The sequence below is a fragment of the Eubacterium sp. BL-380-WT-2B genome (assembly GCF_009696115.1).
GTDB lineage: Bacteria > Bacillota > Clostridia > Eubacteriales > Eubacteriaceae > Eubacterium > Eubacterium callanderi.
The window spans coordinates 115,343-173,013 of record NZ_VUMP01000007.1; the positions used below are offsets into that span (position 1 = coordinate 115,343).

Annotated in this window: 55 protein-coding genes and 4 tRNA genes (2 of these 59 running past the window's edge); 18 read left to right on the plus strand and 41 right to left on the minus strand. The window is 47.7% G+C overall.

Going from position 1 to position 57,671, the window contains the following annotated elements; translation table 11 throughout:
• The 9 genes from FYJ53_RS14975 to FYJ53_RS15010 form a co-directional block, all read left to right on the plus strand.
• Window positions 1-975, plus strand: partial view of a hypothetical protein gene (locus FYJ53_RS14975; protein ID WP_154557446.1) — the 3' portion only. 42 nt of this gene lie to the left of the window's left edge; only the last 975 of its 1,017 coding nucleotides appear in the window; its start codon lies beyond the left edge, outside the window; it ends in the stop codon at window positions 973-975.
• Between the two features lie 17 nt (window positions 976-992).
• Window positions 993-2,174 carry a leucine-rich repeat protein gene (locus tag FYJ53_RS14980; RefSeq protein ID WP_154557447.1) on the plus strand — a complete coding sequence of 394 codons (1,182 nt, stop codon included), beginning with the start codon at window positions 993-995 and terminating at the stop codon, window positions 2,172-2,174.
• A 4-nt stretch (window positions 2,175-2,178) separates the two neighbouring features.
• Window positions 2,179-2,703, plus strand: a complete 525-nt coding sequence (locus tag FYJ53_RS14985; RefSeq protein WP_154557448.1) for a hypothetical protein — start codon at window positions 2,179-2,181, stop codon at window positions 2,701-2,703.
• A gap of 21 nt (window positions 2,704-2,724) precedes the next feature.
• A complete protein-coding gene (locus tag FYJ53_RS14990) occupies window positions 2,725-4,038 on the plus strand; it encodes an SPFH domain-containing protein (protein ID WP_154557449.1) in 1,314 nt (437 codons plus the stop codon).
• A gap of 382 nt (window positions 4,039-4,420) precedes the next feature.
• The gene (locus FYJ53_RS14995) at window positions 4,421-4,855 is read left to right on the plus strand and encodes an RNA polymerase sigma factor (RefSeq protein ID WP_154557450.1); all 435 of its coding nucleotides are present in this window, start codon (window positions 4,421-4,423) and stop codon (window positions 4,853-4,855) included.
• Window positions 4,840-5,085 carry a helix-turn-helix domain-containing protein gene (locus FYJ53_RS15000; RefSeq protein ID WP_154557451.1) on the plus strand — a complete coding sequence of 82 codons (246 nt, stop codon included), beginning with the start codon at window positions 4,840-4,842 and terminating at the stop codon, window positions 5,083-5,085. The genes FYJ53_RS14995 and FYJ53_RS15000 overlap by 16 nt, the downstream gene beginning before the upstream one ends.
• A gap of 406 nt (window positions 5,086-5,491) precedes the next feature.
• Complete coding sequence (locus FYJ53_RS21190; RefSeq protein WP_195840258.1) at window positions 5,492-5,662, plus strand: hypothetical protein; 171 nt, start codon at window positions 5,492-5,494, stop codon at window positions 5,660-5,662.
• A gap of 95 nt (window positions 5,663-5,757) precedes the next feature.
• A complete protein-coding gene (locus FYJ53_RS15005; RefSeq protein ID WP_154557452.1) occupies window positions 5,758-7,461 on the plus strand; it encodes a recombinase family protein in 1,704 nt (567 codons plus the stop codon).
• Window positions 7,462-7,473: 12 nt separating this feature from the next.
• Window positions 7,474-7,806, plus strand: coding sequence for a recombinase family protein (locus tag FYJ53_RS15010; RefSeq protein WP_154557453.1), 333 nt, complete (start codon window positions 7,474-7,476; stop codon window positions 7,804-7,806).
• 1,545 nt (window positions 7,807-9,351) lie between these two features.
• Here FYJ53_RS15010 and FYJ53_RS15015 read toward each other — a convergent pair.
• From FYJ53_RS15015 to FYJ53_RS15040, 6 genes are all read right to left on the minus strand, one after another.
• The gene (locus FYJ53_RS15015) at window positions 9,352-9,600 is read right to left on the minus strand and encodes a hypothetical protein (protein WP_154557454.1); all 249 of its coding nucleotides are present in this window, start codon (window positions 9,598-9,600) and stop codon (window positions 9,352-9,354) included.
• Between the two features lie 320 nt (window positions 9,601-9,920).
• Complete coding sequence (locus tag FYJ53_RS15020; RefSeq protein ID WP_154557455.1) at window positions 9,921-10,088, minus strand: hypothetical protein; 168 nt, start codon at window positions 10,086-10,088, stop codon at window positions 9,921-9,923.
• Window positions 10,085-10,294 carry a hypothetical protein gene (locus FYJ53_RS15025; protein ID WP_154557456.1) on the minus strand — a complete coding sequence of 70 codons (210 nt, stop codon included), beginning with the start codon at window positions 10,292-10,294 and terminating at the stop codon, window positions 10,085-10,087. Before FYJ53_RS15025 ends, FYJ53_RS15020 begins: the two co-directional genes overlap by 4 nt.
• Before the next feature lie 129 nt (window positions 10,295-10,423).
• A complete protein-coding gene (locus FYJ53_RS15030; protein ID WP_195840259.1) occupies window positions 10,424-12,484 on the minus strand; it encodes a phage/plasmid primase, P4 family in 2,061 nt (686 codons plus the stop codon).
• 102 nt (window positions 12,485-12,586) lie between these two features.
• The gene (locus FYJ53_RS15035) at window positions 12,587-12,805 is read right to left on the minus strand and encodes a helix-turn-helix domain-containing protein (protein WP_148427513.1); all 219 of its coding nucleotides are present in this window, start codon (window positions 12,803-12,805) and stop codon (window positions 12,587-12,589) included.
• Window positions 12,806-12,817: 12 nt separating this feature from the next.
• Window positions 12,818-13,012, minus strand: a complete 195-nt coding sequence (locus FYJ53_RS15040; RefSeq protein WP_154557459.1) for a helix-turn-helix transcriptional regulator — start codon at window positions 13,010-13,012, stop codon at window positions 12,818-12,820.
• A 146-nt stretch (window positions 13,013-13,158) separates the two neighbouring features.
• Between FYJ53_RS15040 and FYJ53_RS15045 the strand changes: the two genes are divergently transcribed.
• Window positions 13,159-13,746 carry a helix-turn-helix transcriptional regulator gene (locus FYJ53_RS15045; RefSeq protein ID WP_154557460.1) on the plus strand — a complete coding sequence of 196 codons (588 nt, stop codon included), beginning with the start codon at window positions 13,159-13,161 and terminating at the stop codon, window positions 13,744-13,746.
• 647 nt (window positions 13,747-14,393) lie between these two features.
• Window positions 14,394-15,542 (plus strand): tyrosine-type recombinase/integrase, encoded by a 1,149-nt coding sequence (locus tag FYJ53_RS15050; RefSeq protein ID WP_154557461.1) that lies wholly within the window; start codon window positions 14,394-14,396, stop codon window positions 15,540-15,542.
• A 1,590-nt stretch (window positions 15,543-17,132) separates the two neighbouring features.
• On the opposite strand, the gene FYJ53_RS15055 is transcribed toward FYJ53_RS15050, so the two are convergent.
• From FYJ53_RS15055 to FYJ53_RS15080, 6 genes are all read right to left on the minus strand, one after another.
• Window positions 17,133-17,381, minus strand: coding sequence for a hypothetical protein (locus tag FYJ53_RS15055; RefSeq protein ID WP_154557454.1), 249 nt, complete (start codon window positions 17,379-17,381; stop codon window positions 17,133-17,135).
• Between the two features lie 320 nt (window positions 17,382-17,701).
• On the minus strand, window positions 17,702-17,869 hold the full coding sequence (locus tag FYJ53_RS15060; protein ID WP_154557455.1) for a hypothetical protein: 168 nt from the start codon (window positions 17,867-17,869) through the stop codon (window positions 17,702-17,704).
• On the minus strand, window positions 17,866-18,075 hold the full coding sequence (locus tag FYJ53_RS15065; protein ID WP_154557456.1) for a hypothetical protein: 210 nt from the start codon (window positions 18,073-18,075) through the stop codon (window positions 17,866-17,868). The genes FYJ53_RS15060 and FYJ53_RS15065 overlap by 4 nt, the downstream gene beginning before the upstream one ends.
• Before the next feature lie 129 nt (window positions 18,076-18,204).
• Window positions 18,205-20,265: a phage/plasmid primase, P4 family gene (locus FYJ53_RS15070; RefSeq protein ID WP_195840259.1), complete on the minus strand. Its 2,061-nt coding sequence runs from the start codon at window positions 20,263-20,265 to the stop codon at window positions 18,205-18,207.
• A 102-nt stretch (window positions 20,266-20,367) separates the two neighbouring features.
• On the minus strand, window positions 20,368-20,586 hold the full coding sequence (locus FYJ53_RS15075; RefSeq protein WP_148427513.1) for a helix-turn-helix domain-containing protein: 219 nt from the start codon (window positions 20,584-20,586) through the stop codon (window positions 20,368-20,370).
• A gap of 12 nt (window positions 20,587-20,598) precedes the next feature.
• Entirely contained in the window at window positions 20,599-20,793 is a 195-nt protein-coding gene (locus FYJ53_RS15080) for a helix-turn-helix transcriptional regulator (protein ID WP_154557459.1), read from the minus strand.
• Between the two features lie 146 nt (window positions 20,794-20,939).
• On the opposite strand from FYJ53_RS15080, the gene FYJ53_RS15085 reads away from it, so the two are divergent.
• Together FYJ53_RS15085 and FYJ53_RS15090 are read left to right on the plus strand one after the other, a co-directional pair.
• On the plus strand, window positions 20,940-21,527 hold the full coding sequence (locus tag FYJ53_RS15085) for a helix-turn-helix transcriptional regulator (RefSeq protein WP_154557460.1): 588 nt from the start codon (window positions 20,940-20,942) through the stop codon (window positions 21,525-21,527).
• A 647-nt stretch (window positions 21,528-22,174) separates the two neighbouring features.
• Window positions 22,175-23,323 (plus strand): tyrosine-type recombinase/integrase, encoded by a 1,149-nt coding sequence (locus FYJ53_RS15090; protein ID WP_154557461.1) that lies wholly within the window; start codon window positions 22,175-22,177, stop codon window positions 23,321-23,323.
• A 110-nt stretch (window positions 23,324-23,433) separates the two neighbouring features.
• Here FYJ53_RS15090 and FYJ53_RS15095 read toward each other — a convergent pair.
• From FYJ53_RS15095 to FYJ53_RS15115, 5 genes are all read right to left on the minus strand, one after another.
• Window positions 23,434-23,523, minus strand: a tRNA-Leu gene (locus FYJ53_RS15095).
• Between the two features lie 55 nt (window positions 23,524-23,578).
• Entirely contained in the window at window positions 23,579-24,193 is a 615-nt protein-coding gene (coaE, locus tag FYJ53_RS15100; protein ID WP_148427505.1) for a dephospho-CoA kinase, read from the minus strand.
• A 61-nt stretch (window positions 24,194-24,254) separates the two neighbouring features.
• The gene (polA, locus tag FYJ53_RS15105) at window positions 24,255-26,912 is read right to left on the minus strand and encodes a DNA polymerase I (RefSeq protein WP_013379264.1); all 2,658 of its coding nucleotides are present in this window, start codon (window positions 26,910-26,912) and stop codon (window positions 24,255-24,257) included.
• Window positions 26,913-27,279: 367 nt separating this feature from the next.
• Window positions 27,280-29,586, minus strand: a complete 2,307-nt coding sequence (locus tag FYJ53_RS15110; RefSeq protein WP_154557462.1) for a hypothetical protein — start codon at window positions 29,584-29,586, stop codon at window positions 27,280-27,282.
• Window positions 29,576-31,672, minus strand: coding sequence for an RND family transporter (locus tag FYJ53_RS15115; RefSeq protein ID WP_148427501.1), 2,097 nt, complete (start codon window positions 31,670-31,672; stop codon window positions 29,576-29,578). The genes FYJ53_RS15110 and FYJ53_RS15115 overlap by 11 nt, the downstream gene beginning before the upstream one ends.
• A gap of 184 nt (window positions 31,673-31,856) precedes the next feature.
• Between FYJ53_RS15115 and FYJ53_RS15120 the strand changes: the two genes are divergently transcribed.
• Window positions 31,857-32,444, plus strand: coding sequence for a TetR/AcrR family transcriptional regulator (locus FYJ53_RS15120; protein WP_013379260.1), 588 nt, complete (start codon window positions 31,857-31,859; stop codon window positions 32,442-32,444).
• A gap of 69 nt (window positions 32,445-32,513) precedes the next feature.
• Here FYJ53_RS15120 and FYJ53_RS15125 read toward each other — a convergent pair whose 3' ends face one another.
• The 21 genes from FYJ53_RS15125 to prmA form a co-directional block, all read right to left on the minus strand.
• On the minus strand, window positions 32,514-34,115 hold the full coding sequence (locus FYJ53_RS15125; RefSeq protein WP_148427499.1) for a diguanylate cyclase domain-containing protein: 1,602 nt from the start codon (window positions 34,113-34,115) through the stop codon (window positions 32,514-32,516).
• A 230-nt stretch (window positions 34,116-34,345) separates the two neighbouring features.
• Complete coding sequence (locus tag FYJ53_RS15130; protein WP_013379258.1) at window positions 34,346-36,088, minus strand: ABC transporter ATP-binding protein; 1,743 nt, start codon at window positions 36,086-36,088, stop codon at window positions 34,346-34,348.
• Complete coding sequence (locus FYJ53_RS15135) at window positions 36,088-37,875, minus strand: ABC transporter ATP-binding protein (RefSeq protein WP_195840260.1); 1,788 nt, start codon at window positions 37,873-37,875, stop codon at window positions 36,088-36,090. Before FYJ53_RS15135 ends, FYJ53_RS15130 begins: the two co-directional genes overlap by 1 nt.
• A gap of 65 nt (window positions 37,876-37,940) precedes the next feature.
• Window positions 37,941-38,933: an AraC family transcriptional regulator gene (locus FYJ53_RS15140; protein WP_013379256.1), complete on the minus strand. Its 993-nt coding sequence runs from the start codon at window positions 38,931-38,933 to the stop codon at window positions 37,941-37,943.
• A 198-nt stretch (window positions 38,934-39,131) separates the two neighbouring features.
• On the minus strand, window positions 39,132-40,541 hold the full coding sequence (locus tag FYJ53_RS15145) for a trimethylamine methyltransferase family protein (protein WP_177190696.1): 1,410 nt from the start codon (window positions 40,539-40,541) through the stop codon (window positions 39,132-39,134).
• A gap of 10 nt (window positions 40,542-40,551) precedes the next feature.
• Window positions 40,552-40,836 (minus strand): hypothetical protein, encoded by a 285-nt coding sequence (locus FYJ53_RS15150; protein WP_013379254.1) that lies wholly within the window; start codon window positions 40,834-40,836, stop codon window positions 40,552-40,554.
• A 12-nt stretch (window positions 40,837-40,848) separates the two neighbouring features.
• Window positions 40,849-41,856 (minus strand): DMT family transporter, encoded by a 1,008-nt coding sequence (locus FYJ53_RS15155; RefSeq protein WP_013379253.1) that lies wholly within the window; start codon window positions 41,854-41,856, stop codon window positions 40,849-40,851.
• Between the two features lie 121 nt (window positions 41,857-41,977).
• Window positions 41,978-42,664, minus strand: a complete 687-nt coding sequence (locus tag FYJ53_RS15160; RefSeq protein ID WP_013379252.1) for a GntR family transcriptional regulator — start codon at window positions 42,662-42,664, stop codon at window positions 41,978-41,980.
• A complete protein-coding gene (locus tag FYJ53_RS15165; protein WP_041689821.1) occupies window positions 42,664-43,365 on the minus strand; it encodes a GntR family transcriptional regulator in 702 nt (233 codons plus the stop codon). The genes FYJ53_RS15160 and FYJ53_RS15165 overlap by 1 nt, the downstream gene beginning before the upstream one ends.
• The gene (locus FYJ53_RS15170; protein ID WP_013379250.1) at window positions 43,365-44,036 is read right to left on the minus strand and encodes a B12-binding domain-containing protein; all 672 of its coding nucleotides are present in this window, start codon (window positions 44,034-44,036) and stop codon (window positions 43,365-43,367) included. Before FYJ53_RS15170 ends, FYJ53_RS15165 begins: the two co-directional genes overlap by 1 nt.
• A gap of 152 nt (window positions 44,037-44,188) precedes the next feature.
• Window positions 44,189-44,264 (minus strand) — tRNA-Phe (locus FYJ53_RS15175).
• Window positions 44,265-44,299: 35 nt separating this feature from the next.
• Window positions 44,300-44,376, minus strand: a tRNA-Ile gene (locus FYJ53_RS15180).
• A 23-nt stretch (window positions 44,377-44,399) separates the two neighbouring features.
• Window positions 44,400-44,476: transfer RNA gene (locus FYJ53_RS15185), tRNA-Pro, on the minus strand.
• Window positions 44,477-44,683: 207 nt separating this feature from the next.
• The gene (locus FYJ53_RS15190; RefSeq protein WP_148427497.1) at window positions 44,684-47,071 is read right to left on the minus strand and encodes a cation-translocating P-type ATPase; all 2,388 of its coding nucleotides are present in this window, start codon (window positions 47,069-47,071) and stop codon (window positions 44,684-44,686) included.
• Window positions 47,072-47,197: 126 nt separating this feature from the next.
• Entirely contained in the window at window positions 47,198-47,641 is a 444-nt protein-coding gene (locus tag FYJ53_RS15195; protein WP_013379248.1) for a GatB/YqeY domain-containing protein, read from the minus strand.
• Window positions 47,642-47,654: 13 nt separating this feature from the next.
• The gene (gene rpsU, locus FYJ53_RS15200; protein ID WP_013379247.1) at window positions 47,655-47,837 is read right to left on the minus strand and encodes a 30S ribosomal protein S21; all 183 of its coding nucleotides are present in this window, start codon (window positions 47,835-47,837) and stop codon (window positions 47,655-47,657) included.
• Window positions 47,838-48,020: 183 nt separating this feature from the next.
• The gene (locus tag FYJ53_RS15205) at window positions 48,021-48,569 is read right to left on the minus strand and encodes a glutathione peroxidase (RefSeq protein WP_090411034.1); all 549 of its coding nucleotides are present in this window, start codon (window positions 48,567-48,569) and stop codon (window positions 48,021-48,023) included.
• Window positions 48,570-48,825: 256 nt separating this feature from the next.
• On the minus strand, window positions 48,826-49,170 hold the full coding sequence (locus tag FYJ53_RS15210) for a histidine triad nucleotide-binding protein (protein ID WP_013379244.1): 345 nt from the start codon (window positions 49,168-49,170) through the stop codon (window positions 48,826-48,828).
• Window positions 49,171-49,184: 14 nt separating this feature from the next.
• A complete protein-coding gene (gene mtaB, locus FYJ53_RS15215; protein ID WP_148427495.1) occupies window positions 49,185-50,492 on the minus strand; it encodes a tRNA (N(6)-L-threonylcarbamoyladenosine(37)-C(2))-methylthiotransferase MtaB in 1,308 nt (435 codons plus the stop codon).
• Between the two features lie 39 nt (window positions 50,493-50,531).
• Window positions 50,532-51,269, minus strand: a complete 738-nt coding sequence (locus tag FYJ53_RS15220) for a 16S rRNA (uracil(1498)-N(3))-methyltransferase (RefSeq protein ID WP_148427493.1) — start codon at window positions 51,267-51,269, stop codon at window positions 50,532-50,534.
• Between the two features lie 14 nt (window positions 51,270-51,283).
• Window positions 51,284-52,228: a 50S ribosomal protein L11 methyltransferase gene (prmA, locus tag FYJ53_RS15225; protein WP_148427491.1), complete on the minus strand. Its 945-nt coding sequence runs from the start codon at window positions 52,226-52,228 to the stop codon at window positions 51,284-51,286.
• Window positions 52,229-52,735: 507 nt separating this feature from the next.
• Here prmA and FYJ53_RS15230 point away from each other — a divergent pair.
• The 4 genes from FYJ53_RS15230 to FYJ53_RS15245 all read left to right on the plus strand — a co-directional run bounded on the left by FYJ53_RS15230 (window position 52,736) and on the right by FYJ53_RS15245 (window position 56,178).
• The gene (locus FYJ53_RS15230; protein WP_013379239.1) at window positions 52,736-53,089 is read left to right on the plus strand and encodes a BMC domain-containing protein; all 354 of its coding nucleotides are present in this window, start codon (window positions 52,736-52,738) and stop codon (window positions 53,087-53,089) included.
• A gap of 2 nt (window positions 53,090-53,091) precedes the next feature.
• Window positions 53,092-53,562, plus strand: coding sequence for a EutP/PduV family microcompartment system protein (locus tag FYJ53_RS15235; RefSeq protein WP_148427489.1), 471 nt, complete (start codon window positions 53,092-53,094; stop codon window positions 53,560-53,562).
• A 76-nt stretch (window positions 53,563-53,638) separates the two neighbouring features.
• The gene (locus tag FYJ53_RS15240) at window positions 53,639-54,940 is read left to right on the plus strand and encodes an S-methyl-5-thioribose kinase (protein WP_148427488.1); all 1,302 of its coding nucleotides are present in this window, start codon (window positions 53,639-53,641) and stop codon (window positions 54,938-54,940) included.
• A 2-nt stretch (window positions 54,941-54,942) separates the two neighbouring features.
• Entirely contained in the window at window positions 54,943-56,178 is a 1,236-nt protein-coding gene (locus FYJ53_RS15245; protein ID WP_148427486.1) for an S-methyl-5-thioribose kinase, read from the plus strand.
• Window positions 56,179-56,244: 66 nt separating this feature from the next.
• On the opposite strand, the gene FYJ53_RS15250 is transcribed toward FYJ53_RS15245, so the two are convergent.
• The 3 genes from FYJ53_RS15250 to FYJ53_RS15260 form a co-directional block, all read right to left on the minus strand.
• The gene (locus FYJ53_RS15250) at window positions 56,245-56,721 is read right to left on the minus strand and encodes a hypothetical protein (RefSeq protein ID WP_090411024.1); all 477 of its coding nucleotides are present in this window, start codon (window positions 56,719-56,721) and stop codon (window positions 56,245-56,247) included.
• Window positions 56,722-56,778: 57 nt separating this feature from the next.
• The gene (locus FYJ53_RS15255; protein ID WP_090411021.1) at window positions 56,779-57,327 is read right to left on the minus strand and encodes a D-Ala-D-Ala carboxypeptidase family metallohydrolase; all 549 of its coding nucleotides are present in this window, start codon (window positions 57,325-57,327) and stop codon (window positions 56,779-56,781) included.
• 147 nt (window positions 57,328-57,474) lie between these two features.
• Window positions 57,475-57,671, minus strand: partial view of a DUF2922 domain-containing protein gene (locus tag FYJ53_RS15260; protein ID WP_013379232.1) — the 3' portion only. It continues 40 nt past the right edge of the window; only the last 197 of its 237 coding nucleotides appear in the window; the start codon falls outside the window, past its right edge; its stop codon occupies window positions 57,475-57,477.

Consider the following 57,671-nt stretch of genomic DNA (forward strand, 5'->3'; position numbering starts at 1 on the left):
ATATCCCTTGCTGCCTGTGGCGGCAAAACAGATAACAATGATAAAACCGACACACAGGTGACATCGGATTCAAAACAAACACCGGAGCCTACACAAAAGGCAGTTTCCGAGCCGCTGAACCCCACCCCCGGCTCTGTAACTATTGGTGATGTTACACTGACAGCAGAACTTGTCAATCTTGATGAGCCGATGCAGGTTTCAAGCCAATCAAAACCGTGTATGGCGGTATCAGGCGATACCGTTTATATCGGAAACGGCGATAAAATTATCAAAAAATATACGCTTGCAGACAATGCCCTGACCTTAGAAAAAGAAATGAATATTTCCAATTCAAACGGGATTGCCGTTGACGGAAAAGGTCAGCTCTATGCAGACGGAGGCGTGTTCGCAGCGAAAATATATGACGGCGAAGGAAATCAGATAGGCGAAGCGGTAGAAAGCGGAAATATCAGTGTTTCGCAGACAGAGGATTTTGCTTTGACCTATTTTACGGGACGTGACGCTATCACAAAAATTTCCGGGGGTACAGCAACACCGTGGGTAATTTCCGGACTCAGATCAAGCGACCCCGCGCAGATAAAAGGGCCGTTCACCAAAGTCGCAGCAATTGAGGTGGTAGGAAATCATGCGCTTGTGGCAGGTTCAATCGAAAATGAACAGAAACTTGTTGCGTTTGATACTGCCGGAAACGAAATAGCAAGAAGCAGCGAGAAATTATTTGGTAATGGTATCAGCGCTATGACGGAAACGGAAAACGGATATATGACCGCCTCTGTTTCCACAATCCATCTTATCAAAAACGACGGAACTTTTATTGGAAAAAGCGATTCAACAAAATCACTGTTCGGTGTAGAAGAGGCTGTTTGGCTGAAAAAATTCGTTCCTATGGAAGACGGTTCTGTGCTGGCGCTTTGCGGCGCAAAAAGAGCAGATGACACTGCCGAGGCACTATTATACAGAATCAAGGGATTTTGATGCGGAGGTGAAGCAATATGAAGAAAATTGCGGCGATTTTGGCTTTGTTTGCTTTGTTAGTGAATACTACTGCTTTTGCAGAGCCTGATGTATTAAAATCATCGGACGGAGATTATGAATATACTGCTGCCGGCGTTATAACGTCATATTACGGCGGAGAAAATGTTGTTGTACCTACTGAAATTGACGGAACAAAAATCAAGGAAATTGGCGTAATGGCGTTTTTCGACATTGGAATTTCTTCAGTATATATAGAAGAAGGAATTGAGGAAATCAATACAAACGCTTTTGAGGGCTGCACTGCCGCATATGTCGATATTCCCGCAAGCGTGACTTCCATAGGCGAACATGCCTTTGCAAACTGCTCCGAACTTTCAGTGGTTACGTTAAACTCAGAACAGGTTCAATTTGATTATGATGTGTTTATAGGCACGGGTTATATACGGTTCGATATTCCGTGTGCGGTAAGTGAAGACGTTATGCGAGAAAAAATATCCAATGCGAAAGGCGACAATAATTTCGACTTTGGAAAAATTCATTCCTCGCTTGTGGAAAGTATGACCGAAAAGGATATTTTCGGTGAAAATATGATTTACTGCGAAGATTGCGGCTTTAAGGGAAGCAAGTACTTAGAGGACGTTTCTCTGCCGTTTGAAGACGTGAATAATGATGCGTGGTACTATCCGTATGTACAGACGGCATATAGTTTCGGAATCATAAATGGAAAAAGTCAAACTGTTTTTGATCCCGACGCTGGTCTTACCTGTGCGGAGACGGCCAAAATTGCGGCGTGTATTCACGCCTATAACAGCGGATTAGAAACGGAATTTCAAGGTTATGGCGAGCATTGGTATGATGTTTACGTAGATTACTGCTATTATAACAATATCATAGACGATCACATTTCCTTTGACTGGGATAAAAATGCAACGAGAGCGGAAATGGCATATATGTTCTCTCGTTGTGATACCGAGCCTTATGAAATCAATCCCGATGTTCCGCTGACAGATATTCCCGATGTATATGATACAACAGCTTTTGCATATGAAATTCTTGATCTCTATCGCAGGGGAATTGCGGTAGGAAGTGACGAATATATGACCTTTTATCCGAATGCACAGGTAAAACGCAGCGAAGCGGCGGCGTTTATTGCAAGAATTTTATGTAATGATATGCGGATTGGGTTGTCAAAAGGTTAAGAACATGGTGAAACTTGTGAAGTTTATTTCAATCATTACTATTTTTGCAAATCTGTTTGGGTGCAAAGCGCCGAAGCCGGATATTCTGGACGGCCCGGGTATGGTATATGTTGATGGTGATTATCGTACCGAATACGCAAATACCCTGCCGTTTGATGAATATGAGGGGTATCCGTTTTGGGCTGTTGTGTACTTAAGTGAGGAGAAAAACACTCAATATTATATTGACAAGCTGTTTTCGGGTCTATCCGAAGAAAGCAAGAAAAAAATAAAGCAGTATGATTTTGGCGGGAATAAAATGTATCTTATTATTCCGAGATATGCCGATGAAACCGAAATCAGCAAAATTGGCGATGCGGAAAACAGCTTGCAATTTTATGACGGTACGCCGTTTGTATTAAAATGCGGCGCAGATGTAAAGATTTGCATATACACTCACGGCGGACACGAATTTACGCCGCAAACAGATGAAAACGGTAAACTGATATGCACAGAAGATGTATGGGATATAACAGAGTATAAACAATAATTTTGAAAGGGAGTATTATATATGGGATTATTAAAGGCGGGAATAGGCGCGGCAGGCGGTGTGCTTGCCGATTCGTGGAGAGACTACTTCTATTGTGAGAGTTTGGACGCTGACGTTCTTGTGGCAAAAGGCGAAAAGAGAGCCGGAGACAGAAGCTCAAACAAAAAAGGAACGGATAATATTATTTCAAATGGTTCGATTATCAATGTCAACGATGGGCAGTGTATGATGATTGTGGAAAGCGGAAAGGTGGTTGATATCTGTGCGGAACCGGGCGAGTTCGTTTACGATACCGGAACGGAGCCCAGCATTTTCTATGGAAACCTGAGCGAGAACATCAAAAAAAGCTTTGGCGAGGTCGGAAAGCGTTTTACCTTCGGTGGCGAGCCGGGAAAAGACCAAAGAGTCTATTTTTTCAATACAAAAGAGATTATAGGCAATAAATACGGAACCCCTTCACCGGTGCCTTTTCGTGTTGTAGACAATAATATAGGTCTTGATGTAGATATTGCAATCCGCTGTCACGGCGAGTATTCCTACAAAATTACAAATCCTTTGCTGTTTTACACAAACGTGTGCGGCAATGTTGACGAAATGTATCTACGGGAAACCATTGACAGCCAATTGAAAACGGAGTTACTCACAGCGCTTCAGCCGGCATTTGCAAAAATTTCGGATATGGGAATCCGATACAGTTCGCTTCCGGCGCACACAATGGAAATCGGCGATGCGTTAAACGACGTTCTTTCCGCAAAATGGAGAGATTTAAGAGGCATTGAAATTGTTGTGTTCGGTGTTTCCTCCGTAAACGCTTCGGAAGAAGACGAAAAAATGATTAAAGAAATTCAAAGAAACGCGGCATTCCGCAATCCGACAATGGCGGCGGCGCATATGGTGGGTGCGCAGGCTCAAGCTATGCAGGATGCGGCGAAAAACGAGGGCGGCATGGGCGCTATGGGCGGATTTTTCGGCATGAATATGGCGCAGAATGCAGGTGGTGCCAATGCGGCTAATCTCTTTGCTATGGGACAACAGCAGCAACAGCAACCTCAGCAGGTGGCACCTTCCGGCTGGAGTTGTGAATGTGGTCAGGGCGGCAATATGGGTAAATTCTGTATGAATTGCGGAAAACCACAGCCGTCAGCAGATGGCTGGACGTGTTCTTGCGGTACACTTAACAAAGGTAAGTTCTGCCAAAACTGCGGAAGTTCCAAGCCTGCGGGCACACCTTTGTACAAGTGCGATAAGTGTGGTTGGGAACCGGAAGATCCAGCAAATCCACCGAAATTCTGTCCAGAATGTGGTGATGTGTTTGATGAGAATGATAAGCAATAAAATTTTCGTAAAAGACAATATTTGAATAGAAAGATAAAAGGGATAATATTGCTTGTGACGGAATGATAGGCCTCCGAAACGGAAGCCGCGGAAAATGCGAATGTTGCAGCAACGCTCTATAATCCAAATAGCTTATTTCAAACAATCAATATTAGTGTATGATATAATCAGCAGAAAAATTGAAAATTATTGGTTAAGCTATATTCGGGTTATACAGAGAAATAGCACAAAACATCTATATGGAAAGGCGCGGAGCTTTTGAAAAAGCTTCTGCGCCTTTTTGCATTTTTTGAAAATCGAGGTTGTAAAATTTGCAATTTCTCTGTTACCTATATGAGAGGGAAAAGAAACACCTACTTTCGCAATGAAAGGAGGTGAGAAAATGACAGATAAGGACAATAAACGTATCTCCAATCAGTTTGGCTGCTTTTGTTCAAGGGTGCTGAAAAATGAAGCGCATAATATCCACTCGGAATATGCAAAGCAGCGTGAACACGAAACATCTCTTACAGAACTTTCAAGCGATGAATTGTTGGAATTGTCGGCAAATGATACCTATTTTGCAGATGAACACATTTTCAAAGTGCTTGATAAAGAAATCGTTGTTGTCGGAAACGAATTAGCGAAAGCTCTGATGAAACTACCCCCTGAAAAATTAGAGATTATTTTGCTTTCGTATTTTATGGATATGACCGACGCAGAGATAGGTCGAACACTCAATGCGATACAGCAAACGATATGTAAGAGACGGACAAGCACTTTGAAGCTGCTGCGAGATTACTTGGAAAAGGAGGGTATTCAATGGGACGACATATAAAAGCCTCAGACATACCGGTAACTGTAATTACTGCGACAATGAATGCGGAGCCTTCTGCAATCGCGTATATTTTGCAGCACTATCGTAATTACATACGAAAGCTGGCAACACGGATATTGAAAGACGAATACGGTAACGAATATCTTTATGTTGACTCAGATATGGAAAACCGTCTGAAATCAAAACTGATATTCAGCATAATTTCCGATTTCAAAATTTTGCCCGCTTAAACTTATTGGAGCACATTCCCTCTCTGTGCTCCGCCCTTTTATTTGTCATTCCGTCAAAACGCATTTTCAAAGTGTGCTTTGACAGGCTGATAAATGCCGATTGTTCCTTGACAACGCCCCTTTGGGCTGCATAGGCAAACAAACACATTCCGTCCGTGCCGAGCTTTACGGAAAATGCGCGACGATACCTTTTAAGGCGGAGCGATAACCATTTTTACCGTAGTTGCAGATGTGGCAGTCTGCAAGCAATGACGCGCGGGCGCAATAATGATACTCCCGCCTTGAACGCTTCACAGCATTGGGCGGCTGGACGAGAACCGTGCAGGGGTGCAATTCCCGTGGAGCGCAGCCGGCGCCGTTTGGATTTGCTAAAAAATTAGGAATTTATGCTATGAGGTAAATTGCTATGGATAGTAAAACAAATAATATAAAAGAAGAAAAAAACAATGCTGAATTTGCAAAGCCCACAACCTACGATTTTGACAAAAATTCTTTTGTTGTGGAGCCTGTTTTTAAGGAACAGGCAAAGGAAACTTTGGGAACGGTTTTAATTCGATTGATAAAGTCGGATAAATAAATTTGAAGAATTATCATTTAACGGGCTGACAGTTTGGATAAAAGGCGGTATAATATAAGTATGCTGATTATTGACTGTCGGTGAAAGGAGGACGTATGAGACAGTCAAGCAATAAAAAAAGAGAGGTTACGGCCTCGTTATATCTACGGCTTTCTCGTGATGATAATTTAGACGGTGAAAGTTACAGTATCGGAAATCAGAAAAAGCTGCTCACGGCGGTTGCTAAGGAAAAGGGATATACAAACTTATTGATTTATATTGACGACGGTATTTCCGGCGTTACTATGAACAGACCTGATTATATCAGAATGATAGAAGATTTTGAAAACAATAAATCATCTGCATTGTTTGTAAAAGACCTTTCCCGTATCGGCAGGAATTATATTGAGGTCGGCAAACTGACCGAAGAATTTCTACCCGAACACGATATAAGGCTTGTTGCCGTTTCGGATAACATTGACACGCAGGAGGGTGAAAACGAGCTTGCTCCGATAAAAAATCTTTTTAATGAATGGTATGCGCGTGATATTTCCAAAAAGCGCCGTATCAGCAACAAGATTAAAGGAAATGCAGGCGAGCCTATGGGTATGCCGCCGTATGGATATATGAAAAATCCTGACGGAAGCAAAAGCTGGGTTGTTGATGAAGAAGCGGCAAATGTTGTAAGACGGATTTTTGATATGACATTAGAGGGCGTCGGTACACATCAGATTGCGGATATTCTTGCAAGCGAAAATGTACTGATACCGACAAGCTATTGGATAAGCAAGGGCATTGGTCGTCCGGGAAGTAAAACGGCTTTAAGCTGTGAATGGAAAAGCTCAACGATTGTATCAATACTTTCCAAACAGGAATATTGCGGTGATGTTCTGAACTTCAAAACCTATTCAAAGTCATACAAAAACAAAAAGCGTTATGCTAATGACCGTGAAAATTGGGTGATATTCAAAGATGTTCACGAACCAATCATTGACCGCGCTGTTTGGGAAACGATACAGGAACGCCGAAGCAGAAAAACGCGCAAGAAGCAAAAAGCCGACGGCGAGAAAAATATGTTTTCGGGATTGCTTGTATGTGCGGATTGCGGCAGTAATCTATGGTATCACTTCAATCAGGCAAACCACGATATACAATACTTCAACTGTTCGGGATATAACAAGGGTAATCGGAAAATCTGTAATTCTACCCATTACATACGGGTTGACTTTTTGGAAAAGGTTGTACTTGGTGAAATCAGAAGGCTGACAAAACTTGCAACGCAGTATGAAAGTGAATTTGCTAAAATTGTTATGGGACATTCCATAAAAGCCGCCGAACAGGAACGGCAGCTAAAACAAAAGGAATTAAATTCACTCACTGCAAGGGATAAGGAACTTGATAATCTGTTTGAACATCTGTATGAGGATAATGTCTGCGGCAAGATTAGTGATGATAGATTTGCAAAAATGTCTGTCAAATACGAGTCGGAGCAAAAAGAAGTTTCCTCACGCATTAAGGAATTGCAAACGGAGCTTGAAAGCGAAAAAAGCAAGGCCGTAACAAGCGATATGTTTATGGCGTCCGTCCGTAAATACACGCGGGCAAGAAAGCTGACGCCGAGAATGTTAAACGAACTGATTGAAAAAATCGAAGTACACCAATCCGAAAAGATTGACGGTAAAACCGTTCAAAGGCTTACCATTCATTATAACTGTATAGGCGCGATTGAAATACCCGACCTTGACAAGTTACCCGAAAACAATGTATCGGTACATACAAGGCAGGGCGTAGATGTTCATTATGCCGCCTGTGCAAGCTGAGGGAGTGAGCCTGTGAGCAAGAAAAAGCAGAAAGTTGTTTGCTATATGCGGGTTGCTACCCGTGAACAGCTAAACGACAGAGAACAGGAATTAAGGCAGTTTGCAAAGAAACACGATTATGAAATTACTGATTTTGTAATCGAACAGCGAAGCGGTTTAGCCGCTTACAGTGAAACGCTAAACGGGCTTTTGCAAAATCAATCTGTAAGAAATATTTTAATGCCAAACATAAGCGGTCTTTCAAGAAACATATCCGTACTGCAAGGGATTTTGAGAACCGCCGAAAAAAACAATAAAAATATCATCAGCACAGACGGAAGCTGTGAAAGCTACCCGATATACTGATGATTTAGACAATAAAAAACCGAGCGCTTGCCAGAACCGTTCAAGTTCTGTAAGAACACTCGGTATGGTGCGAGGAAAGGGACTTGAATTATTACAGCCGCATTTTTATGCATTTACATTTTTTAAATATACACTCATGACCTAGAAAACTGTGGAGATTTCGTAAATGCTATACACTCATGTTTCATATTTAAAAAACGTCTAAGGGGTCAATTAAGGGGTCAAGATTTTTCATGTGCGCTAAACTGAGCACATTATCTATATTTAAGTTATTATTAAGACTGGATGACTAACGAGCTTCTGTGAAAGGTCTGTGAACTTCGTTATGCCACACCCCCGTCAATAAAAAATACAGTTTTTAATTTCTTCTGGAGACCGGTGGGTGGGGACGACAAAAAAGAACACTCCTCGCGCGCATGAGAGAAGTTCAGGTTTTTTCAGGTTTTTATATTTTATCTTAGGGTTTCTTAGGTAGAGGATCAACATGATTCAAAGCCCTTCCCCCTGCCTATTTAAACACGCTCCAAAGGCTACAGGCTGCAACTTTTCAGGTTGCAAGGTTGCACACTCTTTTGTTGTAGTACTCCAAAAGTAACGTTGTAGTACTCCGCAACGTTACCGAACGTTTTGCAACGCTGCGTTCGGATAAAATCAAGGTTTCAGGCGGTCTAAGGGTGCATACAAGGCGGTATTCGTCGGTTTTGTAAATGCACACTTTTTCGGTATTTGTCGTTTTGTAAAATACTCTATAACGTTACCAAACCTCAACATTTCTCAACATACAGATTATAACGTTAGCAAATGTTAGCATCTGCCTTATTGCACTTTGACGTTAACATTCGTTAACACTTTATATCGTTTTAACCTTAACATTTCTTAACATCTTGTGTATCTGAACCTCAGCATTTCTCAGCAATCTATTTTAGCCCCGGACAATTTTGTCCTCTCTCCTCTACAGTGTGCCTCTTTTTTAAGGCCTCCGAAATCTCAGGATAGAAACACTCCTTTTTTAGGGGCTTACAAATCTGACAATATCGTCCCCTTTTTTGATCCTGTAAAATCGGCAAACCCCAACATTAAAAGCACATTCTTTGAACATGGCACTGTGGGCGGCATCCCCTCCCCACCGGGCAGGTTTCACCCCAGCGGCATAGGGCTATTTTTCTTTTCGTCAGCCGCTATAGTGTACGAGGTGGAAATCCTACAAATATAAGGCTTTGGTTACGCACGTACGAAAGCGCGGCCCCTTTTTGGGTGTCAGAAATGTCAGGATGGCTTTATGATCAATAAAAAAATATTCTGATGGCCGCTCTATTGGAAACACCACACCCGCCCAGTCGCAGTTTTAAAATAATCAGCGGTAGAGGACAGGGGGGGGCTTTTAATATTTCATTTTAGGGGTTTTTTGTGTGTGTCTGGGGTGCGTGGTCATACGGCCTCTATTGCTCAAATATAACGGTATACCGGGGGATATAGAAAAAGGCCACGGTATTATACCGCAGCCAATTAGCATTTACTTTTCTTGATTAAATTTTAAGTGACATGTCAGGCCCTCTTTAATGATTCCTGTAATTGAGCTAATTTTTCATCGGCTTCAACAACCATTGCGTCAAGTATTTCTGTTTTTATCCCTGCGCTATGATAGCCACATTTAACTTTCCATAAGTCATCTTTGCCGTTTAGATCTCTTCCAAAATAATCCTGAGTCAAATCATCCGCTAACACACGGATACGCTCTGTTAAAATTTGAATCGCTAAAACAAAATCGCTAATATCTATCATTTCTTTTTTCACTTTTCCTTTACCTCTTGCCTGCGCCTGCCCATCGTGATATAATCATAGTACCTTTCTAGGGGGCTCAGGCCCTTTCTGTATTTTGGCTTACTGTTGGTAGCGGTAAGCCTTTTTTATTTCCTGCCAGATGTCCCGCCGGCAGCTCCGGGGTCAAGGTCTATGTCATCGCCTTGTTTTCGCTCGACGCTTTTCTTACGATAGAACTCCGTCCAGAGATTCAGGACGAAATTCGTACCGAACGGACGACGTTTTTCGTCGAGCGTTTGAAGCGTCCTCTTTTCGGACGGCTGAACGGTGTCCCCATTTCGGACGGCGTTGTTTTAACAATCTTCATCTTCATACATTTCTCTTAGCCCTGCCACTGCTTCGTCAATGTCTTCCGCAAGGCTTTCAAGCTGTGTGATCAGTTCTTCGTAATCATCCGCATGACTCAATACTGAGTGAATCTCGGATGATAACTTACAAATATAATCTTCTGCCCAGGTCATCGCTGGTTACCTCCTTTCAGAATGTCACGTAAAACTAATAATTTATCTATGTGTGATTCTAGTACATCATCCATAGACCATGGGTACGCCTTTTTCTTTATCTCTTCTTCTGAGCTATTCCATATTCTATTGATCTCTTCTTTTGCATCTTTTATGTCCTGCTCAATAACTGTTAACGCTGCATTTACTCTTTTTTGAATTATCATTTTTAAGTCTCCTTTCAATCGGGAGCACTTGGAGCACATTTTTTCTATTCTGCGCTATATATTACGTAATATAAGATATTATATAAAAATGTGCAATGGGTTAGAAAAAGCTGCTCCTTCTGCTCCTGCTTATTCATTTTTAAGTTGAAGTCCTACAATATAACGGATTCCATGAGACATTCTATCTGTGTCAAACCCTTTATCTCTCAGGCATTTATAGAAAGCCCGGTTACTCATGTATTCACAGCCTTCTTCTGCTGTCCATACAGAAAAAGCGTTGTGTACCTGCTCCCGTTGCTGCTCTAAACCTGCTCCCAAAGTGCACCTTTCAGAAATAAAACGGGCAATCGGGTCAGAATCTAAGCGATATTGCTCAACCGCTCTAACAGAATTTGGGCTTTCATGTATTTTTCTGCTCCCGTGGGTGCACATGACGTGCAGTGCCTGCACCGCTACACTGATAAAAATATACACCTCTTTTTGTAGCTTTTTCTTCAACTCCGGGATATATTCCCCTTTTTTATCAATGCTTAAAATCATCATCCGGCGGTAAAAAGCATTTGAGCCTTCATCTCTGTTAAGTGGGATATTGTTGGTTGAAAACAGCAGCTTTGCGTAGGAGTTAAAAAACAAAATGCTGCCGCCTTTGTATTCCCCCTTGATCTGATCCTCTCCGGTCGCTTGCTTTAAAACACTGGTATCGGTCAGTGCCTTTCTGGGAATTTCTGAACAAGCATTAAGAAGTTTTCCCATGAGCTGGATCGTGGCAAACTTACCGTCAGTCATATTGAGTGTTTGCAGCGGGAGAAATGATACATTCTCCTGCCCGATGGCATCAATCGTTAGATTTACGATGGTAGACTTTCCTGTGCCGCCGGGGCCGTAGAGGATCATAAATTTCTGTAAATAGGTGCAGCGTGTCATACAGTAACCAGCATACTGGAAGAACATCAGCCGGTCTTCCTCGTCCGGTATGGTGGTTTTAAAGAAGCGTTCAAGGGTGCTGCCGGGATATTTTCCCGTTAAATCGCGGGTATCCGGACAGTTATGCGGTATCTGATTAACAGCGTAGTATTCGGGCTTATGCGGGTGCTTTTCAAGCGTTTCAACGTCCAGCATGCAGTCTTTAAAATTGATCCAGTGCTCCGGGTACTGGTTAATGTCATGGATCGTTCGCTGTATATGGCGGTCGGATAAAACAAACTGGTAAATATTATTAATATGCCGGATATTGCAGATATAGGTCGGTATCAACTCCCCAATAAAAGACTTGAGCAAAACACCCTTTTCATCATTCAAGTAAACACCATCCTTGTAAATCCACGGCTTACCTGATATCACAATAATATGATGTGTCTCAAGAACAGCTGTTTTAACATTTTCGTCAATCGGTTTCGAGGGCAGCCCCGTCTTTTCGTTAACCGTGTAGAGCTGTAACGATGAGCAGTCAATCTTTTTATGCGTCTCCGGCTCGTCTGCCGTCTCAAAGGCGATCGCCTCAGCCTCTAACTGTTTAAGTCCCTCACTCGCTTTCTGATAGCCAAATTTTGCGATATAATCGCTGATGTCCGCTCTTTCGGGTATCTCCGCCCAGACTCTCCTGAGTTCAAGAACCTTGACGCTTTTGGCTACCTTGCTTAAGGCGATCGCGGCGTTCTGGGCATAGGCATACCCGGCTTTGTCATTATCTGGTATGATATAAACATCACGGCCCTTGAGCGGGTTTATGTATGTGGTATCACCCCATTTGGTGCTGGCGCCGTTCGGTGTCGTGGTGGCCGTAAAGCAGTAAGCGCGCAAAGTCTCAACGTCTTTTTCGCCCTCTACCAGATACACCGGCTTGTCCGGCGGCGTTTCGGTAATCGCCTTAAGGTTGTAGAGGGGCATTTTCAGCTTGTCAACGCCGTCCCCTAGCCCTTTAATCCATTCTCCAGAGCTATCGAGTCGATGCCATGTAAACCCCTTTCTCTGGCCCTGCCAGCGCTCTTTTTTGGCAAGCACGTTGCCTTTTTCATCGGTATAATAATAAACCGGATAGTCTGTCTCCGTTTTGGGCTGTTCCACAAATAAATCCTTCATGGTCAAGTCCATTGCCTCTACAATCTCCCCGGTATCGCAGCCCGCGAAACAGTTTAACAATATACGCCCATCCGTGCCGACACCAACCGAAAGGCTCTGATGCTGATCCATGTGAGCCGGACACCGGGCAATGTATTGATTCGGACCGGCTCCTGGCTTTACCCCCTCTAATCTGCTTAAAATATCATTGATTGTCATGGAGCGCAGCCACACTTACCCTTCCTGAATCCAATTTTCAGCATCGTCATAGGCATGTGTTGAAACCCAGCTTTCAAATTCCTGTATCGGGACAACAATTTTCTTCCCCAGTCTGATTTTTGGGAAGTCTGCACGGTTGACCAGCTCATAAGCCTTTGGAGCACTAACCCCTAAAGCAACGGCCATTTCCGGGACAGAATACGTTAATTTGCGCGGCTTTATTTTTTCTGCCATCTGCATTACCTCCTAATCTTCTAATAGTTCTGTGACATCTACGTCAAGGGCTTTGGCAATTTTACCCACAGTTGCGGGCCTGGTTCCTTCCCTCTGGCAGGCTCGTCTAATCGTTGGATACTTAAGACCTGCCTTTTCTGCCAGTGTCATTTTGTCAATGCACTGCTTAGCCATCAGAATATCAAGTTTCTGCTGATTAATTTTCAAATGATTACCTCCTTTTTCAAATCATATATGATACTTTATGAGTTTAATTATAGATCATATATGACCATAAATCAAACATTTTTTTAAAAACATTTCATTTATGATCTATTTTATGATACAATGACCAAAAAGGAGCGAACGATAAAATGAGTTTAAATGAAAATATAAGACTGTATAGAAAGCGCTTGAATTTAACTCAAGAACAGCTAGCAAAAAAAGCAAACGTATCTTTAATCACTGTTAGAAGATACGAAAAAGGAAGCACAAATCCAACAATGGAAACTCTTGAAAAGATCGCAGAAGCTCTAGGGGTGACAAGTGCTGATCTTCTTGATCTTTCTCCTGCTGTCGACTTTTCAAAATTATTAAAAGAGTGCCGCTTAAAAAAGGGCCTAAACTATGAAGAATGCGCAAAATTATTAGAGTGTGATGTAGAATGGGTTAAAGCTGCTGAATCCGGTGAATATCCTTTGAATCGCTTAACTATGATAGCTTTGAAAGATTTATTAGATATTCCCATGGCACAAGTATACGCTTCAAAAAAAGAAGATGTACCTTATTTTGAAAGTTTACTTAAATACACAAATTCTGAATATGCTTTATCTGAACTTGAATTATCCTTATTAGTTAATTTTGATTCTTTAAACGAAAAAGGCCAACAAAAAGCCGTTGAAAACATAGCGGATTTAACAAAAATAGCCGAATATCGAAAGAAAGACGATGACCTAAAATAACCATCTCAAAATCAAAGCTATAAGTAGCAGTGTACAGTATTGTGCGCTGGTCAATGCTTATGTGTCAGACTTATACGACAAAATCGGCAAATAACTTTCAGACAATCACGTCCAAAAGGGTATCGTGTTTTGCTACCCCGCTGGTGAATGTTTTGTTTTATCACGTATGAAAGGGGGCTTTATTTCACAGCTACCCATTAAACGCTCCATATTGCCCCTCAGACAGGAGAAAATACTTTTTAGGTAAAGAACCACTTTATTGATGTCAACAAATCATAAACAGAATAAAAAACCCGCCTGATTGTATTCAGACGGGTGGATGTGCTATAATCAACCGTGCAGGGATACCTTGCGGCACCGGTACGGTAAATTGTGCCCCAGAGATGGGGTGATGCTTATGGACAGTAACCAGTTAATTCTGATTCTGGCGTTAATCGCTTTTATCCTTGAATGCATCAAAAAAGACAAATAACCGTCCAGCCCTAAGAAAACTTTGACGGTTATTCGTTAATGAAGTATTGGGGCTACCGTGCCCGGTGTCCCTGTTTCTTTTTATATTATAGCACATTCAAGCTTAAAAACAAAGAAAAAATGGAAGGCAAGATACGCCAATGTGTTACATTTTTTAAGAAAGGGTGTGCTTATATATGCCACGAAAAAAAGATACTCGAAACGCTCAGGGCTCCGGCAACATAAGACAGCGGCCTGACGGGCGTTGGGAGGCCCGTTATACTGTTGGCCGTGATCCGGGAACTGGAAAGCAGATCAGAAAGTCTGTGTATGGTAAAACACAGGCAGAGGTCAGAAAGAAGTTAAATGCTGTAACGGCTGCCCTCGATAACGGAACATATACAGAACCGTCAAAGCTTAAGGTTTCTGACTGGCTGGGCATCTGGCTTGATGAATATACCATTAATCTTAAGCCTCTTACCTTAAAATCCTACCGTACACAGATTAATAACCACATTGCGCCTGCTTTGGGCAATATGAAATTAACGGCCCTTAAACCGCACCAGATACAAGCGTTTTATAACCGAATCTCTGAGCATTACTCGGCCAAAACTGTTAAAAACATTCACGGCGTACTTCATAAAGGGCTAAAGCAAGCCCTTGAGCTGGGCTATATCGCCTCTAATCCCGCCGATGTGTGTAAGCTGCCTAAAGTTGTTAAGGCTGAGATTAAACCGCTGGATAAAACACAGATACCCGCTTTTCTTGAGGCAATCAAAGGCCACCCCTTTGAAGCACTGTTCACTGTGGATTTATTTACTGGACTGCGAGAATCTGAAATCATCGGCTTAACCTGGGATTGTGTGGACTTTGACGCAGGCACCATTTATGTTTATCGGCAATACCAAAAACTTAAAGGCGGCTGCCAGTTTACCACTTTGAAAAACGGGAAAACACGTCTGATTAAGCCCAGCACCTTTGTCATGGATATTCTTAAGTCTGTGCGAACAAAGCAGGCCGAAAACAGACTTAAAGCTGGTTCTGCGTGGGAGAATGCACTGGACTTCGTCTTTACTAACGAGCTTGGCGGATTTATCCGGCATGGTACCCTGTCAACACACTTTAAAAAGATCGCCGTAAAGGCTGGCATGCCTGACTTGCGGTTTCACGATCTGCGGCACTCTTTCGCCGTGTTATCGCTGCAAATTGGCGATGACATAAAAACCGTACAAGAGAACCTTGGCCATCACTCAGCGGCTTTCACACTGGATACTTACGCTCACGTAACCGAAACCATGAGAAAAGAAAGCTCAGAACGCATGAATCAATTTATAAATACCCTCTAAAATACCCCTAAAAAATCTGTAAGGGGTCAATTAAGGGGTCAAATGAATACTCAAAAAATAAAAGAAGCCCTGAAACCTTGATTTCATGGGCTTTTTTACTTTTTATAAAATGGTGCGAGGAAAGGGACTTGAATTATTACAGCCGCATTTTTATGCATTTACATTTTTTAAATATACACTCATGACCTAGAAAACTGTGGAGATTTCGTAAATGCTATACACTCATGTTTCATATTTAAAAAACGTCTAAGGGGTCAATTAAGGGGTCAAGATTTTTCATGTGCGCTAAACTGAGCACATTATCTATATTTAAGTTATTATTAAGACTGGATGACTAACGAGCTTCTGTGAAAGGTCTGTGAACTTCGTTATGCCACACCCCCGTCAATAAAAAATACAGTTTTTAATTTCTTCTGGAGACCGGTGGGTGGGGACGACAAAAAAGAACACTCCTCGCGCGCATGAGAGAAGTTCAGGTTTTTTCAGGTTTTTATATTTTATCTTAGGGTTTCTTAGGTAGAGGATCAACATGATTCAAAGCCCTTCCCCCTGCCTATTTAAACACGCTCCAAAGGCTACAGGCTGCAACTTTTCAGGTTGCAAGGTTGCACACTCTTTTGTTGTAGTACTCCAAAAGTAACGTTGTAGTACTCCGCAACGTTACCGAACGTTTTGCAACGCTGCGTTCGGATAAAATCAAGGTTTCAGGCGGTCTAAGGGTGCATACAAGGCGGTATTCGTCGGTTTTGTAAATGCACACTTTTTCGGTATTTGTCGTTTTGTAAAATACTCTATAACGTTACCAAACCTCAACATTTCTCAACATACAGATTATAACGTTAGCAAATGTTAGCATCTGCCTTATTGCACTTTGACGTTAACATTCGTTAACACTTTATATCGTTTTAACCTTAACATTTCTTAACATCTTGTGTATCTGAACCTCAGCATTTCTCAGCAATCTATTTTAGCCCCGGACAATTTTGTCCTCTCTCCTCTACAGTGTGCCTCTTTTTTAAGGCCTCCGAAATCTCAGGATAGAAACACTCCTTTTTTAGGGGCTTACAAATCTGACAATATCGTCCCCTTTTTTGATCCTGTAAAATCGGCAAACCCCAACATTAAAAGCACATTCTTTGAACATGGCACTGTGGGCGGCATCCCCTCCCCACCGGGCAGGTTTCACCCCAGCGGCATAGGGCTATTTTTCTTTTCGTCAGCCGCTATAGTGTACGAGGTGGAAATCCTACAAATATAAGGCTTTGGTTACGCACGTACGAAAGCGCGGCCCCTTTTTGGGTGTCAGAAATGTCAGGATGGCTTTATGATCAATAAAAAAATATTCTGATGGCCGCTCTATTGGAAACACCACACCCGCCCAGTCGCAGTTTTAAAATAATCAGCGGTAGAGGACAGGGGGGGGCTTTTAATATTTCATTTTAGGGGTTTTTTGTGTGTGTCTGGGGTGCGTGGTCATACGGCCTCTATTGCTCAAATATAACGGTATACCGGGGGATATAGAAAAAGGCCACGGTATTATACCGCAGCCAATTAGCATTTACTTTTCTTGATTAAATTTTAAGTGACATGTCAGGCCCTCTTTAATGATTCCTGTAATTGAGCTAATTTTTCATCGGCTTCAACAACCATTGCGTCAAGTATTTCTGTTTTTATCCCTGCGCTATGATAGCCACATTTAACTTTCCATAAGTCATCTTTGCCGTTTAGATCTCTTCCAAAATAATCCTGAGTCAAATCATCCGCTAACACACGGATACGCTCTGTTAAAATTTGAATCGCTAAAACAAAATCGCTAATATCTATCATTTCTTTTTTCACTTTTCCTTTACCTCTTGCCTGCGCCTGCCCATCGTGATATAATCATAGTACCTTTCTAGGGGGCTCAGGCCCTTTCTGTATTTTGGCTTACTGTTGGTAGCGGTAAGCCTTTTTTATTTCCTGCCAGATGTCCCGCCGGCAGCTCCGGGGTCAAGGTCTATGTCATCGCCTTGTTTTCGCTCGACGCTTTTCTTACGATAGAACTCCGTCCAGAGATTCAGGACGAAATTCGTACCGAACGGACGACGTTTTTCGTCGAGCGTTTGAAGCGTCCTCTTTTCGGACGGCTGAACGGTGTCCCCATTTCGGACGGCGTTGTTTTAACAATCTTCATCTTCATACATTTCTCTTAGCCCTGCCACTGCTTCGTCAATGTCTTCCGCAAGGCTTTCAAGCTGTGTGATCAGTTCTTCGTAATCATCCGCATGACTCAATACTGAGTGAATCTCGGATGATAACTTACAAATATAATCTTCTGCCCAGGTCATCGCTGGTTACCTCCTTTCAGAATGTCACGTAAAACTAATAATTTATCTATGTGTGATTCTAGTACATCATCCATAGACCATGGGTACGCCTTTTTCTTTATCTCTTCTTCTGAGCTATTCCATATTCTATTGATCTCTTCTTTTGCATCTTTTATGTCCTGCTCAATAACTGTTAACGCTGCATTTACTCTTTTTTGAATTATCATTTTTAAGTCTCCTTTCAATCGGGAGCACTTGGAGCACATTTTTTCTATTCTGCGCTATATATTACGTAATATAAGATATTATATAAAAATGTGCAATGGGTTAGAAAAAGCTGCTCCTTCTGCTCCTGCTTATTCATTTTTAAGTTGAAGTCCTACAATATAACGGATTCCATGAGACATTCTATCTGTGTCAAACCCTTTATCTCTCAGGCATTTATAGAAAGCCCGGTTACTCATGTATTCACAGCCTTCTTCTGCTGTCCATACAGAAAAAGCGTTGTGTACCTGCTCCCGTTGCTGCTCTAAACCTGCTCCCAAAGTGCACCTTTCAGAAATAAAACGGGCAATCGGGTCAGAATCTAAGCGATATTGCTCAACCGCTCTAACAGAATTTGGGCTTTCATGTATTTTTCTGCTCCCGTGGGTGCACATGACGTGCAGTGCCTGCACCGCTACACTGATAAAAATATACACCTCTTTTTGTAGCTTTTTCTTCAACTCCGGGATATATTCCCCTTTTTTATCAATGCTTAAAATCATCATCCGGCGGTAAAAAGCATTTGAGCCTTCATCTCTGTTAAGTGGGATATTGTTGGTTGAAAACAGCAGCTTTGCGTAGGAGTTAAAAAACAAAATGCTGCCGCCTTTGTATTCCCCCTTGATCTGATCCTCTCCGGTCGCTTGCTTTAAAACACTGGTATCGGTCAGTGCCTTTCTGGGAATTTCTGAACAAGCATTAAGAAGTTTTCCCATGAGCTGGATCGTGGCAAACTTACCGTCAGTCATATTGAGTGTTTGCAGCGGGAGAAATGATACATTCTCCTGCCCGATGGCATCAATCGTTAGATTTACGATGGTAGACTTTCCTGTGCCGCCGGGGCCGTAGAGGATCATAAATTTCTGTAAATAGGTGCAGCGTGTCATACAGTAACCAGCATACTGGAAGAACATCAGCCGGTCTTCCTCGTCCGGTATGGTGGTTTTAAAGAAGCGTTCAAGGGTGCTGCCGGGATATTTTCCCGTTAAATCGCGGGTATCCGGACAGTTATGCGGTATCTGATTAACAGCGTAGTATTCGGGCTTATGCGGGTGCTTTTCAAGCGTTTCAACGTCCAGCATGCAGTCTTTAAAATTGATCCAGTGCTCCGGGTACTGGTTAATGTCATGGATCGTTCGCTGTATATGGCGGTCGGATAAAACAAACTGGTAAATATTATTAATATGCCGGATATTGCAGATATAGGTCGGTATCAACTCCCCAATAAAAGACTTGAGCAAAACACCCTTTTCATCATTCAAGTAAACACCATCCTTGTAAATCCACGGCTTACCTGATATCACAATAATATGATGTGTCTCAAGAACAGCTGTTTTAACATTTTCGTCAATCGGTTTCGAGGGCAGCCCCGTCTTTTCGTTAACCGTGTAGAGCTGTAACGATGAGCAGTCAATCTTTTTATGCGTCTCCGGCTCGTCTGCCGTCTCAAAGGCGATCGCCTCAGCCTCTAACTGTTTAAGTCCCTCACTCGCTTTCTGATAGCCAAATTTTGCGATATAATCGCTGATGTCCGCTCTTTCGGGTATCTCCGCCCAGACTCTCCTGAGTTCAAGAACCTTGACGCTTTTGGCTACCTTGCTTAAGGCGATCGCGGCGTTCTGGGCATAGGCATACCCGGCTTTGTCATTATCTGGTATGATATAAACATCACGGCCCTTGAGCGGGTTTATGTATGTGGTATCACCCCATTTGGTGCTGGCGCCGTTCGGTGTCGTGGTGGCCGTAAAGCAGTAAGCGCGCAAAGTCTCAACGTCTTTTTCGCCCTCTACCAGATACACCGGCTTGTCCGGCGGCGTTTCGGTAATCGCCTTAAGGTTGTAGAGGGGCATTTTCAGCTTGTCAACGCCGTCCCCTAGCCCTTTAATCCATTCTCCAGAGCTATCGAGTCGATGCCATGTAAACCCCTTTCTCTGGCCCTGCCAGCGCTCTTTTTTGGCAAGCACGTTGCCTTTTTCATCGGTATAATAATAAACCGGATAGTCTGTCTCCGTTTTGGGCTGTTCCACAAATAAATCCTTCATGGTCAAGTCCATTGCCTCTACAATCTCCCCGGTATCGCAGCCCGCGAAACAGTTTAACAATATACGCCCATCCGTGCCGACACCAACCGAAAGGCTCTGATGCTGATCCATGTGAGCCGGACACCGGGCAATGTATTGATTCGGACCGGCTCCTGGCTTTACCCCCTCTAATCTGCTTAAAATATCATTGATTGTCATGGAGCGCAGCCACACTTACCCTTCCTGAATCCAATTTTCAGCATCGTCATAGGCATGTGTTGAAACCCAGCTTTCAAATTCCTGTATCGGGACAACAATTTTCTTCCCCAGTCTGATTTTTGGGAAGTCTGCACGGTTGACCAGCTCATAAGCCTTTGGAGCACTAACCCCTAAAGCAACGGCCATTTCCGGGACAGAATACGTTAATTTGCGCGGCTTTATTTTTTCTGCCATCTGCATTACCTCCTAATCTTCTAATAGTTCTGTGACATCTACGTCAAGGGCTTTGGCAATTTTACCCACAGTTGCGGGCCTGGTTCCTTCCCTCTGGCAGGCTCGTCTAATCGTTGGATACTTAAGACCTGCCTTTTCTGCCAGTGTCATTTTGTCAATGCACTGCTTAGCCATCAGAATATCAAGTTTCTGCTGATTAATTTTCAAATGATTACCTCCTTTTTCAAATCATATATGATACTTTATGAGTTTAATTATAGATCATATATGACCATAAATCAAACATTTTTTTAAAAACATTTCATTTATGATCTATTTTATGATACAATGACCAAAAAGGAGCGAACGATAAAATGAGTTTAAATGAAAATATAAGACTGTATAGAAAGCGCTTGAATTTAACTCAAGAACAGCTAGCAAAAAAAGCAAACGTATCTTTAATCACTGTTAGAAGATACGAAAAAGGAAGCACAAATCCAACAATGGAAACTCTTGAAAAGATCGCAGAAGCTCTAGGGGTGACAAGTGCTGATCTTCTTGATCTTTCTCCTGCTGTCGACTTTTCAAAATTATTAAAAGAGTGCCGCTTAAAAAAGGGCCTAAACTATGAAGAATGCGCAAAATTATTAGAGTGTGATGTAGAATGGGTTAAAGCTGCTGAATCCGGTGAATATCCTTTGAATCGCTTAACTATGATAGCTTTGAAAGATTTATTAGATATTCCCATGGCACAAGTATACGCTTCAAAAAAAGAAGATGTACCTTATTTTGAAAGTTTACTTAAATACACAAATTCTGAATATGCTTTATCTGAACTTGAATTATCCTTATTAGTTAATTTTGATTCTTTAAACGAAAAAGGCCAACAAAAAGCCGTTGAAAACATAGCGGATTTAACAAAAATAGCCGAATATCGAAAGAAAGACGATGACCTAAAATAACCATCTCAAAATCAAAGCTATAAGTAGCAGTGTACAGTATTGTGCGCTGGTCAATGCTTATGTGTCAGACTTATACGACAAAATCGGCAAATAACTTTCAGACAATCACGTCCAAAAGGGTATCGTGTTTTGCTACCCCGCTGGTGAATGTTTTGTTTTATCACGTATGAAAGGGGGCTTTATTTCACAGCTACCCATTAAACGCTCCATATTGCCCCTCAGACAGGAGAAAATACTTTTTAGGTAAAGAACCACTTTATTGATGTCAACAAATCATAAACAGAATAAAAAACCCGCCTGATTGTATTCAGACGGGTGGATGTGCTATAATCAACCGTGCAGGGATACCTTGCGGCACCGGTACGGTAAATTGTGCCCCAGAGATGGGGTGATGCTTATGGACAGTAACCAGTTAATTCTGATTCTGGCGTTAATCGCTTTTATCCTTGAATGCATCAAAAAAGACAAATAACCGTCCAGCCCTAAGAAAACTTTGACGGTTATTCGTTAATGAAGTATTGGGGCTACCGTGCCCGGTGTCCCTGTTTCTTTTTATATTATAGCACATTCAAGCTTAAAAACAAAGAAAAAATGGAAGGCAAGATACGCCAATGTGTTACATTTTTTAAGAAAGGGTGTGCTTATATATGCCACGAAAAAAAGATACTCGAAACGCTCAGGGCTCCGGCAACATAAGACAGCGGCCTGACGGGCGTTGGGAGGCCCGTTATACTGTTGGCCGTGATCCGGGAACTGGAAAGCAGATCAGAAAGTCTGTGTATGGTAAAACACAGGCAGAGGTCAGAAAGAAGTTAAATGCTGTAACGGCTGCCCTCGATAACGGAACATATACAGAACCGTCAAAGCTTAAGGTTTCTGACTGGCTGGGCATCTGGCTTGATGAATATACCATTAATCTTAAGCCTCTTACCTTAAAATCCTACCGTACACAGATTAATAACCACATTGCGCCTGCTTTGGGCAATATGAAATTAACGGCCCTTAAACCGCACCAGATACAAGCGTTTTATAACCGAATCTCTGAGCATTACTCGGCCAAAACTGTTAAAAACATTCACGGCGTACTTCATAAAGGGCTAAAGCAAGCCCTTGAGCTGGGCTATATCGCCTCTAATCCCGCCGATGTGTGTAAGCTGCCTAAAGTTGTTAAGGCTGAGATTAAACCGCTGGATAAAACACAGATACCCGCTTTTCTTGAGGCAATCAAAGGCCACCCCTTTGAAGCACTGTTCACTGTGGATTTATTTACTGGACTGCGAGAATCTGAAATCATCGGCTTAACCTGGGATTGTGTGGACTTTGACGCAGGCACCATTTATGTTTATCGGCAATACCAAAAACTTAAAGGCGGCTGCCAGTTTACCACTTTGAAAAACGGGAAAACACGTCTGATTAAGCCCAGCACCTTTGTCATGGATATTCTTAAGTCTGTGCGAACAAAGCAGGCCGAAAACAGACTTAAAGCTGGTTCTGCGTGGGAGAATGCACTGGACTTCGTCTTTACTAACGAGCTTGGCGGATTTATCCGGCATGGTACCCTGTCAACACACTTTAAAAAGATCGCCGTAAAGGCTGGCATGCCTGACTTGCGGTTTCACGATCTGCGGCACTCTTTCGCCGTGTTATCGCTGCAAATTGGCGATGACATAAAAACCGTACAAGAGAACCTTGGCCATCACTCAGCGGCTTTCACACTGGATACTTACGCTCACGTAACCGAAACCATGAGAAAAGAAAGCTCAGAACGCATGAATCAATTTATAAATACCCTCTAAAATACCCCTAAAAAATCTGTAAGGGGTCAATTAAGGGGTCAAATGAATACTCAAAAAATAAAAGAAGCCCTGAAACCTTGATTTCATGGGCTTTTTTACTTTTTATAAAATGGTGCGAGGAAAGGGACTTGAACCCTCACTGGAGATAAGTTCCAACAGGCCCCTCAAACCTGCGCGTCTGCCAATTCCGCCATCCTCGCATAAATGCGGGCCGATTGTATCACCAGCCCGTGACCTTATTTATTATAAACGGTCTTAGCTCATAATGCAAGCATTTTTTAATTTTTCTTTCATATAAAAATCAAGGCTGTTTTTGAGGTCAGCCAGCGTGCCGTTATTATAGAGGATGGTGTCTGCCAGCGCAATCTTTTTTTCGTCAGGCATCTGGATCTCAATTTTCTTTTTTGCCAGACTTTCGTCCACGCCGTCCCGCTCCATAATGCGTTTAAGCCTTGTCTGGGCGTCGGTCACCACCAGCAGGACCTCGTCCACCTCCTCGCGCTGGCCGGCCTCGATGAGCAGCGGGCAGTCGTAGATGACGAGCGGCTTCCCGCCGCGTTTCAGCCTTTCCAGGCTCGCGTGGTACAGCTCCTTGATGGCCGGGTGCAGGATAGCGTTCAGCCGGTCCCTCACCACGCTGTCGCCGCAGATGAGCTCACCCATACGGCTGCGGTTCAGACTGCCGTCGGGCAGGAGAACCTCACGTCCAAAGGCGGCCTCGATCTGGCGCATGCCGGGGCTCCCCGGCAGCACAGCCTCTCTGGAGAGCAGATCGGCGTCGATGACGGGCAGTTTGTAGTCCTCCCTGAAAATGGTGGAGACCGTCGATTTTCCCGAGGCGATGCCCCCGGTTAATCCGATAATTTGCATTGGTTTGCTCCTTTCAGAAAGCGGGCCCGTATCGCGGCGATATGGGCCTCCGCTGCCGTTTCTATTTGACCGCGTACCAGGAATCCCCGGCGTGGGCGTCCACTGTCAGGGGCACCTTGAGGTCCACGGCGTTTTCCATTTCCTCAACCAGCAGCTTCATGACAGTTTCCTGCTCGGTCTTCAGGGTGTCGATGATGAGCTCATCGTGCACCTGGAGGATGAGTTTAGATTTCAGGCCCTCGCGCTCCAGACGGTCGTAGACCTTGATCATGGCGATTTTGATAATGTCGGCGGCCGCGCCCTGGATGGGGGTATTCAGCGCCATGCGCTCACCGGCCTGCACCAGCATCCGGTTTCTGGAATTGATCTCAGTGATGTAGCGTCTGCGCCCCCAGATGGTGGTCACATACCCCTTCTCCTTGGCCTCGGCCTTGATATTTTCCATGTATTCCAGCACCTTGGGGTATCTGGAGAAATACAGGTCGATATAGGACTGGGCCTCGCCCCGGGTGATGCCCAGGTCCTTGCCCAGGCTGAAGGCCTGCTTGCCGTAGATCAGGCCGAAATTGATGGCCTTGGCGTGGCTCCTCTGCTCTCTGCTCACCGCGTCCATGGGCACGTTAAAAATCTCGGAGGCTGTGCGGGTGTGGATGTCCTGGTTCTTCACAAAGGTGTCGATCAGGTTTTCATCTCCGGACAGGTGGGCCAGCACGCGCAGCTCGATCTGGGAGTAGTCGGCGTCGACCAGCACCCGGTCCCCGGCTGAGGGCACAAAGACCTTACGGATTTCCCTGCCCATCTCCGTTTTGACTGGGATGTTCTGAAGGTTGGGGTCGGACGAGCTCAAACGCCCGGTGGCGGTGACGGTCTGGTTAAAGGTGGAGTAGATCTTGTGGGTCTTGGGGTCTACCAGCTTGATCAGTCCCTTACCATAAGTGGAATCCAGCTTGGAGATCATGCGGTAGTCGATGATTTTCTGGATAATGGGGTGGAACAGCACCAGCTGGTCCAGCACCTCGGCGTTGGTGGAATAGCCGGTCTTGGTCTTTTTGACCACTGGCAGCTTAAGCTTGTCAAAGAGGATGGTGCCCAGCTGCTTGGTGGAATTGATATTAAAATCATCCTCCTCGGCCAGCTCGTAAATTTCCGAGGTCAGGGTCTCGATCTTTTTCTCAAACTCCACGGACAGTTCCTCAAGCTGATGGATATCCACCTTAAAGCCCAGTTCCTCCATGGAGGCCATGATTTTGAGCAGGGGCAGCTCAATGTTCTGGAACAGGCCGGTCATGCCGTCGGCTTCGATCTTTTCCGCCAGAGGTTTTTCAAGACGATGGATAACCTCACAGTTTTTAACCATGAAGGCAGCCAGTCTGGCGCTGTCCATATCCTCTGCACGCACCAGGGTCTTGCCCCTGCCGAAGAAATCCTCCTCGCTCTGGATGGTGTCGCCCAGGTATTTCATGGCAACGGTCTGAAGATCATAGCGCTGGTCGGACGGGTTCAGCAGGTAAGCGCCAATGTAGGTATCAAAGGTGTAATTGACAATGACCGAGCACTGGCTGTGGTAAATATGGGTCAGGTTTTTAAGGTCATGGCCGACGGTCTGCAGGCTGTCGGCCTCAGGAATTTCACCGAGGCCGCTGAAGAAGGCTGAAACCATGGCGGGCTTTTCCACAAAGTAGTACACACCGCCAATGTACGCCGCCACCCAGACGCGGTCGTCCTCGCGGTAGGCGTAAACCGTCAGCTTCAGCTCCCTGGCCAGGCGGTTCATGACCGTGATCATCTCAGTGGTGGTGCCGATGGTGGTGTACTGGATATCGCTGGCCGCCACTGGCGCGTCCCCCTCACCGTCATCGGGCAGGATTTTATTGAGGATGGACTTGAATTCCAGGTCCCTGAGCATTTCGATGCTCTCCTCGGTAAAGATCGGCTTGAAGGCCAGATCCTCAAGGCTCAGGTCCAGCGGCACATCCAGGCAGATGGTGCCCAGAAATCGGCTGGCAAAGGCGGATTCCTTACCGGCTTCCAGCTTTTCCTTTTGTTTTCCCTTGAGGTCGTCAATATGCTCGTACAGCGTGTCGATATTGTGGTACTCCTTGATGAGCTTGATGGCAGTCTTCTCACCCACGCCGGCCACACCGGGAATATTGTCGGACGGGTCGCCCATAAGAGCCTTGACGTCGATGAGCTCTCTGGGCGTCACACCATAGCGTTCCATGATGTAGGCGTCATCCACAGTGGCGAACTGGGTGCCGCTGCGGGTCGCCGTATAGAGCACGTTGACATAGTCGTCCACCAGCTGAAAGGAGTCCTTATCCCCTGTGATAATCTGGGTCTTCGTCTCTCTGGCTTCCCCCTGCTTGGACAGGGTGCCGATAATATCGTCGGCCTCATAGCCCTCCTTTGTGATCATGGGAATCCCCATTTTGCCGAGCAGCTCCTTGAGCAGGTCCATCTGCACTTGCAGATCCTCGGGCATTTTGTCACGGCCGCCTTTATAATCCTCGTACTCCTTGTGCCGGAAGGTCGGGGCGCTCAGGTCAAAGGCCACTGCCAGATAATCCGGCTTATATTCATTCTGGATTTTTACTAAGACGTTGACAAAGCCATAGATGGCGTTTGTGGGAACGCCCTTGGAATTGGACATTTCCCGCACGCCGTAAAACATACGGTAAACCAGGCTGTTTCCGTCGATTAAAATACTTTTTTTATTCACGTGAATCCTCCATGGATTTATTTTGGTCGGTGGGCCCGTATCGCGGCGATACGGGTTGAAGAAGGGAGATGAAATTTGGACTCGTTTCAAGGAGCATCTTTTTCATCAAAAATCTTTTTCCTCCTTCCGGAGGATTTTTGCTGCAAAAGACGTTTGCTTCGTTATCGGTCGCCCATTCGCCTGTCGGCTCTTTCCTTGCTCCCTGCCAAATTTCCTTTGGAAATTTGGACTCAGCTTCATTATACCAAAAGCGGCTTAAATGTACAGGGGTATTATAAAAGCTCCTCTCTGTCAGAAGCAGGTGGTTTTATGAAAAGCTGATCAAAAACAGCCGCTGTCAAATGTTTGACAGCGGCCAATGGTATTCCTATTTTTTATTAAACAAGGCGGTTACTTTATCCCAGAAGCCTGTTTTTTCGGCTGGTATTTCCGGTGCTGGCACTTCCTGCTTTTCAATTGCCTCTGTCATCATGACAAACTGAACGCTCGCTACGTTTTGATTCTGGCCGGATACAAAGGAGACTGGCTTGAAGTTCTTTCCTGCAAGCTTATCTACTGCCGAATCGATTTGATCATTGATTTCGGCGTCGATATTCTGTGTTTTATCCGAAAAGGCCTGGGTTCCATCCTTCATATTGTCGGCGCCGGATTTCAAATTCTGGGTTCCCTGCGCCAGCAGTGAACTGCCTGACGACAGGCTTCCAACCCCTTCCGACAAAGTCTTCGCCCCAGCGGACAACTGCCTGGCCGCACTCGAAAGCTGCGCTCCGCCTTCTTCTGCTTTTTGGTTTGCCTCGGACAACTGCGCACTGCCGTCCTGTAAGTCGCCGGCGCCTTTTTCAAGCTCCTGGCCTCTGGCCGCAAGGGTTTTGGCTGCTGTGGACAGGCTTCCGCCGCCACTGGTCAGCCCATCTGCCCCCTCTATGAGTTTCTGGCCGCTGCCGCTGTTCTGAAAAGCCTCTGCGCCGGACGTTATCTGCCCAACACCGGAAGCCAGTGCCGGGAGCGAGGTGTCCGCCTCGCGTTTTAAAGCGGACAGGCCATCAGCCTGGGCGGTTATTCCCGCGTTCAGGCTGGCGGCGCCTGTTGAGAGTCCACCGACTGCTTCGTGCAGACCTGCCAGCCCTTCCAGCCCAGAGACATCTGGAATTTCGCCCGCGCTCTGGCCGATTCCCTCTCCAACTGAAAGCAGCTCCTGGCTGTCCGCATCGATGGCTTTAAGGCTGGCCTCCAACGCTGACCACTCCTCTTCGGTCAGAGCCTTATGGGCGTCCGGATCATTTTTCAGCTTTTCAGTCAGGCTGCCGACAGCCGAATTGGCAGCCTCAATATCCTGTGAACACGTACTGATCCGTGCTCCGGCAGCCGTCATCTGGCTTTTCAACTGGTCTGTTTGTTCACTCACACCGCTGAGATTCCCAAGGTCCCGGGTCTGTTCATACAAGTCTGCCAGTCCACTGCTCAATGCCTGGCTTCCTGCGGCCAGCTGACTGAGATGTTCCTCATCTGCTGCCTGGTCAATGCCCTTCCGGAGGCTTTCGAGGCTTCCAGGCACCTGCTTCAGGCCGGCAATACTGCCTGCCAGCTGATCGGCCGCGTTCACATAGATTTTTGTGCCCTCCGCCAGATTTTCGGCGTTTTGAATGTAAACACCGGTGGCCTGGCTCAAGGTTCTGGCGCCATCCACATAACCGCTGACACCTCCGAAAAGCGCGCTGGCTCCAGACGATAAACCGGCTGTCTTTTTATTTAAAAGCGCCAGACCACTCACCAGCTCATCCGTCCTTTCACTGAGCAATGCGGCGGAGGTTTCAAAGCTCCGGGCCCCTTCTGCGAGAGCGGCCGCGCTGCTGTCCAGCGTATCTGCGCCCTGGGTCAGTGCATAGGCGCCCTCCTGCATGTCACCCGCGCCTGCGTCAAGGACGGCGGCGGCCTCTTTGATTTCGGCTGTCTTTTTATCCAGCTCACTCATATCAATCATACCCTTGTCCGCATCAAAGCTCATAGGAATGCCTTTAAAGGTGATGCCCTCCATCTCAAAATCCACAACATCTGTCTGAATCATGATTTCCTTTTCCTGTCCTGCCATAATATTATAAAGCAGCTGTCGGTCGCGTCCCACGTTGGCAGCAGCCGCCCCTTCTGCCTGAATATTTTTACAGTTTTCGTTCAGGTTAACGCTGGCCTGGAGGAGATAATTGTCGAAAAAGGCCGGATCCATTTTCTGGTTCTGCCGGACGCTGATCGTAATGACCAAATGTCCGCTTTTTCCTGCCAGGTTCTCGGGCAGTGTATTCTTTCCGTCCAAATTGTAGCTCAGGTTGATAACCCAGGGTGTATCGGTTGTTTTCATGGTGCCCTGGTAATAGAATTTACCTTCGGCTGCCTGCACCTGGTAAGCTGTTCCATCTTCCTCAATGGGCGCCTGGGAACTCAGGTTCCGGGTATCCTGGTAATCGCCATAGTCGGTGATGGTGCCCTGGCTTTCTACCTCAAAGGCATTCACCACATAGATGCGTTCCACACTGCCGTTTTTGTTCAAATTGACATACACATTTTCATCTTTTTTGGCCGTTGCAGGCGCCGCCAGGGCTGCCGGCATGCTGGCGTAAATCATTAAAAGGGCCAGCACAACCGCCAGGGCCCTTGACCCTTTCCTGTTTCTAATGTTCATAAGCTGCTTTCCTTTCAAATTTATCGTTTTTTTTATAAAATCTTGCTTTCCAGGTTGTTTTCTCAATGACGCCGTCACAGACACTCAAAATAGCGGGTAATACGAAAATGACCAGTGTCATAGAGATCAGCGCCCCGCGGCCAATTAAAACGCCCAGCTGGCTGAGAACAGCGTTGGTCGATATCCTGCCAAGCAGGCACCCGGCAATGGTCATAATGGAGGCTGAGGTCATAATGGACACGGTTGTGCTCTGGATGGTTAAGCGCAGCGCCTCCTTCTTGGGCAGCAGGCGGCGGTTTTCCAGAAACCGGTCTGTAAAGAGAATGCCATAATCAATGGTGGCACCAAGCTGTACCGAGCTGGTGATCAGATAAGCGATGTAGTTCAGTTCCTCACCTCTGAAGTAAGGGACCGCCAGATTCAGCCAAATCGATCCTTCTATCACCAGTGTCAGAATAAAGGGCAGGCTCAGTGATTTAAAATTAAAGATCAGAATCAGTAACACAAAGCCTACCGCCACGCCGTTAACCAATATATTGTCATGTACAATGGTGTTCCGGAGATCCTCGGCGTTTGGCAAATCTCCTGCGATCAGCGCACCATCCCCATAGTAATCCGCCGCAATACTGCGCACAGCATCCACTTTTTCAAATGCGCCGGGATCGGTTTCCACAATATCCATATTGACAACAAACCGGCTGTAGTGCTCTGAATAAAGCTTTGAGATTTCGCCCTCCGGCGTAAATTCCGGCGGAATAACATCACTCACAGTATTCACATAAGAGACGACTGAAGTCACATTTTCTGCCTGTAGGATCGCATCATTCATTTGCTTTTCTCTGGTAATATCTCCTGCAGGCACCATGAGCACAAGAGGACTTGACTTGCCGTAGGTTTCCTCAATGGCGGTCATATCCCTTCCCATCTGCGTCGCTGCACTGCTGTAAATCTTGGAGGCTCCATAGATAAACTGGTTGTTCTGGCTGGCTAAAAACGAGGGCACCACCAGCAGGCAGAAAAGAATAAGAAAGGGCGCTCTGAGTTTGAGTGCAAAGCGGCTGAATCTTTCAAACCCTGGTATAAAGGGCCTGTGACGGGTTTTATCAATGAGCTTATAGGTACAGATGGCCGCAGCGGGTAATAAAACCAGCACAGCGATCAGGCTGAACAGAATGGCTTTTGCCATGACCCAGCCCATATCCGGTCCAATCTTAAACTGCATGAGAATCAGAGCCGCAAAGCCTGTCACTGTGGTCAGTCCGCTGGATAAAATTGACGCTGTGGATTTTTTGACAGCCAGAACCATCGCCGCTGACACGTCGTGCCCTTCGGATCGGAACTCTGAAAAGCGGTGGAGCAGAAAAATGGAGTAATCCATCGAAACGGCCAGCTGTAAAACAGCTCCCGCCGCGTTGGTCACAAAGGATATTTCACCAAACATCAGGTTGGTACCCCGGTTGATCAAAATGGCAACACCAATGCTGAACATAAACAGCAGCGGCTCAAACCAGGAGCTGGTTGTCAGAAAAAGAATGGCCAAAATCAGCGGAATGACAAAGAGCATGATGGTCGATATCTCCTTTGACGTGATAACCGGAGCCAGAGCATTCACCACTGCACTGCCAGTCATTGCGTTGTCCTCACCGATGATCTCCCGCACCGCGTTCACTGCTTCTGTTTCCTTTTCATCCTTTACAGTAACGCTGTACAGGGCTGTACCATCCTTGTACCAGTCATCTGTAACGGACTGGTCAATGGTCTCAATAGGCGCATAGATATCCGCTGCATCGTCCAGCCATTCAACCGCCTCCACCCCCTCCACACTTGCCAGTCTGGCTTTATAGTCAAGGGCCTCTGACACACTGTCTGTTTTTACCATCACACGCATATTCGGAATAGCCTGGTCATATTCCTGACTCATGGTGTCCAGCGCAACAGTGGAGGGGACTCCATCGGGCAGGTAATCCATAATGTCATAATTGACCCCGACCAGATTGCTTAACAGCATACAGACAATGGATGCCAAAATAAAGAAGACCACCACTGTTTTCCGATGCTTTACAATGAAACCCGCAAATCGGTCCATAAATTAACTCCTTTCTATTATTAAACATTTGTTGATTTATTGACTTCTGTAAATTATAATAAAAGAGAAGGAAAAACACAATAAACAATGTTTTGAAAAGCTGATGATTAATCAACATTCTGCACAATTGTGTTGAATTTTTTCATGAATTTTACGCGCAAAAATAAAAAAGGAGTAGATTAAAATGACTTCAGAAAAAACAGACCGGCGTGTCCGAAAAACCAGAAAGCTTTTGATTGAAGGTTTAACACAGCTGTTAAAAGAAAAAAGCATTAATGAAATTTCTGTAAGGGAACTGTCTGACCTTGTAGATATTAACCGCGGAACCTTTTACCTGCATTATAAGGATATTTTCGACATGCTCACCCAGATCGAGAACGACCTGTTTAAGGAGCTGGACACGCTCTTTTCCAGCCACTCTGTAAAAGAATTAAAATCCTCGCCTCTGCCCATTTGCAAGGACATCTTCCGTTTTGCCCAGACGAACAGTGAGCTGTTCCAGATTTTCCTGGGCCCCAACGGCGACAGCGCTTTTGTCAATCGCACCAAGGAGCTGGTGCGCCAGCATTGTTATCATAACTGGCAGATGATTTTCAGCCCCTGTGATACCTCGAGGTTCGCCTATTTTTATTCCTTTATCATCTCAGGGTGGATTGGCCTGCTCTCAGATTGGCTTGACACGGGCATGCAGGAGTCTATTGATGAAATGGCCCATATCGCTGAGCAGATTGTTTTCAGCGGGATTGATTTTATAAAATGTGAAAAAGCCTGATTCCAAAAAATAAAAAACCAGGCAGTGACTGCCTGGTTTTTATCCTATTTGTGCATTCTGTCTCCCGGCTCAGCAGGCAAAACCGCCGTCATGGGTCTCCTTGGCCTTGTATAAAGCCTTGTCCGCTGCCTTTGAGAGCTCGATATAGGTATCGCCGTGTCTGGCGATGACCGCGCCGCCCGACAGGGTAATGGGCGGGATATTCATTTTTTTGGCTTCACGCGCGATGGTGTCGTTAATATCCTCCACAATCCGTCTGGCGACGGCGTAATCCGCTGTGTCGGTCACGAAGATGGCGAACTCGTCGCCGTGCAGACGTGAGGCAAGATCCACCACCCGGATACGGCCGATGATCATCTGGGCTGAGAGCTTTATGACCTCATCGCCCATATTGTGGCCATAATGATCATTCACCTCTTTAAAGTGGTCGCCGTCCATCATGATTAAAATGCCGCTTTCATCCGAGTCCATATTGTCCAGCGTTCTGGCTATTTCCTTCCGGAAGGAGCGGTCATTCATCATGCCTGTCAGCTCATCGATAGCCGCGGCCTTCTTGGCAGCCGACAGGGCAATCTCAAGCCGGCGCTGGGTCTGGCCCAGCTCGATATAGGCATTTTTAAGCTCGCGGTTTTTCTGCTCCTTGCTGACCCGCCCCAGCACATAGATCAGCAGGATTTCAACGATCAGCAGGGGAACCAGCCAGACCTCAAGCGTGCCCTTCAGCATTGACAGCACCGGGACAAGCACCAGGGCACTGTATCCGTCCACCCTGTCCAGATAGGCGTAATAACGGCTGCCGCTCAGCTTCACAGTAACAGCCTTCTGCTCTGTATCCATCACTCTGGACAGGCCGCTGTCGATGCTGTGCCTGAAGCTGTAAAAGGCAGCAGCCGACTGGATTTTTTCCTCAGCCTTGGCCAGCCCGGCCTCATCGGTGGTGTCAAGGGCTTCCTTTTCTCTCTGGGCCAAAGACACTGCCTGAGCGGTATCCTCCAGGCTGGCTCTGAGGTTTCCACCCAGATAATCGGTATTGGTGCTCCCGATAACCGTGCCATTCTGATCAAAAATCATGATCTGCTCGTCATCATATTGAAGCGTGGACGAGACAAGCTTCTGGATATCCCCCATTTTAATATCATAGGCAAACACGGTTTCGCCGTCTGGCTGCAGCTGTGAGATGGTCGTCAGAATATAATGGTTGGCATAGCTCATATAGGGCGGCGTAAAGACAATCTCGCCCTTGCCTGCCACAGCGTCCTTGTACCAGGGGCGCTCTATGGCCACATAGCCTGTCTCCTCGTAAGCCGAGTAGGGCTTATCCCAGCTGTAGAGATACCGGCCCTGGTAGTACATATACAGGCCGTCAAAGGTTTCCCCCTCAATGGCCAGCAGGGGCGCGTCAATACTTTTCAGGTAATCCCACAAAATATCCGGGTTCGGGTTGTTCTGGATCTCCCGCCCCATCATCTGCGCAAAGAGCTTAAAGGACTGCTCATAGCTGTCCATGACCTCATCAAACCCGTCTCCGATCTCCTCTGCATGGGCTGTCAGCCGCCGGTTAACCGAAACGGACTCCCACATCGTGATAAGCGACAGGGCTAAAAGATTAACTACTAAAAACGTTACCACAAAAATGACTGCTTTTTTATTTCTGCGTTTTTCTTCCCCCATTGTTACCTCTCCTCAAATACCCTGGCGGGCACCTTGTTCCATATATATTTATATTATATATGAAATCATACCATTCAACAATAGGTTGTATTTCTAAACGTAAATTTTTTATGCTTAAATTTCCATTGCAAAAGAACCCGTATCGCGGCGATACGGGTTGAAAAGAGCGATAAAAATTGGACTCGTTTAAGGAGCATCTATCTTTAACATGGACTTTTTCTTCTTTATATTCAAATGGCCCAGTCCTCGCTTTGCTGTTGGAGCTCGACCATATGGCGGTACAGGCCGCCCTGTTCCATGAGGGCTTCCGGCGTTCCCTGCTGTGCGACCCGGCCATTTTCCAGTACGACAACTTTGTCAGCCCCGGCCACGGTGCGCATGCGGTGGGCAATGATCAATACGGTTTTATTTTTTACCAGGCTGGAGATGGCCCGCTGGATCTGGGACTCATTTTCGACATCCAGCGAGGCGGTGGCCTCATCCAGGAGGATGACCGGCGCATCCTTGAGCAGTGCCCGGGCAATGGAGATGCGCTGGCGCTCTCCGCCAGAAAGAAAAGATCCGTTCTCACCGATTTTGGTCTGATAGCCGTCGGGCATCTTCATGACGAAAGCGTCGCACCGAGCGGCATGTGCCGCGGCCAGTACTTCTTCGTCGGTGGCGTTCCTCCGTCCAATACGGATATTTTCGAGTATGGTATTGTTAAAGAGTACCACATCCTGAAAAACAATGGAAAAATTTTTCAGCAGCGTTTCAGGCTCTACAGTGCTGATGTCTGTACTGCCCACGGTAATCCGCCCTTTCTGAATATCCCAGAAACGGGCGGCCAGCTTGGCCGCGGTGCTCTTACCTCCGCCAGAGGGACCCACCAGAGCGGTTACCTGTCCCTGGCAGGCTGTGAAAGAGACATCCTCGAGCACGGTTTCCCCGCTGTTATAGGCAAAGCCTACCTGATCAAAAGCAATGTCGTAGCCCTGGTAGTCTGCCTGCTCGCTGCCCTCCTGGACTGGCTGTTCCTCGATCTCCTTCATGCGTTCCACGGTGAGCATGGTCGCGTAGATGGCCGCCAGGTTAATCAGCGCGCCGGATAAGGGGTCGAAGACACGGGTCGCGGCGATCAAAAACACCAAGAAGGTCAGAAAATCGGTCTGGCCGCTGACCAGAAGCACTGATCCCACAAGCACCACGGTGGCAATGCCCACACGCAGGAGCATCTGGGAGGTTACCACGAACATGGCTGTGTTGAGCTCGGCCCTGATCTGGATTTTCTCATTTCTGCCCAGCAGGTCGTCAATCTTTTTCAGATAACGGCCGCTCTGGTTGTTGGCTTTGATCTCCCTTACGGTTTCAATACATTCCTGTATGCTGTCGGCGCAGTCCAGCTTTACCTTGTTGTGCTGCCGGCCCACCTTGTTCTGCTGTGCCCGGCTCAGCGCCATGATGAGAAGCACCACAGGCAGCACCCACAAAAGTGCCAGCGCCATACGCCAGTCCATGACAAACAGCCCGATGCCAGCCAAAATGATCGATGCTACTGCCCCGATGAATTCCGGGATATAATGGGAGAAGGCCGTCTCCATCGCGGCGCAGTCGGCCATGATGGTGGTGGTTAAGTCGGACAGGTCACGCTTTCCGAAAAAGGATAACGGCAAGCGCCGCAGCTTTTCTGCCAGCCGGATACGCATGTTCGTACTCTCGGCGTAGGAGGCCAGAAAGGTCTTGTTGTACTGTATGTACTCAAAGATAAAGATCAGGGCCAGGATAATTACCGAGCCGCCAATATAAAACCACAGATTGGGCGCCGGGGCATCCCCCCCGATGAGGGGCGAAACCAGCTCTGTCGCGACCAGGTATAAAAGGCCAATGGGTAGCATGAGGATCACATCGGTCAGGGTACAGGCAAAAACCGCCTTGACCAGATCCTTTGCGCCCTGCTCGCTCAGGGCAAACTTTTTCTGAAAATAAGCAGTCATCAGGCCGCCTCCTTTCCGGTTATTTTCCAGGCCTCTGTGCTCTGATATTCCTTCCACATGGCTGCATAGGTGCCGCCTTTTTCCAGCAGCGCTTCATGGGTTCCCTGCTCTGTTACCCGGCCATTCTCCATGACCAAAATGCAGTCGGCATGCCGGACGGTGGTCAGCCTATGGGCGATCATCAGAACGGTTTTCCCTTTTGTCAGTTCCTCGAAGGCTTTCTGGATCTGGTATTCGTTCTCTGGGTCCGCAAAAGCGGTGGCCTCGTCCAGAAGCACGATGGGGGCATCTTTCAGAATGGCCCGCGCCAAGGCGATCCGCTGAGCTTCACCGCCGGACAGGTAAACGCCTTTGGTGCCCACAACAGTATCGATACCCTGGGGCAACTTTTCAAAAATATCCTCACATCTGGCGGCACGGGCGGCTGCCAGCACAGCCTCTGCTGGCGCGTCTGGACGGGCGCTGCGGATATTCTCGAGCAGGCTGGCCTTCTGGATCCTTGTATTCTGGAATACAAAGGAAACCTGATCCATGAGGTCGGTGGTAGCGATCTGGCGAACATCCACACCGCCGACGCAGACACGTCCCTCCTGCACATCCCAGAAACGGGGAATCAAACTGGCCGCCGTTGTCTTGCCGCCGCCGGAGGGGCCGACCAGGGCCACAGTGGCGCCTTCTGGAATTTCAAAGCTGACGCCGTCGATGGCTGGAGTATCGCTTCCTGAATAGGTGAAACGCACCTGGTCAAACACGATGCCCGCCCCCTCTGGCCTAACAGGCACTGCCGGTTCTTCAAGAGGCTTTTCTAGGAGTATCGTTTCGATACGCCTTGCCGCGTCGCGGGCCATCAGAGCGTTTTCCCCCGAGAACATGATCCTTGTCATCATGACCGTAACGACTGGTGTAAACAGGATATAGAAAATAAAATTCAGCAAAAAGGTTTTGTAGTCCACCGCACTGGCAATCAGCAGAATACCTGCCGGGATCAGAAAGGCGAAAACGCCGTTGACCGACACGGTAAAGCCGCACATGGGCAGGCGGCATTTAAGGGTGTAATCCACTACCCAGGAGTTATAGCGTCTGATAGCCGCGTGAAAATTCTTAAAGGAATAAACGCTCTGCTGGAAGGTCTTGACCACTGGAATCCCCCGAACATACTCCACAGCCTCTGAGTTCATGTCCTCAAGGGCGTTCTGGTACTGCTGCATGGATGTGTTCACGCTGGTCCCCATCATCCGTGACAGGATGATAAAGCCAATGATCATGGGCACCAGACTCACCAGGCCCAGCCGCCAGTCAAAGATGAGCAAAATAGCCAGCATGGCAAAGGGTGTCACAATGGCCCCCGCCAAATCGGGTAGCATGTGGGCCAGAAAGGCCTCGGTCTGCCCTGCGCTCTCGTCTATGATACGGCGGAGCCTGCCGCTGCTGTTCTGGTTAAAATAGCCCAGCGGTAGCCTGACAATGTGGTGCAGCGCCTCGCTGCGCATATTGCGCGCTGTTCTGAAAGCTGCCAGGTGCGAACACATCAGGGCTGCAAAATAGACAATGATTCCTGCCAGGGCAAAAGCCACGGCCAGCCAGCCATAGCAGCTCAGATTCTGGGCCTGCCCCACGTTGGGCAGCAACGCGAAAATTTCCCTCACCACCTGCCAGATGCAGATAAAGGGCATGAGGATCAGAACCGCGCTGATCCCGGATAAAATACAGGCACAGACGGACAGGGCTTTATACTTTCCCGCGTACGAAAACAGCCCCCGCCGGGCCTCTTTTTGTGGTTGCATCATATCACCTCTGTTTCTCTTTTTAGTTAGCTATCTCTAACTACAAAAACAGTTTACTCCTAACCCCTTTATGTCTCTACCCCGGGCAGGCGGAATGCTCCAAACCGCCAATTATTTTTTCGGTACTCGAGAGGCGGGACTCCCAATTGTTTTCTGAAAGCGTCAGCGAACTTGCTGGGGTTTTCATATCCCACACTGTTGGCGATCTCCAGAACACTCTTATCAGTTTCTCTGAGCATCCGGGCGCCCACGTGCAGGCGGTACTCCCTGCGCCAGGTATTGATGGGCTTTCCATACACAGCCCGGAAACAGTTTTTCATGGTGGTCATGCCAATGTCAAAGCGCTTCGATAACGCCTCGAGGGTAATGTTCTGATCCAGGTTTTGGGTGAGTACATCGTGTATCTGCTCCACCACACAGGCCTGACGGGCCGAAAGATACCGGCGCCGGTCCCTGCCGCTTTCAAAGGGGGTAATGCTCAGAAAAAGCAGCAGCTCCAGCACCTTGATCCTGAAATAGCCCTTTTGTACCCGCGGGTCTACATGGTAGAGCTCGTCAAAGATGTGCTCGATCTCTTTGGTGGACCGCAGCACAAAGCATCCCTCATTACCTGAGAGCTTCTGTCTCAGCCTGTCCAAGTCGATTTCGATGCCCTCCAGCACACAGGAAAGGTGCTCCTGGGCATGGGCGATGTCGATGAGAATTTCGATGCCGTTATAATAGCCGAGGGGGAAGCGGGAAGCTTCACAGGGAAAATCCCAACCTGTGATGGCTAAATCCCCCTCGCTGAGATAGGCAAAATGGTTCTTTCCAAAACAGCATTCATAGCGGCCCTTGCGGCAGTGGTTAATTTCGAGAAAATTGGAGCCAGGCCGATTGCCGGGCTCACTGCACCGGAAGGCCTGAAAATCATTGTAATAAAGCTCCACCCCGTCAAAAACCGGATAGCAGACCATGATCCCATCGCCGTCGCCGCAGTTCATGCGGTAAATGGTTTTTTCAGCGTCCCGCTGGAGAACCTCAATATAATTGCAGTATGGCTGTTCGCACTCAATCTTCATTGTTTCACCCGCCTTCAGTTATGCTAGACTAACTTTATTTGCATACATTATAGCATTCAGATGCTTTTATGGCAAGTTTATAAAAAAACTTCGTTCCAATCTCAAAAACAGCAAAAAACCAGACAGAAGCTGTCTGGTTTTTTATTCGCTTACACCGTCTCCCACATCCCGTATCGCGGCGATACGGGTTCTCTATTTTTAAAACGAACACCTTGAAGGAAGGTGAGGCTTCAAAATTTCTTTCTGCTCTTTGGTGATTTCCGGAGCCTGATACTCATTAATTCGGTTCTCGATCTCCCTTTTTACCTTTAAACGGATATCTGTTTTCTCCGGACTGATATCCTGGGAAACGCCGTATTTGCTGAAAATTTTAGTTAAATAATGGTCTTTTCTGTAGGCGGACGGCGTTTTGCCCTGGAGAAAAGTATTTTTTTCCTGGGCTTCTGTCAAGCTCCTCATCAGCTTGGGGTCCAGTTTTAAGTTTACGCCCTTAAGAGCCCGGTTGACGTTGCGCATCATTTCCTCGTCGAGAATAAGCTTCTCAAAGCTGCCGCAGTACCAGGCCGACATCAGTCCAGGATAGCACCAGACCTCGTTAATTTCAGACGCGTAGTATGGCATCAGTGTTGTCAGCATGCTTTCTGCCCCTGCCTGGTAATCCACTTTTGCGGAATCGGACAGCGCGCCGCAGATTGTACAGCCGATCTGCATATACTTCGCGAACTCATAGAGCATTCCTTCAATATAGACACATTCCACGGTTCCATAGGCTGGCTGAATGCTGCGCATATCCGTCGCGCCTGAGCAGGAACAGATGGAAACATCAATTCCCGGAGAAAGCAGCTGAGCATAAACGATCCCGGCCAGAGAGATGGCAATATCGTGAATCACCAGTCCCAGCAGGCTCGCAGGCCCGGTCAGCCCAGTCAGGCTGCAGGGACAGAGGATAATATTCTGCTTTTCCTCGATGGCCGCGGTTAAATTATCAAGGCATTCCCAGTCATAGGCAAGGGGGGACATAGGACAGATGGACTGCCCCATTACAGGCTCATCCCACACATCGTAAAACTCACGGATGAGCCGGATGGATTTACGCGCGCTCTGATATAGATTTCCGTCCTTTGAGTTCTGCGCTGTTGCCCTTATTCCAACGGAAGGCCATTTATCGCTGTAGCGAAGGAGCATGGCAATCTGGCCAACATACAGATCCTCTGCGTCGCTGTCCACAGGATCAATGACACAGGGACTTGCACATTCATAAAGGTCTGAGGTTTGGGTGAGCTGATACATTTTCACCACATCGTCAACTGTACCGCTTCGGTATGTACCGGTCTCATCATCCAGAATGGTGGGCACCATACCAAAGGGAGAGGTCGCTGTGATCCTTTTGGGTCCCTGATTTTCATAATCATATTTGGGAAGACTCTCCAGACATCTTTCCAGGAGCGCCTTTGGAATAAAGGCCTTGCTGCCTTCGATTTTCGCACCGTTTTTCCCAAGAAGCTCCAGGGCTTTTTCGGTTCCAAAGGTAATGCCGATTTGTTCTAAAATTTCGATAACCTTCTCATATATTGTTTCTAAATCCTTTTTTTTAAGAATATGGCTCATTTTTAACTCCTTATAAATATTCACCAATGTATTTTCGGGAGCGCTCCCTGCCATAAGCTGTCATGACATAGGTCGATTCCAAAAAGCCATCTGAACGTTCTGTTGTATGTGTAATCTCCACAAGACCAGTCCCCTTAAGTGACATCAGCTGAGCGTCAATCTCCTTTTCGCTGCATTGTTTTTCACCTTTGTAGTAAGGTAAAATCCGCTCATAAACCTGCTGTGGATTCAGCCCTTCCGGATTTTCCATAATCTGCTTGATAATATTAAAGCGCATGGGCATTGTTTCTGCCATTTTCATTTCCTCCTAACGGATATCTCTTAACGAGAGTAGCTCTGACGGCTTCCCGACAACCATGACTGCCCCTGAGAGTAAAACAATAATTCCAATAATAAAGGTCGCTGTGATGGCGCTTCCAAGAAAAACAACCGACAGGACAGCGGAAACCAGCGTATAGATAATATTCAGCGACATCCCTCTCGAAGCGCCGCAGACATTGTTGCACTTATAATAGTAAAAGTATCCGATACCTGCGCCAAATCCCGCGATGGCGATAAACACAAAGGCCATGGTCGGCAACGTGGAAAATAACAGTCCAAAGGCCTTCAGGTTAACACCGCTGGCAACAAAAGGCAGTACAAACAAAAACATGGTTCCCGATGCAAACTGGCGGATACCGAGCGCAATTTCAGGATCAACAAAATCCATTCCCGCACAGGAGATAATGCCCTCCAGCGACCATCCGACAGAGGCTAACACTGCGCAGGCGATTCCCAGATAAAAGTTCGGGTAGGTATCCCCAGAGGGCGGCGCCCAGCTGACCGTAATGGCTCCTGCCACACACAGCAGAATACCGCACCAGCCGCGGCCCGAAATTTTTTCCTTTAAAAATATCCGGGATAATACTGCTCCGATGGCTGGAAATGTGGCACTGATAGCCACAGGATATACCGGTCCTGCAAAGTAAACACCAAGTGTAAAACCAGCCATTGCGATCAGACCTCCGAAAAAAGAGGCCAGCAGAATAAAACGCCCCGGTTTGGTTTTTACGGACCGGATGTACTCTCTTCCTTTCCCGTTTTTCAGATTCGGAATTAACACCCATATTCCAGATGAAAAGTCCTGAAGACACCCCACGATCATCGGTATCGCGCATAAACCTAAAACAGCGCCGCTGCTCAAAGGCTCGGTTCCCATACCAAGCGTTTGAAACATTGGACTGATGCCGTACAAAAGTCCGCCCATGAGTCCCCAGAGCAACCCCTTTTTTGCCATGGAAAGATTTTTTTGATACAGTTTTTCCTTAACGTCCATTTTTCTCCTCCTACTATTTTGAAAAGCGCCTTTCTTTTTAATTGATATTATCGTGATAATATCAATTAAGCAATCTAATATTATCATGATAATATTAGATTGTCAATAAAAAAGAAAATCCTTAAAAAACAGATTCCTTTCTTTTATTAGATGCCCTCACCTCTGCAAAATCCGATGGTACATATGCCCTCACTTCTGCAAACAGCTTTCCATATTCATCATAATATTCTTCACAGACCCTCAACAGCGCTTCGTCCGAAAAAATTTCCAGAGCATCGCACACCGCCTCATCACCAAAGGATACGTCCAGCGTCATTTTTTTTGTCTCAGCAAGGGACAAGATATCTTCGGTATGCCGTTTGTAATAACCGCGCGTCTTTTCCGTATTTTTTTCACCGGGCAGAGTGTGCCTGAAAACAATCCGGATTTGCTCAAGCGCGATCCACTCATCGTCATCGTTGGCGTAACGCTTGGTCATCTCAAATTCATTGACGCCCTTTCTTCCGCCGAAATCTGCCGACAAAATTTCCTCATCAGAAATATAGGTGTTCAGCACGTTTGACAGACTGTAGCTTAAATGGTATATTCCGCGCTCTGCTGCTTTTACGAAATACCCTATTCTCGGTCTGGATTCAATATAATTTTCCTCAATAAGGTTGGAGAGCGCCTTACGCAGGGTCACCTTGCTGACATTATACTGTTCGCAAAGACTGTTCTCGCTTTCCAGCTTATAGCCTTCCGGATAGATCCCCCGCTCAATTTTCTTTTTAAGATCGTTCTGTACGCCTTTATAAAGTTTTGCTTCCATTACCTGCTCCATTCTGCGACAAGTTTTACATACTTTGCATTATAAAAGGTTTCGCAATAACCTACAACGCCAAGCTCGACATCCGTTAAAAGCTGGGACACCGTCAGTATTCCGCTGCCTTCGTCGATCCCAAGCTGGCCGGCCGTTTCTTTCTGAGCCCTCTGAGGTGTTATCTTCAAATCAATCTGAACTGAATAAGGCGAGATGCGGTCTGCCAGAATCTCAACGAAATCTCTGGCCTCCAGCTCCTTCTCAATCAGCGGAAAGCCAGGATAGTAAGGGATATACTTGATGTCATAGCCAATGGGCTGCTGCTTTTCATAAAGCACCCGCCTTATCCTGAGCACACGCGTATTGGGATGAATCTTCAAGATATAAACCAGTTCCTTCGTCGATTCAACCACATCGACATCCACAATGTGTATCTGATCAATATCAGTGGTCTCAAAGCCGACTTCGTTGAATGTAAGGATATAATCGCTGCCATTTGTTTTCCTTACAAAATGCCCCTTTCCCTGGACCAGATAAACCAAGCCGTCGCGCACCAGCATTTCCAGTGATTTTCTTACAGTCAGACGGCTGACATTGTAGGCTTCGCACAGAGCCGCCTCTGAGGGAATAGGGTCATTAGGCTTCAAAAGCTCCAGGTTGATCTTTTCCTTTAAATCATTTGCAATTTTTTCATAAATCGGTATATCCATTATCTGTAACCATTCTCCGCCCATTCGAGGCAGTACTCCAGTCCTCTTCCTGAATTTTTGACATAGGCGTCCGCGAAAGCCTCCGGACTTTCCTGTTCCTTTTGCATCAGGCCTCCACCCACAATAATTTTCAGGCCATCACGCAGTCCGGCGTCATGGATCATCTTGAGGGTTTTTTTGACCTCTGCCGTGGCCGTAGTCAGCAGGCCGCTGAAGCCTAAAATCTGCGGGCGGGCCTCCCTGATTTTTTCAACAAACACCTCGGGCAGGACATCCACGCCCAAATCAATGACATTAAAGCCATTGACACAGGCCAGGCCAATAAAAATATCCTTTCCGATATCATGCAGATCGCCGTGGATGGTTCCGATCAGGATGGTTCCCCGGCTGCCGGGAGCTTCCTTCTGATCAGCCACGCTGCGTTTATCAAGCTTCATAACCTCTTTAAAAATGATGCCGGCCATGATCAGGTCGCCGATAAAGTATTCCTCTTTTTCAAACAGCTCGCCCACATTGTCCATTCCCTGCTGAAGATACTCCGCAATATCGCTCATGCTTATCCCCGCATTAAGGGCTTTTTCCACCAGGCGCAGTGTCTTTTTTTCATTCAGGTCTGTCACACTTTTTATGATGTTTGTTTTAATTTTTTCTCTGGAAATGTCTGTATTCATTTTAAATCACCTTTACGCCTAGTATAACTGATTGTCCTTAAAAATACAACTCTGAACACCATGCCGCCGCTATCCGTCAGGGCCGTGACATTTTTCAAAAAATAAAAAAAGCCAGACCTGCTGTCTGACAAATCTGCATTTAAACTTCAAAGTGGTGCCCAGAGGCGGAATCGAACCACCGACACGAGGATTTTCAGTCCTCTGCTCTACCGACTGAGCTATCTGGGCTTATGTTTTACTGAGCTTGTTTTTTAAAAAGAAACTGGTGGGCCCTCAGGGACTTGAACCCTGGACCTGCCGGTTATGAGCCGGATGCTCTGACCAACTGAGCTAAAGGCCCGTATAATCGTTCAGATAAAAAAATGGTCGAGGTGAGAGGATTCGAACCTCCGGCCCCATGGTCCCAAACCATGTGCGCTACCAAACTGCGCTACACCTCGAAACAGAACTCTTATATTATATTATCTTTAACTCTTAATGTCAAGCACTTTTTAAAATTTTATTTTTTAAAACCGTGCTACCTGCGGCTGTCTCACTTGACGACTTGCTTATTCTAGCACAATTCTTAAGCCTTCGTCAAGCATTTTCTGACAAAAATTTAAAATAAAAAATCCAACCCGTATCGCGGCGATACGGGTCGGAAAAATCTACAGCGATGTCCGTTTTAAATCCAGCAGCTTATGCTTAACAAGCCAACGTTCGGTTTTATTGATGGCAGCCTTGAGCAGCAGCATAATGGGATAAATGAGGAACAGCATCGGCAGCAATACCAGCACCACCTGCCAGTTAGTGGGGTAGAACGGTATTACCGCGAAAAAGGTCGGGAAGAACAGCACTGCGCCCACATAGGCGATGGTCATAGCCCAGAACAGGATGGTCCGTTTAACATCGAGGGGCTGGCAGACACCATAAAGGATGATGAGCCCGGTGACACCGGTCAGCAGGCAGGCCATGGTGGACAGCTCATTAACGCTGAAATCCAGTATATTCCCAATAATCATAACTACGACAATATTTACCACAATGGTCAGCGCGCCCGGAAGAGCTTTTCTGAGCACTGTCTCCAGAAAATTGCCGGAGAGCCGGTTTTTGTTGGGCTCAAGAGCCAGGAAGAAGGACGGAACCCCTATGGTTACTGTGCTGATAAGCGTGAGCTGGATCGGAATAAAGGGGTACGCCTCGCTGGCCACAATCACAATGACCGCTAACAGAAAGGAATAGATGGTCTTGACCAGGAACAGCGATGCCGCGCGGCTGATGTTGTTGATGACGCGCCGGCCTTCCATGAGCACCTTGGTCAGGCTGGAGAAATTGGAATCCAGCAGAACCAGCTGGGAGACCTGGCGGGCAGCGTCGCTCCCCGCGGCCATGGCAATGCTGCAATCCGCATCGCGCAGAGCCAGCACATCGTTAACGCCGTCGCCGGTCATGGCCACGGTATGCCCCGCGGCCTTTAACGCATTGACAAGCACACGCTTCTGCCCTGGGGTAACCCGCCCGAAAACCGTATATTTGAGGGCGGCCTCTGCCACTGCCTCATCCGTCTCGAGGGTGGTGGCATCCACACAGTTTTTAGCGTCCATCAGGCCTGCCCGGCAGGCTACCTCAGACACGGTGAGGGGGTTATCCCCAGAGATTACCTTGATAGCAACCCCCTGCCCTGCAAAATATTCCAGGGTTTTTTTGGCTTCCTTCCGGATTTTGTCCCCGAGCAGCAGGAATGCAATGACCTGCACATCACCGGGCAGGCCGCTGTCTCCTGTAAAAGGACTGTCGGAATGGACAAGCACCAGCACGCGGTTTCCCTCCGCGGCATAGCCCTCAACCTTGTCGCGGTAGGTATTGTAGCCGTCTTTCAGCACAAATTCCGGGGCGCCGATAACATAAGTTCCCTGTTCCTCAAAGCTGACGCCGCTCCACTTGCGGGCCGAAGAAAAAGGGACGGTCTTCACTGCCCGCCATTTGGGGGCCTCTCCGTTAAAGCTGTCCTTCAGGGCCTGGAAGGTGGAGTTATTATCGGTCAGGGTCCCCACCATGGCGCGCAGGGCCTTAGCCGGGTCCTTGGCGTTATTGACCAGGTCGATGGATTTGACCTCCATGCTCCCCTCGGTGATGGTGCCGGTTTTATCCAGACAGAGCACATCAACACGGGCCAGCGTCTCGATGCAGTACAGCTCCTGAACCAGGGTCTTGTAATGCCCGAGGCGGATAACGCCCACTGCCAGGGCCACACTCGTCAGAAGCACAAGCCCCTCGGGAATCATACCGATCAGGGCGGCCACAGTGGTAACGATGGCATGGTTGATCCCCAGGTTCAGGCCGAAAATCTGCCGCAGCAGGAGAAGCACACCGATGGGCACAATGGTGATACCGATAATTTTCATGATCAGGTTTAGCGCCCGCATGATTTCAGAATTGGGCTTGCGCATCTGCTTGGCCTGGGCGGCAATTTTGGTAGCGTAATTGTCCTCGCCCACCTTATCCACTTGCACATAGGCCTGCCCGGCCACCACAAAGCTGCCGGACAGAAGGGTATCGCCTTCCTTTTTGACAATGGCGTCGGATTCACCTGTCAGCAGGGATTCATTGACCTCAATTTCACCGCTCAGCACTGTTGAATCCGATGGAATCTGTTTTCCGGAGCTCAGGATAAGAATATCCCCGAGGACGATCTCCTCCACTGTGATCTCTTTCTCCTTCCCCTCCCGCAGCACCCGGACATGGGGCTGGGAAATGAGCGAGAGCTTGTCAATTGTGCGCTTCGCCTTGACCTCCTGGATAATGCCGATGACGGTATTGATGATCACAATATTGATAAACAGCGCATTTTTATAGGACCCAACCGCAATCACAAGAACCGCCAGCACAATATTGAGTAAATTAAAAAGGGTCAGCGTATTGTCCTTTACGATCTGGCCCACGGTTTTTGTCTGGGATTCAGGCTGCTGATTATTGAGACCCTTTTCTCGAAGCTCAGCTACCTGCTGTTCGGTGAGACCGGTAGCTGACGATGGGTTAAAGGCGTTCATTTCCATTGCGAACCTCTCTTGTTTTGTATTAGGTTAATAGTAACACCTTTTTCTTAAAAGAAAGACAGTTTATAAGGCGTCAGGGCAAATAAAAAACCGCTGAGCCTGACTTGCAGGCTGAGCGGTATTTTATTATTGTAGTTTTTCCCGGACGATCTGATTAACCAATTTTCCGTCGGCCAGTCCTTTGACCTTCGGCATTAACGCGCCCATAATTTTGCCCATGTCCTTTGCACTTTCAGCTCCGGTTTCTTTAATGGTTTCGTCAACAATCGCTTCAATTTCTTCTTGAGTTAATTGTTTAGGAAGGTAAGCTTCGATGACACGCATCTCTGCTTCTGTTTGCGCGATTAAATCATCTCGTTCGGCTTTTTTAAATTCGTCTAAGGCATCCCGACGCTGTTTCATTTGCTTGGCGATGATTTCCTGAATCTCAGCATCGCCCAGCTCAACTTTATTGTCCTTTTCGACCTGCAGAATCGCGGCGCGAATCATCGTTACCGTTGATTTCTTAACCGTATCCTTGGCCTTCATGGAAGCCTTTAAGTCAGCCAGCAGTTGTTCCTTTAATGCCAACTAATGCCACATCCTATCTTTTTTTCATTTTTCTTTTTCTGGCAGCTTCTGATTTTCTTTTTCTTTTTACACTTGGTTTTTCATAGTGTTCTCTTTTGCGAATCTCAGACATAACACCTGCCATTGCAGTTTTTCTTTTAAATCTGCGTAATGCGCTTTCAAGTGTTTCATTTTCTTTGATTTTTACTTCAGACATTCTTAACCCCCCCCTCTAATCCATAACTTTATTTACGGAACTTTTTTTGACATGGTATGAGCTAACTTATATTATATTTAAAAACTTTTTAATTGTCAATCCAAAAGTGGGGATTCATCGGGGTTTTTTGTATCTATTTTTTCATAAGAAAAAACCTGGCGCCCTTATGGCGTTAAAAAGCTTTTATAAAAGCCTTTCAATGTCCTTTTCCAGCGCTGCAGGCTCTACCATCGGCTCATAGCGGGCAACCACATTGCCGTCGCGGTCGACAAGAAACTTGGTAAAATTCCATTTGATATCGCTTTTCTGCGCGTAATCCGGGTCGTCCTTGGACAGGCGCTCGTCAAAGGCCTTGCCCTTTTCGGTGTTTAAGTCAAACCCTCTGAAGCCCTGTTGTTCCTTAAGAAAAACAAAAAGCGGTTCGGCGTTGTCGCCGTTCACATCAATCTTTGCCATCATCGGGAAGGATACGCCGTAGGTAAGGCGGCAGAAGTTTTCGATCTCTTCATTGCTGCCCGGGTCCTGGTTGCCGAACTGGGTGCAGGGGAAGCCCAGGATCATGAGGCCCTGGTCCTTATACTTTTCATAAAGGGCTTCGAGGCCGTCAAACTGCGGGGTAAAGCCGCACTTGCTGGCGGTATTGACCACTAACAGCACCTTACCCTCGTAATCCTTGAGCGCCTGCTTTCCGCCGTCCATTTTTTCCACACGAAAGTCATATATATTTTTCATAAAAAATCACTCCTTTTTATCTGAATATTTCTGATTTACTATCTATATACCCAAATGCGGGCATAAAAAAAGAGCCTGTCCAAAAAAACAAGCTCTGTTAAGTGATCCCTGTTATTCATACGCATCCTCCGTGGCGGCCTAAAAGAAAGACCGCAGCGCAAGGCGCAGGCCGAGCCGGTGAGGGAGCTCATTGCAGATAAATAACCAGTCTTCGCAGGTCTGCAACGCAGCAATCCGGGCTCTGACGCCAGCCGTATTAACCTGGCGGCCACTGCATGCTTCTGCCGCCCAGCAGGTGGTAGTGCAGATGCGGTACGGTCTGCCCGCCGTCTGCGCCGCAGTTATTCACCAGTCTGAAACCGCTGTCCGCGATTCCCAGTTTAAGTACCAAACGGTTGGCGACAGTATGGATATGGCTGATGATGTCATCCCCCGCCGGTACAGACAAAATGGATTCGTAGTGTTCCTTTGGAATGATAACCACATGCACTGGCGCCTGTGGGTCGATGTCGTTAAAGGCAAGGACATGATCATCTTCATACACAACCGTCGATGGGATTTCGCCGTTTACGATTTTACAAAAGATACAATCTTCAGACATAATCTTTCTCCCTTCTAATTCAGGAGCCCCGTCATATGGAACTCTGACTCCTTATATAATAACTCAGTTTCAATAATTTTGCCATTCATTTTTTCAATGGTTTTAAGAACCACTGGAATATAGTTGTCGGTGTGGCCCTCATAGACCCCTTCCTCTTTGGCGCGCTCATAGAGCACAGGCACGGTTCTGCCTGCGTTGGCCTTGAGGAAATCCTGCTCACAGGCTCTGGCCCTCTGGGTCAGGCAGTGGCTTCTTTCGGTCTTGATCTCCTCCGGCACCTGGCCCTGGAAGGCATCGGCCTTTGTGCCCTTGCGTCTGGAGTATTTAAAGACATGCACCTGGTAAAAATGAATCTGCTCCACAAAGGCCAAAGTCGCCTCAAATTCCTCCTCCGTTTCACCGGGAAAACCAACCATAATATCCGTGGTGATGGCCGGATAATCAAAGGCGCGGCGCACCCGTTTTACAATCTCCGCGTACTGGGCCGTGGTGTATTTGCGGCCCATACGGCTTAAAACCGTATCACAGCCGCTCTGCAGCGACAGGTGGAAATGGGGGCAGAAGGCCCTGACTTCTGACAGGCCCTGCACAAATTCTTCGGTGAGCAGCAGGGGTTCGAGGGAGCCGAGGCGGATACGTTTCACGCCCTCAACCTTGTCCACTGCCCGGATCAGGCTCAGCAGGTCCACGCCGTCCCCCAGGTCCACGCCGTAGGAGGCAATGTGGATACCGGTGAGCACCACCTCCGCGTAGCCATGGGCCGCCACCCGCTTCACCTCGCTCAGGACAGCGTCCACCGGGCGGCTGCGAACCGGCCCCCTGGCAAAGGGGACAATGCAGTAGGTGCAGAACTGGTTACAGCCCTCCTGAACCTTTAAAAACGCCCGGGTCTTGCCCTTGGTTTCAGTGATATTCAAGTCCTCATAGTGGTGCTCCCGCATAATATCGGAAACAAAATTGTTCTGGGTCTTGTCCTTTTGGTAGGCTTCGATGTCGGCCACGATATCGGCCCGGTTTTTGGTACCGATGATCAGGTCCACTTCCTCAATGGCCTGAACCTCGTCGGGGGCTACCTGCACATAACAGCCCACCGCCACAATAACCGCGTCCGGGTTCGTGCGCCTTGCCTTGCGCATCATATTGCGGGATTTCCGGTCGCCCAGATGGGTGACGGTGCAGGTGTTGACCACATACACATCGGCGTATTCGGCGAACCCGACAATGCGGTAGCCCGCCTTTTCAAAAATTTCCATCATGGCCTCGGTGTCGTAGGAATTTACCTTACAGCCAAGAGTATGGAAAGCGACAGTCTTGTTGTTCATTTATGTTAAAGCTCCAGTCGTTATTCTAAGTTGTGATTTTCAGTCTTCGTAAAAAAAGTTCAGCTGCGCCAGCAGCACCACGCCCGCGGTCTCGGTGCGCAGGATTCGGCGTCCAAGGCTCACAGAGTAGCCGCCGGCCTCCTCGATCATGGCAACCTCTGCGGGAGCAAAGCCGCCCTCGGGGCCGATGATGACCGCGATCCGCTCCGGATCAAACTCCAGGGAGGAAATCACGTCCTTCAGGCTGCTTTCTTCCTCGCCCTCGTAGGCAATGAGCACCAGGTCATAGTTATCCAAGGTGTCTGCCACTGCGGACAGGGTCGTCAACTCCGCCACATGGGGGATGATGCCGCGCTTGGACTGCTTGGCGGCTTCGTAGGCAACGCGCTGCCAGCGCCGGGTCTTTTTTTCTTCCTTATCGCCCAGCTTTACCACTGTGCGCTCCGAGGTAAAGGGCACAATGGAGGCCGCGCCGGCTTCCACGCATTTCTGAATGACGGACTCCATCTTCTGCCCCTTGGGTACGCCCTGGAACAGGGTAACCCGCAGACTGTCCGTCTCTCCGCGGGACGGGCGGCTTTCCAGAATACGCCCCTTCAGGCTGTCCTTTCCCACAGTTTCCACACACGCGATATAGTCTGTGCCGCGGCCGTCACAGACCTCAATGGCCTCATCGTCTCTCAGGCGCAGCACCTTGGTAATATGCTTAAAATCCTCCCCTTCAATGGTGACCAGCCCATCCTCAATCTGTCCGGGGGATACAAAAAAACGATGCATACAAAAGAACTCCTTTATGCCTTAATCCGGGCGGCAACGCTGTTCCACTCGCCCATCTGCTCAATGTTTAAAACCTCGAAGCCCTCGTCGTTCAGGGTTTTCAGCACTGCCTCCAGCCGGTCATTGATGATTCCGGAGGAGATGAACACGCCGTCTTCCTTTAAATAGGGCTTGATCATCCGGGCCAGCTCGATGATGGCCTCTGCCAGGATGTTGGCCACGATGATCTCTGCCTTTTCATCCTCTGCGATGACGTCCAGAAGGTTGCCCTCGCGGATTTCAATTTTATCTTCCATATGATTAAGCGCGATGTTTTCTCTGGCCACCTTGACCGCCACCGGGTCAAAGTCCACGCCGATGACGTGCCTGCAGCCTAGCTCCCCGGCGATGATGGCGAGAATGCCCGTACCGCAGCCAATGTCGAGCACCATATCGTTTGGCCGGATATACTCCTCAAGCTTGGTCACGCAGAGTTGGGTGGTCTCGTGGGTGCCGGTGCCGAAGGCCATGCCGGGGTCCATATTCACGACGATCTCGTCCGCCTCTGGGGTATAGTCCTCCCAGGTGGGCTTGATGATAATGCTCTTGCCCACGCGGGTGGGCTTGTAGTATTTTTTCCATGAGTTGGCCCAGTCGTCCTCTTCCACCTCGGTGATGGACAGCTCACACTCACCGGGATTCAGGCCGCAGGCAGGCAGTTTTTTAATGCCGGTCAGCAGCTGATGGATACATTCGTCACAGTCCAGCTTTTCATTGAAATACCCGCGGATGACCGAGACATCCGGGTCCATGTTCAGGATGCTCTCATCGATGTAATTGATGGTAGGGTCCTCCTGAATCATCATCAGGTTTTCGCCGGATTCGATAACAACGCCCTTGGCGCCGACCTCATAAAACAGATTGACGATTGCCTCTTCTGCTTCCAGCGTCGTCGTGATTTGAACTTCTAACCAAGTCATGTATTACCTCCCAAGTCCTTATTTATCTAAGAATTATTATAATATGCTTCCTCCAAAGAATCTACCATAAGATTTTATTTTAACCGAATTTCCTTTAGAATGGAAGTGAAAATTTAAGAAAAGGGAAGGGCGGAGGCGGTAGAAAAGGTTGGAAGGTGGCTGCTGAGGGAAAGTTAAGAAGTAATCTGGGTTGAAGGTTGAAGGTGGAAAGTGGAAGGTTAATGAACGCTTTTGCTGACGCAAAAGCGATGCGGCACTCCCTCAGTCGCCTAATCAAATCTGCCACCGGCAGATTTGCACCTGAACTTTCCACTTTCCACTATCAACTTTCAACTAAACAAGCCTCTCTCTCACCCTTTCGCCACTACCTTAAGATCCTCCACCTTCCCTCCAAAACCCGCACTATTTTGGCCGTTGTAAGTAAAATATCGTTTCAACCTGTAACGGTATTCAGATTAATGCTATAATAAGGTTACTATTTATACCCAACAGAAGGAGAGATCGACCATGTCAGAAGAGAAAAAAACACCAAGGTCCATACAGGAATACGTTCCTGGTAAACAGGTCACCTTAGCGCATATTATCGCTAAACCCAAAAGCGATGTCTATATTAAATTAGGGCTCGATGACGAAAACTGCGACGCCATCGGCATTTTAACCATCACCCCCAGCGAGGCTGCCATTATCTCCGCCGACGCGGGCACCAAGGCCGCTCCGGTAGAAATCGGCTTTCTGGACCGTTTCAGCGGTTCCCTTGTCATCACAGGGCGTGTCAGTGATGTCAAAGCCGCTGTACAGGAAATCTTAAACACCCTGCATTCCGTTTTGGGCTTCGATATTCCCAAAATTACCTATTCCTAAAAATGGCGAGTAACCGAAACCGTGTGGCGCTTGTCGGCAAGATCGGCTGCGGCAAAACAACCCTGATGCAGCGCCTTACCCAGCAGGAAATCCACTACGCCAAAACCCAGCAGGTCACCTACACCGAGGATTTTATTGATACACCCGGTGAATTTATTGAGATGCCTTTCTTTTGCAGACAGGCCATCAACGTGTCCTGCGACGCCGGTCTGGTCATTGTGGTGATCTCCAGCGTCGACACCCAGAACACCATTCCGCCCAATTTTGTCTTTACCTTTAACATTCCGGCCATCGGTGTCATTACCAAGATCGACCGCGAGGACGCGGATATGAAGAGAAGCTACCGCTTTATGAACTTTGCCGGTGTGAACAAGAAGAAAATCTACGAGGTCAGCGCCATTACCGGCGAGGGCATCGAGGCGCTTGAGGAAGACATCCACAGCTATATGGACAAGCACCGGAACAAAAAATAAAACAGACCAACGTTTTTCAAAGGGTATCGCCACGATACCCTTTGATTCGATTACTGCTATAAAAGGAAGTGATGATATGTCCCAAAAAGCAATCCCTTACTGGTCCGACGACTATCTGACCGAGGATCAGGTGGCCGCCTATCTGAAAGATAAAGACCTTTATCCGCAGGATGCCGAACTCGTAGTGGAAGACCTCCACGCCATCAAGGAAAGCATTGACGGATATGTAAACCTTATATACCATATTTACGACCAAAACGGCAAATCCATGGTGCTCAAACAGATTGTGGGAGAGCCCAGGAGCAAGCTGGACGAAGCCGCCGGCAGCAAGAACAGCAAGTACATGCACGACTGGAGCCTGGATATCGGACGGCTCCGCTCAGAAATCTCAGTCCTGATTTTCTGGGATTCGGTGTACCCGGGTATCTGCCCCAAAATTTATCTTTTTGACGAGCCCCGCGGCATCATTGTCATGGAAGACCTGACCGACCACAGCCTGCTGCGCTACGAGCACTGCCGTATGAAGGAGCACCCTGAATTTCCCGAAAAGATCGGCCGCTTTATGGCCCGGAACCTTTTCTACTCCTCAGATCTGCACCTGAGCCGCTATAAAAAACAGGAACTCGAAAAGTTCTTTGAGAATCCGGAATACACCGCCCTGGATTTCTTTTTGTTTGCTGACTGCACCATCGTATCCGACAACCGGTACATGCCCGAGGCCACCTGGCCCCTGCGCAGGGCCATCATCGAAAACGAAAAAATTCAGAGCATGATCCGCCAGATGCGCCACCAGTTCCTGACCGACAAGGAATGCCTGATCCACACCGATCTGCACGCCTCCAACATCATGGTTAATGACCACAGCATGAAGATCATCGACACCGAGTTCGCGGGCTTTGGGCCCATTGCCCAGGACTGGGGACGGCTCATTGCCAGCTTCTGCCTCAACTTTTTCTCCTGGTACGGCGACCATGAGCACACCGAGGGCGAGAAGGCTGTTTTCAGAGCCTATCTGCTGGATTCCATCAACACCATGTACCAGTGCTTTGAGGAAGAATTCCGGGCGCTGTGCGACAAAAACCGGAGCGACAGCTACCGCCTCCGCAGCCTGGATGTGGACGCTTACCTGCTGACCCATTTCCAGGATACACTGCTGTACACAGCCCTGAACGCCGCCTCCCGCATTGGTGACCGCGGCATCTGCTACGACCTCGAGCGGCTGAAAACACCGGACCGCATCTATCCCGAGCAGCTGGTGCTGCTCATGACCATCGAGCTGTTTTTAAACCGCGGCGCTTACAAAAAAATCACCGACCTGACCGACTACCTGCGGAAAATGGCCGGAAAGCACCCGGCCGAAGCCTTTAAGGAGGCATAACCATGGAACCTCTGAACCGAGACACCATTAAAACCTATCTGATCCAGAAGAAAATCTTCCCCGAAAACGCCCTCCTCAATGTCATCGACCTCCACGAGGAGATCCAGAACATCGAGGGCTATGTCAACCTGATCTTTGCGGTCAGAGACCTGAACACCAACTGCTCCGTTGTGGTCAAGCAGCTGCTGCCCTACATCCGCGCCTTTAAGGAGGCCGACGGCGGCGACCACCCGGTGCTTATGGAGCGCCTGCGCACCGAGATTGCAGTGCTCACCTTTATGGGAACCCTCTACGAGGATATCGCTCCGGACATCTACCTTTTTGACGAGGCCGCGGGCGTCATTGTCATGGAGGATCTTATGGATCTGGAGCTGCTGCGCTTCGAGCTGACTGCGGGTGTCACTTACCCCGATGTGGGCAAAAAAATGGGGATTTTTCTGGCCCTGCTGTTCTTCCACACCTCAGACCTTCTGATGACCGGGCGCAAGCTTGAGGGTGTAAAGCACTTTTTCTACAACGACGAATCTAAGCGGCTTTACGATCTCCTCTTTGTGAACAACGTCCTGCTCTGTGCCGAAAAACCCCTGGAGCCCGAGGCCGAAGAAACCCGGCAGCGTATCCTGTCGAATGAAAAAATCAGGGCGCGCGTCCACGCCCTGGGCTATAAATACCTGAATAATGATGAATGCCTGATCCACAACGACCTCCACAGCTCCAACATCATGGTGGGGCCGGGCAAGGTTAAGATCATCGATACCGAGTTTTCCGGCTATGGGCCAAAGGCCATTGACATCGGCCGGCTGACCGGCAGCATGATCATCAACTATGTGTCCTGGCTGGGCTATAAGGCCTTGCCTGAGGACAAGCGCCTGGCCATGCAGGCCTATGACCTGGATTTTATGGCGGACATGTACCACAGCTTCGAGTGCACCATGGAAAAGCTCTGGGCAGAAAACCAAAGGGTCAGCTACCGCCTGAAGGTGCTGAGCTGTCAGGACGTCTGTGACAGTATCTTCCAGGATGCCCTGCAGTACGCGGTGATCAGCCTGATTACCCGCATCTCTTCCGACATGGCCCTGACCTGTGACCTCAAGCGTATCGAAAAGCGCGAGCTCGGCTTTATCCAGAAGCGCTCCCTTGAGATTGCAGAGTATACCCTGCTCATGACCGACACCTTCCACAATATCGACGAGTTTAACGCGTTCCTGCGCTGCTGCGCAGGCATCGGACAACAATAAAAAAGCAACCCGTATCGCGGCGATACGGGTTGCTTTTTTATGAATGATTCGTTAATTATCGGGCGCTTACTCTCCCGTCGCGGCCTGATAGGCCTTGCTTCCAATATCTCCCCAGTCTGTCTTGCCCGATGCGATGACCTCGCCCGTTTTCTGGACCACTGCGTACATGTCGAGGATGGATGTGTCCACCGCGCGGCACTCCTGCCCTCTCTGCTCGTAGGTAACCTGCTCAAGAACCGCCAGGTCGCAGGCGTCGTTCTGAGACTTCCGGTCATAGACCAGCATCAGGCGCACCAGGCGTCCCTGGTCATCGGTGGATTCCCTGAGGATGAGCTGCTCATTTCCTTTGGCGTCTTCAGTCCAGCTACGGCTCATGCCCTCCTGGCCTTCAAATTCTGCGTGATAAATCTGATCCAACACATCACTGTGGGTGAATGATCCTGCGCTGGGCGCCGGCGCTTCTGCCTGACAGCCAGCGAACAAAAACAGAACAGCAGCAATGGAGGCGGCCGTAAGCCCTCGGATTAAAATCTTATTTTTCATTTTTTGCACCTCGATCTTTGTCGAATACTTTATCACAATTTCCTTTATGCTGCCTTTTTACACCTCAACATGAATATAGCCGCTCGCGTAATAGGGCAGGACGTTCATGCCCAGATCTTTGGCAGTCTGGGCCAGATCCCCCACGGCCACACCCGGGCAGTACAGATCCGCGGCGTCGCCGCGCTTGTGGAAGGACCATGCCACGCCGCCCACCTCGGTGTTGCGGCTCTCACACCGCACGCCGGAGGTGATAACAACCGGAAGCCCATAGTACTCACGCAGAGCCTCGATTCTTTCGAGCAGCACAGGGTTCATCCGGGCCGGCCAGCCGTCACAGAGACCGGCGCAGTCGCATTGGTATTCTGCCATCTCGAAATGGGCGCTGGCCATTTCCGGCGCAGGCGCCGCTGGCCCGGATTCGGGTTCAGCGCTCTCAGGCTCCTGCTGTGGGAGTTCAGGCTTCTGTCCAGTCTGCTCCGGCGCTGGCTGAACGATCTCTGCCTGCGGCGGCACAGCGCTCTTCCCCGGCACTGCGCCGAAGATGAACACCAGGCCGGCGCTCCCGGCCGCCAGAAAAATCCACAGGGCTGTCTTTTTATATTTCATATGCTCTCCTTTTAATCTACTCTAAGATCCATCCAATGACTCGGAACCATACCCGCTTCGGCTTGACCATAAGGCGTGGTTCCCTACAATAAAAAACAGGCAGGCTGTTTTCTGCCTGCCTGTTAAAACACCTGGGACGCCCTTTGCCTATTCGGTTTCCAGGGGCACTTCGGTTTTTGTGGTGTCGATTCTAACGGCGTTTGTGGCCTTGACCAGCGCAAAGCCCTCGGGCTCAAAAACGCCCTCGGCTAAAATGCCCTGGGCTCCTGCCTTGATCTGCTCGTCGGTGATGCCCTCCAGGTAATCCGGAATGCTCATACTGTAGCTCTTGCCATCGCTGCGTT

Bases quoted from the DNA above. Each gene is read 5' to 3' on its own strand.
- FYJ53_RS14980 (WP_154557447.1), top strand. From the start codon at position 993: ATGAAGAAAATTGCGGCGATTTTGGCTTTGTTTGCTTTGTTAGTGAAT.
- FYJ53_RS14985 (WP_154557448.1), top strand. From the start codon at position 2,179: ATGGTGAAACTTGTGAAGTTTATTTCAATCATTACTATTTTTGCAAAT.
- FYJ53_RS14990 (WP_154557449.1), top strand. From the start codon at position 2,725: ATGGGATTATTAAAGGCGGGAATAGGCGCGGCAGGCGGTGTGCTTGCC.
- FYJ53_RS14995 (WP_154557450.1), top strand. From the start codon at position 4,421: ATGACAGATAAGGACAATAAACGTATCTCCAATCAGTTTGGCTGCTTT.
- FYJ53_RS15000 (WP_154557451.1), top strand. From the start codon at position 4,840: ATGGGACGACATATAAAAGCCTCAGACATACCGGTAACTGTAATTACT.
- FYJ53_RS21190 (WP_195840258.1), top strand. From the start codon at position 5,492: ATGGATAGTAAAACAAATAATATAAAAGAAGAAAAAAACAATGCTGAA.
- FYJ53_RS15005 (WP_154557452.1), top strand. From the start codon at position 5,758: ATGAGACAGTCAAGCAATAAAAAAAGAGAGGTTACGGCCTCGTTATAT.
- FYJ53_RS15020 (WP_154557455.1), bottom strand. From the start codon at position 10,088: ATGACCTGGGCAGAAGATTATATTTGTAAGTTATCATCCGAGATTCAC.
- FYJ53_RS15025 (WP_154557456.1), bottom strand. From the start codon at position 10,294: ATGATAATTCAAAAAAGAGTAAATGCAGCGTTAACAGTTATTGAGCAG.
- FYJ53_RS15030 (WP_195840259.1), bottom strand. From the start codon at position 12,484: ATGGATCAGCATCAGAGCCTTTCGGTTGGTGTCGGCACGGATGGGCGT.
- FYJ53_RS15035 (WP_148427513.1), bottom strand. From the start codon at position 12,805: ATGGCAGAAAAAATAAAGCCGCGCAAATTAACGTATTCTGTCCCGGAA.
- FYJ53_RS15045 (WP_154557460.1), top strand. From the start codon at position 13,159: ATGAGTTTAAATGAAAATATAAGACTGTATAGAAAGCGCTTGAATTTA.
- FYJ53_RS15050 (WP_154557461.1), top strand. From the start codon at position 14,394: ATGCCACGAAAAAAAGATACTCGAAACGCTCAGGGCTCCGGCAACATA.
- FYJ53_RS15060 (WP_154557455.1), bottom strand. From the start codon at position 17,869: ATGACCTGGGCAGAAGATTATATTTGTAAGTTATCATCCGAGATTCAC.
- FYJ53_RS15065 (WP_154557456.1), bottom strand. From the start codon at position 18,075: ATGATAATTCAAAAAAGAGTAAATGCAGCGTTAACAGTTATTGAGCAG.
- FYJ53_RS15070 (WP_195840259.1), bottom strand. From the start codon at position 20,265: ATGGATCAGCATCAGAGCCTTTCGGTTGGTGTCGGCACGGATGGGCGT.
- FYJ53_RS15075 (WP_148427513.1), bottom strand. From the start codon at position 20,586: ATGGCAGAAAAAATAAAGCCGCGCAAATTAACGTATTCTGTCCCGGAA.
- FYJ53_RS15085 (WP_154557460.1), top strand. From the start codon at position 20,940: ATGAGTTTAAATGAAAATATAAGACTGTATAGAAAGCGCTTGAATTTA.
- FYJ53_RS15090 (WP_154557461.1), top strand. From the start codon at position 22,175: ATGCCACGAAAAAAAGATACTCGAAACGCTCAGGGCTCCGGCAACATA.
- coaE (WP_148427505.1), bottom strand. From the start codon at position 24,193: ATGCAAATTATCGGATTAACCGGGGGCATCGCCTCGGGAAAATCGACG.
- FYJ53_RS15110 (WP_154557462.1), bottom strand. From the start codon at position 29,586: ATGAACATTAGAAACAGGAAAGGGTCAAGGGCCCTGGCGGTTGTGCTG.
- FYJ53_RS15115 (WP_148427501.1), bottom strand. From the start codon at position 31,672: ATGGACCGATTTGCGGGTTTCATTGTAAAGCATCGGAAAACAGTGGTG.
- FYJ53_RS15120 (WP_013379260.1), top strand. From the start codon at position 31,857: ATGACTTCAGAAAAAACAGACCGGCGTGTCCGAAAAACCAGAAAGCTT.
- FYJ53_RS15125 (WP_148427499.1), bottom strand. From the start codon at position 34,115: ATGGGGGAAGAAAAACGCAGAAATAAAAAAGCAGTCATTTTTGTGGTA.
- FYJ53_RS15130 (WP_013379258.1), bottom strand. From the start codon at position 36,088: ATGACTGCTTATTTTCAGAAAAAGTTTGCCCTGAGCGAGCAGGGCGCA.
- FYJ53_RS15135 (WP_195840260.1), bottom strand. From the start codon at position 37,875: ATGATGCAACCACAAAAAGAGGCCCGGCGGGGGCTGTTTTCGTACGCG.
- FYJ53_RS15140 (WP_013379256.1), bottom strand. From the start codon at position 38,933: ATGAAGATTGAGTGCGAACAGCCATACTGCAATTATATTGAGGTTCTC.
- FYJ53_RS15145 (WP_177190696.1), bottom strand. From the start codon at position 40,541: ATGAGCCATATTCTTAAAAAAAAGGATTTAGAAACAATATATGAGAAG.
- FYJ53_RS15150 (WP_013379254.1), bottom strand. From the start codon at position 40,836: ATGGCAGAAACAATGCCCATGCGCTTTAATATTATCAAGCAGATTATG.
- FYJ53_RS15155 (WP_013379253.1), bottom strand. From the start codon at position 41,856: ATGGACGTTAAGGAAAAACTGTATCAAAAAAATCTTTCCATGGCAAAA.
- FYJ53_RS15160 (WP_013379252.1), bottom strand. From the start codon at position 42,664: ATGGAAGCAAAACTTTATAAAGGCGTACAGAACGATCTTAAAAAGAAA.
- FYJ53_RS15165 (WP_041689821.1), bottom strand. From the start codon at position 43,365: ATGGATATACCGATTTATGAAAAAATTGCAAATGATTTAAAGGAAAAG.
- FYJ53_RS15170 (WP_013379250.1), bottom strand. From the start codon at position 44,036: ATGAATACAGACATTTCCAGAGAAAAAATTAAAACAAACATCATAAAA.
- FYJ53_RS15190 (WP_148427497.1), bottom strand. From the start codon at position 47,071: ATGGAAATGAACGCCTTTAACCCATCGTCAGCTACCGGTCTCACCGAA.
- rpsU (WP_013379247.1), bottom strand. From the start codon at position 47,837: ATGTCTGAAGTAAAAATCAAAGAAAATGAAACACTTGAAAGCGCATTA.
- FYJ53_RS15205 (WP_090411034.1), bottom strand. From the start codon at position 48,569: ATGAAAAATATATATGACTTTCGTGTGGAAAAAATGGACGGCGGAAAG.
- FYJ53_RS15210 (WP_013379244.1), bottom strand. From the start codon at position 49,170: ATGTCTGAAGATTGTATCTTTTGTAAAATCGTAAACGGCGAAATCCCA.
- mtaB (WP_148427495.1), bottom strand. From the start codon at position 50,492: ATGAACAACAAGACTGTCGCTTTCCATACTCTTGGCTGTAAGGTAAAT.
- FYJ53_RS15220 (WP_148427493.1), bottom strand. From the start codon at position 51,269: ATGCATCGTTTTTTTGTATCCCCCGGACAGATTGAGGATGGGCTGGTC.
- prmA (WP_148427491.1), bottom strand. From the start codon at position 52,228: ATGACTTGGTTAGAAGTTCAAATCACGACGACGCTGGAAGCAGAAGAG.
- FYJ53_RS15230 (WP_013379239.1), top strand. From the start codon at position 52,736: ATGTCAGAAGAGAAAAAAACACCAAGGTCCATACAGGAATACGTTCCT.
- FYJ53_RS15235 (WP_148427489.1), top strand. From the start codon at position 53,092: ATGGCGAGTAACCGAAACCGTGTGGCGCTTGTCGGCAAGATCGGCTGC.
- FYJ53_RS15240 (WP_148427488.1), top strand. From the start codon at position 53,639: ATGTCCCAAAAAGCAATCCCTTACTGGTCCGACGACTATCTGACCGAG.
- FYJ53_RS15245 (WP_148427486.1), top strand. From the start codon at position 54,943: ATGGAACCTCTGAACCGAGACACCATTAAAACCTATCTGATCCAGAAG.
- FYJ53_RS15250 (WP_090411024.1), bottom strand. From the start codon at position 56,721: ATGAAAAATAAGATTTTAATCCGAGGGCTTACGGCCGCCTCCATTGCT.
- FYJ53_RS15255 (WP_090411021.1), bottom strand. From the start codon at position 57,327: ATGAAATATAAAAAGACAGCCCTGTGGATTTTTCTGGCGGCCGGGAGC.